Source organism: Rhodococcus sp. P4_F5 (assembly GCF_056401315.1).
Genome location: NZ_JBFUJP010000031.1, coordinates 1 through 55,169 on the forward strand (window position 1 = coordinate 1; position 55,169 = coordinate 55,169).

At 70.2% G+C, this 55,169-nt stretch carries 57 protein-coding genes and 1 pseudogene; 31 read left to right on the forward strand and 27 right to left on the reverse strand.

Features of this window, described 5'->3' with window-relative positions; all coding sequences use genetic code 11:
- The first annotated feature begins 314 nt into the window (after positions 1 to 314).
- The 6 genes from AC1DU4_RS14055 (at position 315) to AC1DU4_RS14080 (ending at position 6,623) form a co-directional block, all read left to right on the forward strand.
- A complete protein-coding gene (locus AC1DU4_RS14055; protein ID WP_477840768.1) occupies positions 315 to 731 on the forward strand; it encodes an HAD-IA family hydrolase in 417 nt (138 codons plus the stop codon).
- A 1-nt stretch (position 732) separates the two neighbouring features.
- Positions 733 to 2,169 carry a WS/DGAT/MGAT family O-acyltransferase gene (locus AC1DU4_RS14060; protein ID WP_072843599.1) on the forward strand — a complete coding sequence of 479 codons (1,437 nt, stop codon included), beginning with the start codon at positions 733 to 735 and terminating at the stop codon, positions 2,167 to 2,169.
- Positions 2,170 to 2,181: 12 nt separating this feature from the next.
- On the forward strand, positions 2,182 to 2,718 hold the full coding sequence (locus AC1DU4_RS14065) for a DUF6912 family protein (protein ID WP_477840770.1): 537 nt from the start codon (positions 2,182 to 2,184) through the stop codon (positions 2,716 to 2,718).
- Between the two features lie 74 nt (positions 2,719 to 2,792).
- Positions 2,793 to 3,908 carry a ferredoxin reductase gene (locus tag AC1DU4_RS14070; RefSeq protein ID WP_477840772.1) on the forward strand — a complete coding sequence of 372 codons (1,116 nt, stop codon included), beginning with the start codon at positions 2,793 to 2,795 and terminating at the stop codon, positions 3,906 to 3,908.
- A gap of 101 nt (positions 3,909 to 4,009) precedes the next feature.
- A complete protein-coding gene (locus AC1DU4_RS14075) occupies positions 4,010 to 5,236 on the forward strand; it encodes a fatty acid desaturase family protein (protein WP_477840773.1) in 1,227 nt (408 codons plus the stop codon).
- Between the two features lie 133 nt (positions 5,237 to 5,369).
- Positions 5,370 to 6,623, forward strand: coding sequence for a fatty acid desaturase family protein (locus AC1DU4_RS14080; RefSeq protein WP_477840775.1), 1,254 nt, complete (start codon positions 5,370 to 5,372; stop codon positions 6,621 to 6,623).
- Between the two features lie 361 nt (positions 6,624 to 6,984).
- On the opposite strand, the gene rsgA is transcribed toward AC1DU4_RS14080, so the two are convergent.
- On the reverse strand, positions 6,985 to 8,031 hold the full coding sequence (gene rsgA, locus AC1DU4_RS14085) for a ribosome small subunit-dependent GTPase A (RefSeq protein ID WP_477840776.1): 1,047 nt from the start codon (positions 8,029 to 8,031) through the stop codon (positions 6,985 to 6,987).
- The gene (aroA, locus tag AC1DU4_RS14090; RefSeq protein WP_477840777.1) at positions 7,992 to 9,284 is read right to left on the reverse strand and encodes a 3-phosphoshikimate 1-carboxyvinyltransferase; all 1,293 of its coding nucleotides are present in this window, start codon (positions 9,282 to 9,284) and stop codon (positions 7,992 to 7,994) included. Before aroA ends, rsgA begins: the two co-directional genes overlap by 40 nt.
- 99 nt (positions 9,285 to 9,383) lie before the next feature.
- On the opposite strand from aroA, the gene AC1DU4_RS14095 reads away from it, so the two are divergent.
- Positions 9,384 to 10,232: an SOS response-associated peptidase gene (locus AC1DU4_RS14095; protein WP_477840779.1), complete on the forward strand. Its 849-nt coding sequence runs from the start codon at positions 9,384 to 9,386 to the stop codon at positions 10,230 to 10,232.
- A 12-nt stretch (positions 10,233 to 10,244) separates the two neighbouring features.
- Here the strand turns inward: AC1DU4_RS14095 and AC1DU4_RS14100 are convergent, their stop codons facing one another.
- Both AC1DU4_RS14100 and ybaK read right to left on the reverse strand, forming a co-directional pair.
- A complete protein-coding gene (locus tag AC1DU4_RS14100) occupies positions 10,245 to 11,249 on the reverse strand; it encodes an LLM class flavin-dependent oxidoreductase (protein ID WP_477840781.1) in 1,005 nt (334 codons plus the stop codon).
- A 73-nt stretch (positions 11,250 to 11,322) separates the two neighbouring features.
- Positions 11,323 to 11,817, reverse strand: a complete 495-nt coding sequence (gene ybaK / locus AC1DU4_RS14105; RefSeq protein WP_477840783.1) for a Cys-tRNA(Pro) deacylase — start codon at positions 11,815 to 11,817, stop codon at positions 11,323 to 11,325.
- Positions 11,818 to 12,004: 187 nt separating this feature from the next.
- Here ybaK and AC1DU4_RS14110 point away from each other — a divergent pair, with 187 nt between their 5' ends.
- A complete protein-coding gene (locus AC1DU4_RS14110) occupies positions 12,005 to 12,679 on the forward strand; it encodes a sigma-70 family RNA polymerase sigma factor (RefSeq protein WP_477840785.1) in 675 nt (224 codons plus the stop codon).
- Positions 12,676 to 12,957 (forward strand): mycothiol system anti-sigma-R factor, encoded by a 282-nt coding sequence (gene rsrA / locus AC1DU4_RS14115; RefSeq protein WP_378413654.1) that lies wholly within the window; start codon positions 12,676 to 12,678, stop codon positions 12,955 to 12,957. The genes AC1DU4_RS14110 and rsrA overlap by 4 nt, the downstream gene beginning before the upstream one ends.
- 66 nt (positions 12,958 to 13,023) lie before the next feature.
- On the opposite strand, the gene AC1DU4_RS14120 is transcribed toward rsrA, so the two are convergent.
- Entirely contained in the window at positions 13,024 to 13,698 is a 675-nt protein-coding gene (locus AC1DU4_RS14120; RefSeq protein ID WP_477840788.1) for a hypothetical protein, read from the reverse strand.
- A 201-nt stretch (positions 13,699 to 13,899) separates the two neighbouring features.
- On the reverse strand, positions 13,900 to 14,565 hold the full coding sequence (locus AC1DU4_RS14125; protein ID WP_477840790.1) for a hypothetical protein: 666 nt from the start codon (positions 14,563 to 14,565) through the stop codon (positions 13,900 to 13,902).
- Positions 14,566 to 14,751: 186 nt separating this feature from the next.
- Between AC1DU4_RS14125 and AC1DU4_RS14130 the strand changes: the two are divergent.
- A pseudogene (locus AC1DU4_RS14130) lies at positions 14,752 to 14,889 on the forward strand (mycothiol system anti-sigma-R factor); the annotation flags it as partial.
- An 18-nt stretch (positions 14,890 to 14,907) separates the two neighbouring features.
- Here the strand turns inward: AC1DU4_RS14130 and AC1DU4_RS14135 are convergent.
- Positions 14,908 to 15,606 carry a hypothetical protein gene (locus tag AC1DU4_RS14135; RefSeq protein ID WP_477840860.1) on the reverse strand — a complete coding sequence of 233 codons (699 nt, stop codon included), beginning with the start codon at positions 15,604 to 15,606 and terminating at the stop codon, positions 14,908 to 14,910.
- 371 nt (positions 15,607 to 15,977) lie between these two features.
- The gene (locus AC1DU4_RS14140; RefSeq protein ID WP_477840792.1) at positions 15,978 to 16,232 is read right to left on the reverse strand and encodes a hypothetical protein; all 255 of its coding nucleotides are present in this window, start codon (positions 16,230 to 16,232) and stop codon (positions 15,978 to 15,980) included.
- A 180-nt stretch (positions 16,233 to 16,412) separates the two neighbouring features.
- On the opposite strand from AC1DU4_RS14140, the gene AC1DU4_RS14145 reads away from it, so the two are divergent.
- Entirely contained in the window at positions 16,413 to 16,538 is a 126-nt protein-coding gene (locus AC1DU4_RS14145) for a hypothetical protein (RefSeq protein ID WP_477840794.1), read from the forward strand.
- Positions 16,539 to 16,993: 455 nt separating this feature from the next.
- On the opposite strand, the gene AC1DU4_RS14150 is transcribed toward AC1DU4_RS14145, so the two are convergent.
- The 3 genes from AC1DU4_RS14150 to AC1DU4_RS14160 all read right to left on the reverse strand — a co-directional run bounded on the left by AC1DU4_RS14150 (position 16,994) and on the right by AC1DU4_RS14160 (position 19,142).
- Positions 16,994 to 17,641, reverse strand: a complete 648-nt coding sequence (locus AC1DU4_RS14150; protein ID WP_477840796.1) for a hypothetical protein — start codon at positions 17,639 to 17,641, stop codon at positions 16,994 to 16,996.
- Positions 17,642 to 18,045: 404 nt separating this feature from the next.
- Positions 18,046 to 18,813, reverse strand: a complete 768-nt coding sequence (locus AC1DU4_RS14155; protein WP_477840798.1) for a hypothetical protein — start codon at positions 18,811 to 18,813, stop codon at positions 18,046 to 18,048.
- Positions 18,814 to 19,067: 254 nt separating this feature from the next.
- Positions 19,068 to 19,142 (reverse strand): 50S ribosomal protein bL37, encoded by a 75-nt coding sequence (locus tag AC1DU4_RS14160; RefSeq protein WP_095413260.1) that lies wholly within the window; start codon positions 19,140 to 19,142, stop codon positions 19,068 to 19,070.
- Positions 19,143 to 19,234: 92 nt separating this feature from the next.
- Between AC1DU4_RS14160 and AC1DU4_RS14165 the strand changes: the two genes are divergently transcribed.
- Both AC1DU4_RS14165 and AC1DU4_RS14170 read left to right on the forward strand, forming a co-directional pair.
- On the forward strand, positions 19,235 to 19,450 hold the full coding sequence (locus AC1DU4_RS14165; RefSeq protein ID WP_477840800.1) for a biotin/lipoyl-binding carrier protein: 216 nt from the start codon (positions 19,235 to 19,237) through the stop codon (positions 19,448 to 19,450).
- Between the two features lie 18 nt (positions 19,451 to 19,468).
- Positions 19,469 to 20,980 carry a sensor histidine kinase gene (locus AC1DU4_RS14170; protein ID WP_477840802.1) on the forward strand — a complete coding sequence of 504 codons (1,512 nt, stop codon included), beginning with the start codon at positions 19,469 to 19,471 and terminating at the stop codon, positions 20,978 to 20,980.
- A 112-nt stretch (positions 20,981 to 21,092) separates the two neighbouring features.
- Here the strand turns inward: AC1DU4_RS14170 and AC1DU4_RS14175 are convergent, their stop codons facing one another.
- Together AC1DU4_RS14175 and AC1DU4_RS14180 are read right to left on the reverse strand one after the other, a co-directional pair.
- Entirely contained in the window at positions 21,093 to 21,347 is a 255-nt protein-coding gene (locus AC1DU4_RS14175; RefSeq protein WP_072843582.1) for a WhiB family transcriptional regulator, read from the reverse strand.
- Between the two features lie 289 nt (positions 21,348 to 21,636).
- Positions 21,637 to 22,593 carry a diacylglycerol/lipid kinase family protein gene (locus tag AC1DU4_RS14180; RefSeq protein ID WP_477840804.1) on the reverse strand — a complete coding sequence of 319 codons (957 nt, stop codon included), beginning with the start codon at positions 22,591 to 22,593 and terminating at the stop codon, positions 21,637 to 21,639.
- A gap of 33 nt (positions 22,594 to 22,626) precedes the next feature.
- Here AC1DU4_RS14180 and AC1DU4_RS14185 point away from each other — a divergent pair, with 33 nt between their 5' ends.
- Complete coding sequence (locus tag AC1DU4_RS14185; protein ID WP_477840805.1) at positions 22,627 to 23,070, forward strand: hypothetical protein; 444 nt, start codon at positions 22,627 to 22,629, stop codon at positions 23,068 to 23,070.
- Here AC1DU4_RS14185 and AC1DU4_RS14190 read toward each other — a convergent pair.
- Complete coding sequence (locus AC1DU4_RS14190; protein ID WP_477840806.1) at positions 23,067 to 23,537, reverse strand: N-acetyltransferase family protein; 471 nt, start codon at positions 23,535 to 23,537, stop codon at positions 23,067 to 23,069. The two genes, AC1DU4_RS14185 and AC1DU4_RS14190, sit on opposite strands and share 4 nt — an antisense overlap.
- 49 nt (positions 23,538 to 23,586) lie before the next feature.
- Complete coding sequence (locus AC1DU4_RS14195; protein ID WP_477840808.1) at positions 23,587 to 24,168, reverse strand: acid phosphatase; 582 nt, start codon at positions 24,166 to 24,168, stop codon at positions 23,587 to 23,589.
- Positions 24,169 to 24,240: 72 nt separating this feature from the next.
- Between AC1DU4_RS14195 and AC1DU4_RS14200 the strand changes: the two genes are divergently transcribed.
- Entirely contained in the window at positions 24,241 to 25,035 is a 795-nt protein-coding gene (locus AC1DU4_RS14200) for a ParA family protein (protein ID WP_072843577.1), read from the forward strand.
- Between the two features lie 33 nt (positions 25,036 to 25,068).
- On the opposite strand, the gene AC1DU4_RS14205 is transcribed toward AC1DU4_RS14200, so the two are convergent.
- Positions 25,069 to 26,298, reverse strand: a complete 1,230-nt coding sequence (locus AC1DU4_RS14205) for an Rv3212 family protein (protein ID WP_477840811.1) — start codon at positions 26,296 to 26,298, stop codon at positions 25,069 to 25,071.
- Between the two features lie 10 nt (positions 26,299 to 26,308).
- Positions 26,309 to 27,922 (reverse strand): DEAD/DEAH box helicase, encoded by a 1,614-nt coding sequence (locus tag AC1DU4_RS14210; protein ID WP_477840813.1) that lies wholly within the window; start codon positions 27,920 to 27,922, stop codon positions 26,309 to 26,311.
- 322 nt (positions 27,923 to 28,244) lie between these two features.
- On the opposite strand from AC1DU4_RS14210, the gene AC1DU4_RS14215 reads away from it, so the two are divergent.
- The gene (locus AC1DU4_RS14215; RefSeq protein ID WP_477840815.1) at positions 28,245 to 28,925 is read left to right on the forward strand and encodes a ferritin-like fold-containing protein; all 681 of its coding nucleotides are present in this window, start codon (positions 28,245 to 28,247) and stop codon (positions 28,923 to 28,925) included.
- Between the two features lie 113 nt (positions 28,926 to 29,038).
- Entirely contained in the window at positions 29,039 to 29,272 is a 234-nt protein-coding gene (locus AC1DU4_RS14220; protein ID WP_072843573.1) for a DUF3107 domain-containing protein, read from the forward strand.
- 88 nt (positions 29,273 to 29,360) lie between these two features.
- On the opposite strand, the gene AC1DU4_RS14225 is transcribed toward AC1DU4_RS14220, so the two are convergent.
- The gene (locus AC1DU4_RS14225) at positions 29,361 to 30,017 is read right to left on the reverse strand and encodes an HTH-type transcriptional activator FasR (RefSeq protein ID WP_072843788.1); all 657 of its coding nucleotides are present in this window, start codon (positions 30,015 to 30,017) and stop codon (positions 29,361 to 29,363) included.
- Between the two features lie 135 nt (positions 30,018 to 30,152).
- On the opposite strand from AC1DU4_RS14225, the gene AC1DU4_RS14230 reads away from it, so the two are divergent.
- Both AC1DU4_RS14230 and AC1DU4_RS14235 read left to right on the forward strand, forming a co-directional pair.
- Complete coding sequence (locus tag AC1DU4_RS14230; RefSeq protein ID WP_477840818.1) at positions 30,153 to 31,124, forward strand: alpha/beta fold hydrolase; 972 nt, start codon at positions 30,153 to 30,155, stop codon at positions 31,122 to 31,124.
- A gap of 132 nt (positions 31,125 to 31,256) precedes the next feature.
- Entirely contained in the window at positions 31,257 to 32,219 is a 963-nt protein-coding gene (locus AC1DU4_RS14235; protein WP_477840858.1) for a DUF3152 domain-containing protein, read from the forward strand.
- A 3-nt stretch (positions 32,220 to 32,222) separates the two neighbouring features.
- Here the strand turns inward: AC1DU4_RS14235 and AC1DU4_RS14240 are convergent, their stop codons facing one another.
- Positions 32,223 to 32,666, reverse strand: coding sequence for an acyl-CoA thioesterase (locus AC1DU4_RS14240; RefSeq protein ID WP_477840819.1), 444 nt, complete (start codon positions 32,664 to 32,666; stop codon positions 32,223 to 32,225).
- A gap of 183 nt (positions 32,667 to 32,849) precedes the next feature.
- Between AC1DU4_RS14240 and moeZ the strand changes: the two genes are divergently transcribed.
- Both moeZ and AC1DU4_RS14250 read left to right on the forward strand, forming a co-directional pair.
- Positions 32,850 to 34,061 (forward strand): adenylyltransferase/sulfurtransferase MoeZ, encoded by a 1,212-nt coding sequence (moeZ, locus tag AC1DU4_RS14245; RefSeq protein ID WP_477840821.1) that lies wholly within the window; start codon positions 32,850 to 32,852, stop codon positions 34,059 to 34,061.
- Between the two features lie 73 nt (positions 34,062 to 34,134).
- Entirely contained in the window at positions 34,135 to 34,983 is an 849-nt protein-coding gene (locus AC1DU4_RS14250; protein WP_072843785.1) for a TIGR02569 family protein, read from the forward strand.
- A gap of 49 nt (positions 34,984 to 35,032) precedes the next feature.
- Here the strand turns inward: AC1DU4_RS14250 and AC1DU4_RS14255 are convergent, their stop codons facing one another.
- Positions 35,033 to 35,371 (reverse strand): winged helix-turn-helix transcriptional regulator, encoded by a 339-nt coding sequence (locus AC1DU4_RS14255; RefSeq protein ID WP_072843570.1) that lies wholly within the window; start codon positions 35,369 to 35,371, stop codon positions 35,033 to 35,035.
- Between the two features lie 75 nt (positions 35,372 to 35,446).
- Between AC1DU4_RS14255 and AC1DU4_RS14260 the strand changes: the two genes are divergently transcribed.
- Positions 35,447 to 36,073, forward strand: coding sequence for a malonic semialdehyde reductase (locus AC1DU4_RS14260; RefSeq protein ID WP_477840824.1), 627 nt, complete (start codon positions 35,447 to 35,449; stop codon positions 36,071 to 36,073).
- Positions 36,074 to 36,115: 42 nt separating this feature from the next.
- Here the strand turns inward: AC1DU4_RS14260 and AC1DU4_RS14265 are convergent, their stop codons facing one another.
- Positions 36,116 to 36,814, reverse strand: a complete 699-nt coding sequence (locus tag AC1DU4_RS14265) for a FadR/GntR family transcriptional regulator (protein ID WP_477840826.1) — start codon at positions 36,812 to 36,814, stop codon at positions 36,116 to 36,118.
- 112 nt (positions 36,815 to 36,926) lie between these two features.
- Between AC1DU4_RS14265 and AC1DU4_RS14270 the strand changes: the two genes are divergently transcribed.
- The 6 genes from AC1DU4_RS14270 (at position 36,927) to AC1DU4_RS14295 (ending at position 44,891) form a co-directional block, all read left to right on the forward strand.
- Positions 36,927 to 38,180, forward strand: coding sequence for an MFS transporter (locus tag AC1DU4_RS14270; RefSeq protein ID WP_477840828.1), 1,254 nt, complete (start codon positions 36,927 to 36,929; stop codon positions 38,178 to 38,180).
- A 161-nt stretch (positions 38,181 to 38,341) separates the two neighbouring features.
- Entirely contained in the window at positions 38,342 to 39,766 is a 1,425-nt protein-coding gene (locus AC1DU4_RS14275; protein ID WP_477840830.1) for an MFS transporter, read from the forward strand.
- An 80-nt stretch (positions 39,767 to 39,846) separates the two neighbouring features.
- Positions 39,847 to 42,372, forward strand: coding sequence for a nitrite reductase large subunit NirB (gene nirB / locus AC1DU4_RS14280; protein ID WP_477840832.1), 2,526 nt, complete (start codon positions 39,847 to 39,849; stop codon positions 42,370 to 42,372).
- A gap of 127 nt (positions 42,373 to 42,499) precedes the next feature.
- Positions 42,500 to 42,955, forward strand: a complete 456-nt coding sequence (gene nirD / locus AC1DU4_RS14285; RefSeq protein ID WP_477840834.1) for a nitrite reductase small subunit NirD — start codon at positions 42,500 to 42,502, stop codon at positions 42,953 to 42,955.
- Complete coding sequence (locus tag AC1DU4_RS14290) at positions 42,952 to 44,145, forward strand: uroporphyrinogen-III synthase (protein WP_477840836.1); 1,194 nt, start codon at positions 42,952 to 42,954, stop codon at positions 44,143 to 44,145. Before nirD ends, AC1DU4_RS14290 begins: the two co-directional genes overlap by 4 nt.
- Positions 44,142 to 44,891, forward strand: coding sequence for a sirohydrochlorin chelatase (locus AC1DU4_RS14295; RefSeq protein WP_477840838.1), 750 nt, complete (start codon positions 44,142 to 44,144; stop codon positions 44,889 to 44,891). The genes AC1DU4_RS14290 and AC1DU4_RS14295 overlap by 4 nt, the downstream gene beginning before the upstream one ends.
- On the opposite strand, the gene AC1DU4_RS14300 is transcribed toward AC1DU4_RS14295, so the two are convergent.
- The 3 genes from AC1DU4_RS14300 to AC1DU4_RS14310 all read right to left on the reverse strand — a co-directional run bounded on the left by AC1DU4_RS14300 (position 44,833) and on the right by AC1DU4_RS14310 (position 48,244).
- Complete coding sequence (locus AC1DU4_RS14300; RefSeq protein ID WP_477840840.1) at positions 44,833 to 46,614, reverse strand: NTP transferase domain-containing protein; 1,782 nt, start codon at positions 46,612 to 46,614, stop codon at positions 44,833 to 44,835. The genes AC1DU4_RS14295 and AC1DU4_RS14300 overlap by 59 nt on opposite strands.
- 54 nt (positions 46,615 to 46,668) lie before the next feature.
- Positions 46,669 to 47,490, reverse strand: coding sequence for a carbonic anhydrase (locus AC1DU4_RS14305; protein WP_477840841.1), 822 nt, complete (start codon positions 47,488 to 47,490; stop codon positions 46,669 to 46,671).
- A gap of 64 nt (positions 47,491 to 47,554) precedes the next feature.
- Positions 47,555 to 48,244 (reverse strand): LppP/LprE family lipoprotein, encoded by a 690-nt coding sequence (locus AC1DU4_RS14310; RefSeq protein WP_477840843.1) that lies wholly within the window; start codon positions 48,242 to 48,244, stop codon positions 47,555 to 47,557.
- A gap of 205 nt (positions 48,245 to 48,449) precedes the next feature.
- On the opposite strand from AC1DU4_RS14310, the gene AC1DU4_RS14315 reads away from it, so the two are divergent.
- Positions 48,450 to 49,742, forward strand: a complete 1,293-nt coding sequence (locus tag AC1DU4_RS14315; protein WP_477840845.1) for a hypothetical protein — start codon at positions 48,450 to 48,452, stop codon at positions 49,740 to 49,742.
- Positions 49,743 to 49,944: 202 nt separating this feature from the next.
- Here the strand turns inward: AC1DU4_RS14315 and AC1DU4_RS14320 are convergent, their stop codons facing one another.
- A complete protein-coding gene (locus tag AC1DU4_RS14320; protein WP_477840847.1) occupies positions 49,945 to 51,309 on the reverse strand; it encodes a DUF222 domain-containing protein in 1,365 nt (454 codons plus the stop codon).
- Between the two features lie 359 nt (positions 51,310 to 51,668).
- Here AC1DU4_RS14320 and AC1DU4_RS14325 point away from each other — a divergent pair, with 359 nt between their 5' ends.
- Complete coding sequence (locus AC1DU4_RS14325; RefSeq protein ID WP_477840849.1) at positions 51,669 to 51,965, forward strand: antibiotic biosynthesis monooxygenase family protein; 297 nt, start codon at positions 51,669 to 51,671, stop codon at positions 51,963 to 51,965.
- 115 nt (positions 51,966 to 52,080) lie between these two features.
- Here the strand turns inward: AC1DU4_RS14325 and AC1DU4_RS14330 are convergent, their stop codons facing one another.
- Positions 52,081 to 52,932 carry a patatin-like phospholipase family protein gene (locus AC1DU4_RS14330; protein ID WP_477840851.1) on the reverse strand — a complete coding sequence of 284 codons (852 nt, stop codon included), beginning with the start codon at positions 52,930 to 52,932 and terminating at the stop codon, positions 52,081 to 52,083.
- 74 nt (positions 52,933 to 53,006) lie between these two features.
- Positions 53,007 to 53,486: an ACT domain-containing protein gene (locus AC1DU4_RS14335; RefSeq protein WP_477840853.1), complete on the reverse strand. Its 480-nt coding sequence runs from the start codon at positions 53,484 to 53,486 to the stop codon at positions 53,007 to 53,009.
- Positions 53,487 to 53,646: 160 nt separating this feature from the next.
- Here AC1DU4_RS14335 and AC1DU4_RS14340 point away from each other — a divergent pair.
- The coding region (locus tag AC1DU4_RS14340; RefSeq protein ID WP_477840855.1) for a glycoside hydrolase family 5 protein at positions 53,647 to 55,169 on the forward strand (1,523 nt) is incomplete at its 3' end.

A 55,169-nucleotide genomic window follows, 5' to 3' on the forward strand; every position in this document is an offset into this window, starting at 1 on the left:
GGCCGGCGAACGTCCGGTGTGGGAGGCGGTGTGCGCCGCGGCCGACGGCGCGGCGGGCGCGGGCCGCATCGCCCGGGGGTGCGGCGGCGGCTCGCACTGCGGGGCCCTGGCCAGGAAGCTGCGTGGCGGCTCGTGCCGGGGTGGATGRCTCGTGTCGGGATACGTCATGGGGTCCTCTCCCGGTGGGGTGCGTCGACAGGTTGTTGCGTCGAGTCCGGGGAGAGGCCGGGCTGTGAGCAGGATTACACGGATTTCGATCGTCCGCACGCGAATGGCCGACGGCGCGGACGGCGTCGCGGCCCTAGGGTGATCGCATGGACGGGTTGGTGCTGGACTGCGGGGGCGTGTTGGTCGGTCCCGGGTCCGACGGGGAAGGGTTGGGCGCGATCATCGCCGAGGTACGCGGCCTCGGGGTGCGCACGGCCGTGCTGAGCAACGATCCGGGCGGACCCGGCGCGGACTGGCTGCGCGGTCTCGGTGGCGGGCGTCTGGTCGACGAGGTGCTGCTCTCCGGTGACGTCGGGCTCGAGAAGCCGGACCCCCGGATCTACCGGCTGGCGGCCCGGCGGTTGGGGCTCGCCGAGTCGGACTGTGTGTTCGTCGACGACCTGGCGGTCAACGTCCGCGGCGCGGTGGCCGCGGGCATGGTGGCCGTCCACCACGTGGACCCCGCCCGAACCGCGGAGGAACTGCGGATCCTGTTCGATCTGGCACCAGGGGACGGAAACTGACATGGCCACGAGGCTGACCACACAGGACGCGTCGTTCTACTTTCTCGAGGCGAGCAGCACGCCGATGCACCTCGGGTCGCTGGCGATCCTGCAGGTCCCGGAAGCCGGCGTCGACTACGAGGAGTTGCTCACCCACGTCGAGCGGCGACTGCCGCTGGTGCCGCGGTACCGGCAGCGGGTGCGTGAGGTGGCCCTGGGGCTGGCCCGGCCGGTGTGGGTGGACGACCGCGAGTTCGACATCACCTACCACGTGCGGCGCTCCGCGCTGCCCCGTCCCGGTTCCGACGCTCAACTGCACGACCTGGTGGCCCGGCTGACGTCGCGGCCGTTGGACCGGACCCGGCCGCTGTGGGAGATGTACCTCGTCGAGGGCCTGTCCGACAACCGGGTCGCGATCTTCACCAAGTCCCACTCGGCGCTGGTCGGTGACGAGGGTTCGCTCGAGATCAGCCAGGTGCTGCTGGACCCGAGCAGCACGCCGCGGCCGACCGAGGAAGAGTTGTGGATGCCCACCCGCGAGCCGCGCGAGGCAGAGTTGGTGCTCGATGCGGTCGCGGAGATGATCGCCCGGCCACGCGAGGGGGCGGCGACGCTGAAGATGGCGCTCGGCGACCTGGTGGGCAGCGCGGTCGAGGTCGCCGGGAACGTCGCGGCCGTGGTGCGCACGGCCACCGCCTCGGCGCCGACCAGCCCACTGAACGCGGCCATCTCGCGCAACCGCCGGTTCGCCACGGTCCACACCGAACTTGAGGACTACCGGCGCGTGCGCCGACGCTTCGGGTGCACCGTCAACGACGCGATCCTCGCGGTGCTGACGGGGGCGCTGCGGAACTGGCTGCTCTCGCGCGGTGAGCCGGTGACCGCGTACTCGACGGTGCGGGCGCTGGTGCCGATGGCCGTCTACATCTCCGGCGACGGCTCGGAGGAGGAGGTCGACCTGGAGGCCGACCCGGTCGAGCGTGAACACGTCCCGGAGAACGCCGAGCGCAAGGTCTCCTCGTTCCTGGTGGACCTGCCGGTCGGCGAGCCCAATGCGGTGGTGCGGCTCTCGCACATCGCGCACGCCACCGAGGCGCACACCCGGGCCAGCAGCACGGTGACCGCGCAGACCCTGGTGCGGATGTCGGGCACCGCGCCCGCGACGCTGCACGCGATGGGGCTGCGGGTGGCGAGCAGCCTCTCGCAGCGGATGTTCAACGTGATGATCTCCAACGTGCCCGGTCCGCAGTCGCCGCTGTATCTCAACGGCGCCAGGATGCTCGAGATGTACCCGGTGTCGCCGCTGCTCAAGAATCAGGCGCTCAGCATCGGGTTGACGTCCTACGACGGCCACGTCTACTACGGTTTGAATGCCGACCGTGACGCCATGTCCGACGTCGAGGTGGTGACGGCACTGTTGTACGAGTCGCTCGAGGAGCTGTTGGATGCCTGTGGGTAAGGGGTGCTGTCGATGAGGGTCTACATTCCCGCGACGATCGCGATGTTGCAGAAGTTGGTGGCGGAGCAGGAGCTGGATCCGGTGAGCCGCACCGCTTTTGCCGTGACGCCTGCGCTGCGCGAGGCGTACGCCTCCGGTGACGACGACGAACTGGCGGAGGTGGCGATGACGGAGGCTGCGCGGGCGTCGCTGCGCCTGTTGGCGTCCGAGGCGCCGGAGGGGGAGCCGTCGGAGGGTGCGGCCGGCGACGCGTCGACCGCCGTCCCGCACCGCCGGGCGGTGATCGCGGCGGACGTCGAGGACGCGCAGTTGCGGCCCGACCTGGACGACGCAGTGGTGCGCCTGGCGGGCCCGGTGACGATGGCGATGGTGGCGTCCGTGCACGTCGACCTGTCCGAGGCGGAGGCCGCGATCGAGCGGGCCGTCGCGGTGGTGGACGCCGCGGATCTGGGCGACGCGGACGCCGAGTTCGTGCTCGGTGACGCCGAGGATCACGAGCTCGCCTGGTACGCCACGCAGGAACTGCCTTTCCTTCTGGACCTGCTCTGACGATCCGCGTGACAGTTCGCCTTTTCAGCGGGTAACCTACGGCTGCGTAACCTAGGCGAGTGGACGGAAGTTTGATGGGTCTGAGGAAGTGGCTCGAGGGGCCGGCAGCGGAAGTATCCGCGCCGCGCCGGCCTGCGTTGAACATGTTGCGCGGGGCGGTGACTCGGGTGACGACGCCGTTGCTGCCCGACGATTTCCTGCACCTGGCAAACCCGCTCTGGTCGGCGCGGGAACTGCGCGGCCGGGTGGTGGAGGTCCGCAAGGAGACCTCGGATTCCGCGACCCTGGTGATCAAGCCGGGCTGGGGATTCGACTTCGACTACCAGCCGGGCCAGTACATCGGGATCGGTCTGCTGGTCGACGGCCGGTTCCACTGGCGGTCGTACTCGTTGACCTCCCCGCCGAACTGGGAGAACAAGCGCATCTCCATCGCCGTCAAGGCGATGCCGGAGGGGCAGCTCTCGAGCCACCTGATCAACGGCGTCCCGTCGGGCACCGTCGTCCGGCTGGCGGCCCCGCAGGGCAACTTCGCGCTGCCCGAGCCGCCGCCGGCGAAGATCCTGTTCATCACCGCGGGCAGCGGCATCACCCCGGTGATGGCGATGCTGCGTGCGATGGTCCGTCGGGGCGCGCTGCCGGACGTGGTGCACGTGCACTCCGCGCCGACCGCCGAGGACGTCATGTTCGGCGACGAGATGGCGGAGCTGCACGAGGCGCATCCGAGTTTCGTCTCGCACGTCCAGTGCACCCGCACGGGCGGCCGCTTCCAGCTGTCCGACCTGGACGCGCTGTACCCGGACTGGCGCGAGCGTCAGACGTGGGCGTGCGGCCCGACCCAGATGCTCGACGACGTCGAGCGGGTGTGGACCGAGGCGGGCATCGCGGACCGGCTGCACACCGAGCGGTTCACCATCCCGCGTGCGGACACCGCAGGCCAGGGTGGCACAGTCACCTTCGCCAAGTCGGGGCGTTCGGTGGAGATCGACGGCGCGACCACGGTGCTCGAGGCCGGCGAGCAGGTCGGCGTGCAGATGCCGTTCGGTTGCCGGATGGGCATCTGCCAGACCTGTGTGGTGCCGCTGGTCTCGGGTCACATCCGGGACCTGCGGTCCGGACGTGAGCACAGCGAGGGCGAGCGGGTCCAGACGTGCATCTCCTCGGCCGCCGGCGACTGCACGTTTGATCTCTGAACTGGGCCGGGGCGTCGGTGTCCGATTCGTCTATCGTTGTAACCATGAGCCCGCGGTGACCCCGCCGGTGATCTGATCTAGCTCTACGGAGGGTCCTGGCGATGGCCATCTCGGACATCAAAGAATTTTCACATCTCACCGAGGCGGACGTCGAGGCTCTCGGTCGTGAGCTCGACGCCATCCGCCGTGACGTGGAGGACTCGCGCGGTGAGCGGGACGCCAGGTACATCCGCGGTGTGATCCGGCTGCAGCGGTTCCTCGAGTTCGGCGGTCGGTTGACGCTCCTGGGCGGCCGTCGGCGTCCGGTCTGGGCGGTCGGCACCACGATGCTGACGCTGGCCAAGATCATCGAGAACATGGAGCTCGGCCACAACGTCGTGCACGGCCAGTGGGACTGGATGAACGACCCGGAGATCCACTCCACCACCTGGGAGTGGGACATGACCGCGTCGTCCTCGCAGTGGAAGCGCGCGCACAACTACTCGCACCACACGTACACCAACGTCGTCGGCATGGACAACGACGTGCAGTTCGGGATCATCCGGATGACCCGGGACGTGCCGTGGCGCCCGATCAACCTGCTCCAGCCCGTCGCGAACGTGGTGCTCGCGAGCGCCTTCGAGTGGGGCATCGCCATGCACGACTGGTCGATCGCGCTGGAGGAGGACCGTAAGCGGGGCGGCGCCAACGTCGACGACATCAACCGCGAGTTCTGGGGGAAGGCCGCCAAGCAGGTGGTCAAGGACTACGTGCTGTTCCCCGTGCTGACGGGACCGGCGTGGAAGCACACGCTGGCCGCCAATGCGACCGCGAACTTCGCCCGGAACCTGTGGGCCTACGCGGTGATCTTCTGCGGGCACTTCCCGGACGGTGCCGAGAAGTTCACCGTCGAGCAGTACCGCCACGAGACCAAGGCCGAGTGGTACCTGCGGCAGATGCTGGGCAGCGCCAACTTCAAGTCGGGCCGGGTGATGGCCTTCATGAGCGGGAACCTGAGCTACCAGATCGAGCACCACCTGTTCCCGGACCTGCCCAGCAACCGGCTGCGCGAGGTCTCGCTGCGGGTGCAGGCGCTGTGCGACAAGTACGACCTGCCGTACACGACGGGATCGTTCGCCAAGCAGTACCTGTTGGCGCTGCGGACCATCCACAAGCTGGCGCTGCCGGACCGGTTCCTCAAGGCCACCTCCGACAACGCCCCGGAGACGTCGTCCGAGCGTAAGTTCGACGACGCCAGGGCGGCGCTCGACCGGCTCCGGACCGAGGTCACGGGTCGTCGGGTGGGGCTGCGGACCGCCCTGCGCCAACTGCGCGAGCGCCGGCGGTAGGCGCCCCGAGTGGGGGCCGCGCCCGGAGCGGTGTTAGCCACGTCACACTCTCGGCGACCGTAACCTACGGCGCCGTAACTTACGGTACGGTAAGTGGCGTTAACTACAACGTCTATCGGCCGGGAGAACAGCGATGGCTATTGCGGACATCAAGGAGTACGCGCACCTCACCGAGGCGGACGTGGAAGCCCTTGGCCGGGAGTTGGACGCGATCCGCCGCGACATCGAGGCCTCGCGCGGTGAGCGGGACGCCAAGTACCTCCGCAACACGATCCGGCTGCAGCGTGGTCTCGAGGTCAGCGCCCGTGCGCTGCTGATCGGCAGCCGCAAGCGTCCGTTGTGGTTGGCGGGCGCCGGCATGCTCGGCGTCGCCAAGATCATCGAGAACATGGAACTCGGCCACAACGTCATGCACGGGCAGTGGGACTGGATGAATGACCCCGAGGTGCACTCGAGCACCTGGGAGTGGGACGTCAACGGCCCGTCCGCGCACTGGAAGCAGACCCACAACTACATCCACCACAAGTACACCAACGTCCTCGGCATGGACGACGACGTGGGATACGGCCTGCTGCGGGTGACGCGTGACCAGCGCTGGAAGCCGTTCAACATGGCGAACGTGCCGTTGAACGCGCTGCTCGCGCTGTTCTTCGAGTGGGGCATCGCCGCGCAGCACCTCGAACTCGGCAAGGTCGCCAAGGGCCGGGTGGACATGGTCGAGTTCAAGCAGAAGCGCGACGAGGTGCTCGAGAAGATCGGCAAGCAGGCGCTCAAGGACTACGTGGTGTTCCCGGCGCTGACCGGCAAGGCGTGGAAGAGCACGCTCACCGCGAACTTCACCGCGAACGTCATTCGCAATGTCTGGACCAACGCGGTGATCTTCTGCGGGCACTTCCCGGACGGCGCGGAGAAGTTCACCAAGGCGGACATCGWCAACGAGACGCACGAGCAGTGGTACCTGCGGCAGATGCTGGGCAGCGCGAACATCAGCGGCGGCCGCGTCATGGACTTCATGACCGGCAACCTGAGCTACCAGATCGAGCACCACATCTTCCCCGACCTGCCCTCGAACCGGTACCGCGAGATCGCGGTGAAGGTGCGGGAACTGTGCGACAAGTACGACCTGCCGTACACCACCGGTCCGCTGCTGGTGCAGTACGGGAAGTCGTGGCGGACCATCGCGAAGCTCTCGCTGCCGAACAAGTACCTGGTCGGCACCACGGACGACGCGCCGGAGACGGCGTCGGAGCGTAAGTGGGAGGGCAAGGAGACGGTGCTGACCGTGGATCCGGAGACCGGTCGCAGTCGCGGGTTGCGGACAGCGATCCGCGAGGCCAAGAAGCGTCGCGGCCTGCGGGGCGCACTCCGGCGTAAGCAGTTGGTGTAGCCGCCAGTCGGTGTGACGAACGTCGGTCACGAAAGCGCCCCGTCCCCGGTGGAGACGGGGCGCTTTCGTTGCTTGGGATCGTCAGTGTCAGGAGCCGATGACCGACGATCCGAAGTCGAAGAGTGTGCCGAGGATGCTCTTGATGTCGCCGAGGATGGACGATCCGGCGTCGGAACCGCTCTGAATGATGTCTGAACTCATCTGAACTCCTTGTGTCTTGACGGTGAGATGGTGATCTCGAGATGTCTTGACCTGTGAGCTGATTCGAATCAGATTTTGCGCTCGTACAGTGTAAGCACAGGGTCGCGAACGGATGTCGGCGATTGGCCGGACGTGGCCGGACCGTGATCTTGCGGCCCGGCTACCACGCCTCGTTCGTGCTGAGGGCCACCAACAGCAGGCGCACAGCGCCGACCCGGCGTGCGGCCTCGCCGCCGAGCCGGTCCAGCGCGCACTCGGGGTCGGCCGGCGGGCCGAGGTGCGTGCACCCACGGGGGCAGTCCTCGATGGCCGCGGCCAGGTCCGTGAACGCGCCCATCACGTCGTCCGGCGAGATGTGCGCGAGGCCGAACGACCGGATGCCGGGGGTGTCGACGACCCAGCCGCGGTTGCCCTGCTCCCCGTCGGGAGCCGGCAGCGGCAGCGCCACGGACTGGGTGGAGGTGTGCCGGCCCTTGCCCACCCCGGAGACCACGCCGGTGGCCCGAAACGCGTCTGGGACAAGGCGATTGACCAGTGTGGACTTGCCGACCCCGGAGTGGCCGATCAGCGCGGTGAGCTGGCCGTCCAGCACCTCACGAACGGGCTCGAGCGGGTCGTCCTGGCCCGCGAGCACCACCGGTACGTCCAGGTCCGCGAAGGCCGCGGCGAACTCGGCGTGGTCGGCGAGGTCGCCCTTGGTCAGGCAGAGGATGGGGGACAGTCCGCCGACGTAGGCCGCGACCAGTGCGCGTTCGACGAATCCGGTGCGCGGCGGCGGGTCCGCCAGTGCGACGACGATCAGCAGCTGGGCGGCGTTCGCCACCACGACCCGCTCGTACGGGTCGGTGTCGTCGGCGGTGCGCCGCAGCACGGTGGCCCGCTCCTCGACGCGCACGATCCGCGCGAGGGTGTCGGTGCGGCCCGAAGTGTCGCCGACGATGCCGACCCGGTCCCCGACGACGATCGGGGTCCGGCCGAGTTCGCGTGCCCGCATTGCCACCACCGGACGGGTCGGGTCACCGTCGAGCACGCACCCCCACCTGCCGCGGTCGACCGCGACCACCATCGCGCTCTCCGCCGACTTGTGCTCGGGCCGGGTCTTGGTGCGGGGACGGGTCCCCTTGCCCGGGCGCACCCGGACATCGGACTCGTCGTACCGTCGGGTGCTCAGGACGGTGCCCCGATCGGCGTCAGCATCGTCGCCCACAGGTTCTCGAACCCGGGCAGGGTCTTCGCGGTGGTGCCCACGTCCTCGACGTCGACGCCCGGCACCACCAGTCCCAGGATCGCGCCGGCGGTGGCCATCCGGTGGTCGGCGTAGGAACGCCAGGTGCCGGAGCGCAGCGCCCGCGGCTCGATCCGGAGGCCGTCGGCGGTCTCGGTGACGGTGCCACCGAGTCCGTTGATTTCGGCGGAAAGCGCTGCAAGACGGTCGGTTTCATGGCCGCGGAGGTGTGCGATGCCACGCAGGGTGGAGGGGCCGTCGGCCAGCGCGGCCAGCGCGGCCACCGTCGGCGTCAGCTCGCCGACGTCGTGCAGGTCCACGTCGAGGCCGCGCAGGCGCCGCGGTCCGCGGACGGTGAGAGTGCCCTCGCGGAGGGACACCTCGGCGCCCATCGCGGTGAGGATGTCGCGGATGGCGTCACCCGGCTGGGTGGTGGTGGCGGGCCACAGCGGCACGCTCACCGCGCCGCCCGTGACGGCGGCCGCGGCGAGGAACGGGGTGGCATTGGACAGGTCGGGCTCGACGACCCAGTCCACGGCCGTGACGGGGCCGGGCGCGACCCGCCAGGTGTTCGCCTCGCCGTCGGCGGGGGTCTGCACCCGCACGCCGGCCTGCCGGAGCATCTCCACGGTCATGTCGATGTGCGGCATCGAGGGGACCGACTCGCCGTCGTGGTGCACGGTGACGCCCTGCTCGAACCGCGCCGCGCCGAGCAGCAGGCCGGAGACGAACTGCGAGGAGCCGGACGCGTCGATGGTGACCGCGCCGCCGGCCACCGCGCCGCGGCCGCGGACCGTGAACGGGAGTGCGTCGCCGTCGATCTCGACGCCCAGGCCGCGCAGGCCGTCGAGGATGGTGCTCAACGGTCGGCTGCGCGCCTGCTCGTCGCCGTCGAAGGCCACCACGCCGTCGGCCAGCGCCGCGACCGGGGGCAGGAACCGCATCACCGTGCCCGCGAGCCCGCAGTCGACGGTAGCCGCACCCATCGGTCCGGGCGTCACCCGCAGCGTGGTGGCGGCGCCGGACTCCTCGATGCCCACGCCGAGGGCGCGCAGCGCGTCGATCATCAGGTCGGTGTCACGGCTGCGCAGTGCGCCGGTGACGGTGGACGGGCCGTCGGCGAGCGCGGCCAGGATCAGCGCGCGGTTGGTGATCGACTTCGAGCCCGGCAGCGTCACGGACGCGTGCACGGGCGATTCGGCGACGGGTGCTCTCCACAGGCTCACGCGCTCCATCTTCCCGCATCGCCGCCCGGGACGTGTCGGTGGTGCGGCACCTGTCGGTGGTCGGGCACACAATGGGGTGGGAACAGTCGCGGGCGAGGGAGCGTGGGCATGTGCGGTAGGTATGCAACGACGGTGGACCCGGCCCTGCTGGCGGTCGAGTTGGATGCGATCGACGAGACCGTGAGCGGGGGCCGTGAGCCCACCGAGACCTACAACGCGGCGAACTACAACGTGGCGCCGACGGACCCCGTCCTCGCGGTGGTGAGCAGGCACTCGCACGAGCACCCGCACGACGCCCCGACCCGGCGGATCCGGCGGATGCGCTGGGGGCTGGTGCCGCCGTGGACCAAGGCCGAGGAGCCGGGCACCGGCGGCGCCCCGGGGCGCCGCCCGGCGCGGTCGGCGCCGCTGATCAACGCCCGCGCGGACACCGCGGCGAGCAAGCCTGCGTTCCGGGCCGCGCTGCGGAGCACACGCTGCCTGGTACCGATGGACGGCTGGTACGAGTGGATCACCGAGCCGGCTGGAGCCGGGCCGTCGGGTCCTGGGCGGTCGGGGAAGGTCACGAAGGTCCCGTACTTCATGACCCCGGTCGACGGGTCCCGGCTGTTCGCGGCCGGGCTGTGGTCCGTCTGGCATCCCCCCGGACCCGGCGGCGGGGACGAACCTCCGCTGCTCAGCTGCACGATCCTGACCACCGATTCGGTGGGGGAGTTGCAGCGCGTGCACGACCGGATGCCGCTGGTGCTCGGCGCCGGGCAGTGGGACCGCTGGCTCGACCCGGACTCGGAGCCGGACGCGGAGCTGCTCGCGGGGCCGTCCGCCGCCGAGGTGGCCGGCATCGAGATCCGGCGCGTCTCGCAGCGGGTGAACAGCGTCGCCAACGACGGACCGGACCTGATCGCCCCCGCCGGACCGGTGGGACCGGCGGTGGGCGAGCAGATCAGCCTGCTGTGACCTCGGAGCAGATCAGCCCGCTGTGACCTTGGCGGCGGTGAGCCCGCTGACCTCGGCCAGCAGCTCGAGGGAGCGCAACCAGGCGTCGCGGTCGGGCGCCGAGGACACCACCATCAGTTCGTCGGCGTCGGCCGTCTCGGTGAACCGGTCGAGGTAGTCCCGAACCTGGTCGGGCGTCCCGACTGCGGAGTACCGGGCCATCTGCAGCACCTGCTGACCGGCGGGCGCCTCCAGGATCATGTCGGCCTCCTCCGGGGTGAACCGTCGGCCGCGGCCCAGCAGCAGGCTCACGCGCTTGCGCTTGGCGTCGAGGAACAGCGACTGGGCCTGCTCCTCGTCGTCGGCTGCGATCACGTTGACCCCGGCGATCACGTGTGGCTCGGCCAGTTGCGCCGACGGCTGGAACTCGCGCCGGTAGATCGCCACCGCGTCGCGCAGGGCATTGGGCGCGAAGTGGGAGGCAAACGCGTACGGCAGGCCCAGTGCCGCGGCCAGCTTGGCCCCGAACAGCGACGACCCGAGGATGTACAGCGGCACATTCGTACCCTTGCCCGGCGTCGCCTCGATGCCCGGGATCCGGGACGGTCCGGTGAGGTAGCCCTGCAGTTCGAGCACGTCCTGCGGGAACGACTTGGCGGAGCTGGGGTCGCGGCGCAGCGCCCGCATGGTCTGCTGGTCGCTGCCCGGGGCGCGGCCGAGGCCCAGGTCGATCCGCCCGGGGTGCAGCGACTCGAGGGTGCCGAACTGCTCGGCGATGGTCAGCGGGGCGTGGTTGGGCAGCATGATGCCGCCGGCGCCCAGCCGGATCCGTTCGGTGTTCGCGGCGACGTGCGCGATCAGCACGCTGGTCGCCGAGGAGGCGATGGACCGCATGTTGTGGTGCTCGGCGTACCAGATCCGGTCGTAGCCCCAGCGCTCCGCGTGCTGCGCCATCTGCACGCTGTGGCGGAAGCTCTCGCCTGCGGTCTCGCCCTCGTCGATGTGCGCGAGATCGAGGATGGAGAGGGGGACACTCACGTGGGTACCGACTTTCGTTTGTGGAGAGTTCGTTGCGTGGTGCAACGGTGGCGGGCGCGGCGGGTATTCCGGCTCAGCCCGCGGTGATCGGTGCCAGCACCGCCCCGGTGAGGCGGACCAGGTCGGCCGGGTCCAGGTCGATCTCGAGTCCGCGCCGGCCGGCGCTGCAGAGCACCCGGTCCCAGTCGACGGCCGAGGAGTCGACGACCGTCGCCAGCCGCTTGCGCTGACCGAGCGGCGAGATGCCGCCGAGCACGTAGCCGGTGGACCGCTGTGCGTCCGCCTGGTCGGCCATCACCGCCTTGCCGGCGCCCAGCGCGGCCGCGGCGGCCTTGAGCGAGAGCTTCGCGGGGACCGGCAGCACCGCGACGGCCAGCGCGCCGTCGGAGGTCTTGACCACCAGTGTCTTGAAGATCTGGCCGGGCTGCAGGCCGAGCTGGCCGGCCAGCGCGTCCACCGCCTCGGTGCCGTACGAGGCGCTGGACGGGTCGTGCTGGTAGCTGTGCACCCGGAAGTCGACCTTCGCCTTCGTCAGTGCCTGCGTCGCGGGGGTTGAGGAGCCTGCCATGGGGCCAGCTTAGGTTCGCCGGGAACACGGGATGTGGGGGAGGCGTTGCACCCGACAAGTGGCGTCACCGAGCTGGCGAGGTCACCACGACGGGATTCCACCGAACGAAGGAGTGCACGTGCCGGTGCTGTGCGAGGAGCGGCCCACGGACAGACGGGTCGCCGCGGTAGCCTTGATCTCTACCCCGATGGAAGGGATCAGCGTGCCTGACGACCGGCCAGAACCAGTTCTCGACGCACGCCCGGAGGACGAGTCGAGTGAGCAGCTGACCGCGCGCTTCGAGCGCGACGCGCTGCCGATGCTGGACCAGCTCTACGGTGCGGCGCTCCGGATGACGCGTAACCCGGCCGACGCGGAGGACCTGGTCCAGGAGACCTTCATCAAGGCCTACTCCGCGTTCCGCTCGTTCAAGGCGGGCACGAACCTCAAGGCCTGGCTGTACCGCATCCTCACCAACACCTACATCAACTCCTACCGCAAGAAGCAGCGGCAGCCGGCGCAGTACCCGACGGACGAGATCACCGACTGGCAGCTCGCCGCGACGGCCGAGCACACCTCGACCGGGCTGAGGTCCGCGGAGGTGGAGGCGCTGGACCTGCTGCCCGACGACGACATCAAGGCCGCGCTGCAGGAGTTGCCGGAGGAGTTCCGGATGGCGGTGTACTACGCCGACGTCGAGGGCTTCCCGTACAAGGAGATCGCCGAGATCATGGGCACGCCGATCGGCACCGTGATGTCGCGCCTGCACCGGGGGCGCAAGCAACTGCGCGGACTGCTCGCCGACGTGGCGCGCGAACGTGGATTCAACCGGAGCGGCGCCGCGGCGCCGACCGAAGACCAGGAGCAGGAGGCGACCCGGTGAGCGAGCAGGACGAATTCGAGCAGCTGGACTGCTCCGCGGTGATCGCGGACGTGTGGCTGATGCTCGACAACGAGTGTGACCACGCCACCCGCGCCCGGCTGCAACGGCACATCGAGGACTGCGGTTCCTGCCTGGCCGCCTACGGCATCGAGGAGAAGGTGAAGTCACTGGTCAACCGCAAGTGCGGCGGCGACCACGCCCCGGACGGGCTGCGCGAGCGGCTGCGGATCCAGCTGCGTCAGACCACGATCGTCACCTGGGTCGATCCGGGACAGTAGACAGACGACGCCGTGCGTCGAGGTCCGCCCGGATGTCCCCGGCGGACCTCGACGGGGTGGGTGGGCTCAGCTCCCGAAGAACAGTTCGGCGGAGCCCGCGGGGCTACCGGGGAGCTGGCAGGCGAGTGCGCAGGTCACGGTGACGCCCGTCGGGGACCATTTGAGGGGCTCGAGGCCGTCGGCTTGGACCCACAGCGAGGCCTTGATGTTCGACGGGGATGCGTTACCAGCCCAGTCGCAGCCCACGGCGAATCCTCCTCTTGCGTTCCTGAATTCACGGACGGTGTCGTACGTGACGGTTGTTCCTGCTGCAGGGTCGACGGTCCATGACCCGGCCGCCGGGTACTCGCCGTCGTCATATGGCATTGACTCGGTCACCCGCTCACCCGAATCGTTCGTGTACGTCACGGTTCCGGACTTGGCCGTCGTCCACGTGTTGTAGCAGCCCTTCAGATCCCAGATGGATTCGTCGATCCCGGTAACCTGGCGTGCCGGGCCGTCGGTTGCGGAGACTGTGGTGCGGTAGTGGACCTCATCGCCGATGAATCCGACGTTGCTGCCGATGATTTCGTGGGTGACGGTGAGGTTGTCGTGGGTTGTCGTCGCGCGTGTGGTGTCCGCCGCAGACCCTGCGTCGGCGGACTGGGCGGCGGCGATGCCGGTGACGCCGGCGGCGAGCAGTGCGGTGGCCGCGGCGGTGACGGCGAGGCGGGCGACGGTACGTCGGCGGGTGTGGGGCACTGGTTCTCCTGGGTGAGTGGTTGTCCGTGGACTGTCGGGAGCTGGGTGCCGGCGATCTGGCGAATTGACGGATTCGCCGTGGCCCAGGTGAGGGGATTGAGGCCGTCTCGAGTGTGGCTGCGCCACCCGCGCCCGGCTGCAGCGGCGCATCGAGGACTGCGGTTCCTGCGTGGCCGCCTACGGCATCGAGGTCGGGCGGGTTCAGCTCCCGAAGAACAGTTCGGCGGAGCCTGCGGGGCTGGGGAACTGGCAGTTGAGTGCGCAGGTCACGGTGACGCCCGTCGGGTACCATTCGAGGGGCTCGAGGCCGTCGGCTCGGACCGTCAGCGAGGCCTTGATGTTCGACGCGGGTACATTCCCGCTGCAACCCACGGAGGGTCCTCCGCGGGGGTTGACGAATTCACGGACGGTGTCGTACGTGACGGTTGTTCCCGCCGCAGGGTCGACGGTCCACGACCCGACCGCCCGGTAACCGCCGGTGCTAGGCATTGGCTCGGTCACCCGCTCACCCGAATCGTTTGTGTACGTCACGGTTCCGGACTTTGCCGTCGTCCAGTGTTTGCCGCAGCCCGGCGCATTGTCCCTGAGGTATTCGTCGATCAAGGTGACCTGGCGTGCCGGGCCGTCGGTTGCGGCGACTGTGGTGCGGTAGTGGACCTCGTTGCCGACGTATCCGACGCTGCTGCCGATGATTTCGTGGGTGACGGTGAGGTTGTCGTGGGTTGTCGTCGCGCGCGTGATGTCCGCGACCGCCCCTGTGTCGGCGGACTGGGCGGCGGCGATGCCGGTGATGCCGGCGGCGAGCAGTGCGGTGGCCGCGGCGGTGATGGCGAGGCGGGCGACGGTGCGTCGGCGGGTGTGGGGCACTGGTTCTCCTGGGTTAGTGGTTGTCCGTGGACGCGGGAGCCGGTGCCTGCGACACGGAAACATACCGATTGGTCTCTCGGCTCTGGCGCGGAACGGTAGCCCGTTTGCGATGGCCGGGCTGGCGAATTGACGGATTCGCCGTGGCCCAGGTGAGGGGGTCGAGGCCGTCTCGCGGAGGTGTGGCTGATGCTCGACGACGAGTGTGGCCACGCCACCGGCGTCCGGCTGCAACGGCGCATCGAGGACTGCGGTTCCTGCCTGGCCGCCTACGGCATCGAGGAGAAGGTGAAGTCGCTGGTCTCCTCGAGCAAGTGCGGCGGCGACCTCATCTGGGGGCGGGGGTCAGCTCTGCGAGGTGAGCGCCTCGAAGGGGACCAGGATCGGGGCGAGCGGCCAGAGGCCAGAGCAGTCCAGGATGCAGGCGGCCTGCACCCCCGTCGGGTTCCAGTCGAGGGTGCCAAGGCCGGTGGCGTCGACGGTCACCGAACTGTTCACGGCCTCCAAGTCGACGCACGGGCCGGGGCAGGGCGTCGTGGGACCGAGGCCCACCTGCGGGGTGGTCCACGTGTAGGTGGTCTCGTGGACGACGGTGGCGCCGGTGGCGGCGTCGACCGGCCACGAACCGGTGACGGTGCCGATGCCGGACGGAACCAGGTCGTCGGTGACCCGCGCACCCGTCGCGTCGGTGTAGGTGAGCTTTCCCGAGACCTCGGTGAGCAGCGTGCCGGTGTGCGGCTTCTCGACTAGCTCCTTGATGCGGGTGACGGTGCGCGCGGGGCCGTCGACGGCGGAGACCGTGGTGCGGAAGGTGAGGGTCTCGCCGGCGTGCCCGGTGTTCTTGCCGACGATCTCGCGGGTGACGGAGAGGTTGCCGTGGGCCTTGGTCGCGGTGGTGGTGAGGTCGGGGTTGTTCACCGTGGAGCCGAGGCCGTTGAGCAGGTCCGCCGATCCGGCGGCGCCGGCGACCCCGGTACCGGTGAGGAGCAGGACGGCGGCCGTCGCCGCGGCGGCGGCGAGGCGGGGGAGGGTGGCGAGGGGCATGCGGCGTTCTCCGATTCGGGTTGAGTGCCGTGGTCGAGCGCGGGCGGCCAGCAGTTCCGTGCGGAGCGCGATGAGGACAGGCGAATCGTTCCAGCTGGACCGCGACTGTGCGCGGATCAGCGTATGGGAGCGGCGACCGATCGGTGACGAAACGTGGAAATTGTTCTGTTAAACGGTGATTCGCCGTGCGTAGTGCCGCGGCGCCAAGTGGTCGGTGTGATGCGGCTACGCCCGGACGGACTGCGCGGGCGCTTGCGGATCCAGCTGTGCACCACCACGAGCATCACCAGGATCGACCCCGGCCAGTAGGGGGACGCATGACGAGGGCCGCCCGGGAAGTTGTCTCGGGCGGCCCTCGGTTCGTCATTCGGCTATGAGCCCACACTTTCGAGTAGGTCGAGGATGTACATCAAGGCCGGCGCCAGTGGGGTCACAACGGCTTTGAGGGCTTCCGTTTCGGCTGCCGTGGATCCGGACGGCGGGCACAGATCACCACCGCACACGTCCGTGACGGGCAGGCCGGCTGCGGCGGTGCCGGTTCCTGCGACGATGCCGCCGGTGAGCAGTGCGGTGGCCGCGAGGACCGACGCGAGACGTCGGACCGCGGGGCGGGTCGGTGAGGACATGGGTCTCCGTTCTCAGGCGAATTCGGGATGCGGGCGGGGCGGGGAGGGTGATCGCCCGGCCATGCTGTGGCCATCGTATGGATGGCCGGCGTGCCCTGTCGGTAAATGTGAAAACTGTTGTGTCTAATGATATTTTGCCGATCAGGAGCCGGATGCAGGGCGGGGTGTCGACTGAGAACCATGACCATCATCGTCATGGTCGCGACCGATCCGGGCGCCTTGCTCCGCATCGACGACGAGGGCCGCCCGGGAAGCTGTCTCGGGCGGCCCGCGTTCGTCATTCGGCTAGTGAGCCTGTGTTATTGAAAACGGATTTGTAGACAGACAGCAACGGCACCAGCACCGGGTTGAGAACGGCTGAAATTGCCAGTTCCGCGGATCCGGGTGGCCGTTCGGGGCCGCAGCCGGGACCGCCGCACACGTCCGTGACGGGCAGGCTGGCTGCGGCGGTGCCGGTTCCTGCGACGATGCCGCCGGTGAGCAGTGCGGTGGCCGCGAGGGCAGACGCGAGACGTCGGACCGCGGGGCGGGTCGGTGAGGACATGGGTCTCCGTTCCTAGGGCGAATTCGGGATGCAAGCCGGGGCGGGAGATTGATCCTCCGGCCATGCTGTGGCCATCGTATGGATGACCGTCCTGCCTGGACGGCAATTGTGAAAACTGTTGTGTCTAATGGTATTTAGACGACAGAAGCCGGAGCTGGCTGGGTCAGCTCTCGAACGGGCCCCTGTGGAGGCTGCCGAAGGAGGTGGTCATCAGGGGTCAGTCCAGGGCGCCCAGCCCGGTGAGGTCGATACCGACGCCGGTGTAGGTCACCCCGTCCTCCATGGAGGGCCTGCCGCGGAAATCGTTCCACTGGTAGGTGATCTCGAAGACCACGGTGGCGCCGGTTTCGGCGGAGACAGGCCAGCCGGCGCTCGACACCTGCATTCCCCCGGGGTCGGTTCGCCCGGCGCCGTCGTATGTCGCGGGCACACGGATCGGGGTGACCGCCTCGGTGGTCCGAGTGCCGTCCGCGCCGGTGTAGGTGAGCTTCGCCGTGTCCGGGACGTAGAACATGAGCTGCTCGCGTTCGATGATTCTGGCGACCTGCCGGGCCGGCCCTGCCGTAGCGGAGATCGTCGTCCTGAAGGTGATCTTGTCGCCCGCGTAGCCCGAGTTGGGGCCGATGACCTCCCGGGTTACCGATACGTTCTCCGCGGTGCGTGTCGCGGTGCGTGTCGCGGTGGGGATCAGGCCGGGATGATTCGGGACGCCGAGGCCGAAGTCCGAGGAGCCGAAGTCCGAGGAGCCGATGGCGCCCGCGGTGCCGGCGCCGGCGCGCAGGCCGGAGGCGAGCAGACCAGTGGCGGCCGAGGCTGTGACGAGGCGGCGGGCCGTCGGGCGGGTGAGCAGGGGCGGGCGGGGCATCGGCTCTCCTGTCGGCAGCGGAAGGACGTGGGGTTCCGGTCGGGCTGAGGAGTGGAAGGCGTGGGCACAAACAGACCGCCTGGTCCACACCGGCCGTGTGCGCATCATCCTGTGGACGGATTTCCGACGTGGTGGACGAATGGAGGAATCGCGCGGCCGCACGACCGGCCGGTTGTCGGGGTGTGCTCTCGACCGTCGGTCAGGAAACCGCCCGTTCGGCAGACACAACGAGGGCCGGGGCATGCAGCGGTGCCCCGGCCCTCGTGCATCGCATCCTCGGGACACTTCGTCCGGCCGCGGCGAGGCGGTGGAGCAGTTGCGAGAGGCGGTCCGCCCTGAATGAATGAGGCAGCGCCCTACCGTTCAATCTTGTTGTGGATCATGGCATTTCAATGCCCAGTGGTTCAGCTGCCGGACCGTTGGCCGATGAACTCGAATGCGTCGAACAGCCGCGACACGCAGTACTGCTCGCAACCGGCGAGGGCGCCCATCGTGGTCCAGCCGACGGTGCCGAGTCCGGTGACGTCGAGGGCGACGCCGGTGTCGAGTCGCGTGGTGGGGAACATCGTGAGGTTGACGACGTTGTTGTCGGTCCATCGGTAGGTGATCTCGTAGACCAGTGTGGCGCCGGACTCGGAGGAGATCGGCCAACCGGGACCCGAGGCCGCCAGGGAGTCGAGACCGTTTGCCGAGGTGGTCCTGATCGGGGTGACGGTCTCGGTCGTCCGGGTGCCGTCRGCGGCGGTGTAGGTGACCTTCGCGCTGTCGGGGACGTAGACCTGGAAGCGGCTGGGCAGATCGGCTATCCGGGTGACCAGACGGTCCGGTGCCGCCGTCGCGGCGACGGTGGTGCGGTAGGTCACGGTGTCGCCGGGCAGGCCCGTGTTGTCGCCGATCACTTCCCGGGTGGCGGAGACGTTCTCGACCGTGCGGGTGGCTGTGCGGGGAAGGTCGGGATTGTTGCTCGAGGACCCGGTGGCAGCCACCAGGTCGGTGGATCCGGCCGTCAGGTCGGAGGATCCGGCGGTGAGGTCGGAGGATCCGGTGGCCTCGCCGAGAAGGATCGCAGACCCGGTGGCCCCCGAGGTGCCGGCGCCGGCGGCGAGTCCACCGGCGAGCAGCGCGGCGGTGGCCACCGCCGCGGTGAGGCGGCGCAGGCCGGGGCGGACCATAGCTGTTGACGAGAGGGGCACGGGTCTCCAATCGAGGGCAGGTGACGCGGGATCCGCGCCGAGGTTCCTCGGAATCGCATGCCCCCGAACATGTTCGGGACATCCTATGGACGATGGTCAAGCCTTGGTGGCAGAACGAACGAACGGGATCTCGAAGGGCGGACTATGTGCGGGCCCCTCAGCGCTCGGATACGCCAGAAGGCCGGGGCACCTTGCGGTGCCCCGGCCTTCTGGGTGTTGCTACCTACGACGCGTCAGGCGTTGGGACGCTTGCCGTGGTTGGCCTTGTTGCCCTTACGGCTGCGCTTCTTGCGACCACGCTTACCCATGGTTGTCTCCTTCCCTCAGATCTCGCTCCGGGACATTCTCCCACGTGTGGTTGGCTGTACTTCACTGACGGTCGATACAAGCGAGGTGCTCGATGGCGGAAGATGTGCGTGCGGAGATGGTTTCCACCGTCTACCAGGTCGTTGTCGCCGAAGGCGACGAGGTGAAGGAGGGTGACACTCTCGTGATCCTGGAGTCGATGAAGATGGAGATTCCGGTGCTCGCGGAGGTGCCGGGCACGGTCACCTCGCTCGGCGTGACGGTGGGCGACGTGATCCAGCAGGGCGACCTGATCGCCGTCATCTCCTGACCCGACGCGCACTCGACGATGTCTACTCTCAGTGACCTGCTGGCCGAGCACACCGACCTGCCCGGCGAGGCGGTGGACCACCTGCAGCGGGTGGTAGGGGAGTGGCAACTGCTGGCCGACCTTTCCTTCGCAGACGTATTGCTCTGGGTCGCCACCGACCGGGACGACCCGGACGCGCCCGGCGTGGGTGAGGTGGTGTGCGTCGCGCAGTGCCGGCCGACCACCGCGCCGACCGCCTTCGCGGAGGACGCCGTCGGTTCGGTGGTCTCGGACGACGAGCACCCACACGTGCGCAAGGCCTTCGAGGAGTGGCGGATCGTCCGCGTCGACGACGACCCCGCCGCGGAGGGGACCCCGGTTCGCCGCGAGGCCGTGCCGGTCCGCTGCGCCGGCGAGGTCATCGCCGTCCTGAGCCGCGACACCAACCCCACTCAGAAGCGGCAGTCCAGCCCGCTCGAGGTCGCCTACCTCGACTGCGCGGGGGAACTGTGCCAGATGATCAGCGAGGGCACGTTCCCGACGCCCGAGGAGCACAGCGAGATCCTGTCGAGTCCGCGGGCGGGTGACGGGTTCATCCGGCTCGACACCGACGGGACGGTCATCTACGCCAGCCCGAACGCGCTGTCCGCGTACCACCGGATGGGGCTGACCACGACGAGCCTCAAGAGCCGCGACCTGCCGGCGGTGATGCGGACGCTGATCACCGACCCGTTCGACGCCCAGTACATCGCCGACGACATCCGCGGCGCGCTCGAGGGCAAGGCCGGCAAGCGGATGGAGGTGGAGGCGCGGGGCGCCACCGTGTTGCTGCGCACCCTGGTGCTGCGCCCGGGCGGGCAGCCGTCGGGTGCGGTGGTGCTGATCCGCGACGTCACGGAGGTCAAGCGCCGGGACCGGGCGTTGCTGAGCAAGGACGCCACCATCCGCGAGATCCACCACCGGGTGAAGAACAACCTGCAGACGGTGGCGGCGCTGCTGCGGCTGCAGGCCAGGCGCACCAACAACGAGGAGGCCCGTCAGGCACTGAGCGAGTCGGTCCGCAGGGTCAGTTCGATCGCGCTGGTGCACGACACGCTGTCGATGTCGGTCGACGAGGAGGTCAACCTCGACGAGGTCGTCGACCGGCTCACCCCGATCATGGCCGACGTCGCGGTGGTGGGGAGCCCCGTGCAGATCCGACGGGAGGGCAGCTTCGGCGTCTTCCCGGCCGAGCGGGCCACCCCGCTGGTGATGGTGCTGACGGAACTGGTCCAGAACGCCATCGAGCACGCCTTCGACCCGGGGGTGCCCGGGACGGTGACGATGATCGTGCGGCGTTCGGCCCGCTGGCTGGACGTGGTCATCCACGACGACGGGAAGGGCCTGCCGCCGGGGTTCAGCCTGGAAGGCTCCGACCGGCTGGGGCTGCAGATCGTCCGCACCCTGGTGTCGGCGGAACTGGGTGGATCGGTGGGCCTGGAACCGGCCGAGGGCAGCGGCACGGACGCGTCGCTGCGGGTGCCGTTGGGTCGACGCGCCGGCCGGTCCTGAGCGAGCGGCCCCGGCCGAGGAACGGCGACGGCTGAGCCACCCGGACGGCAGGTCCCCGGAGACGACTTAGGCCCGGCACCACCAGGTGCCGGGCCCATTCGTATACTGCTGGTCAGACCGCGCTGCGTGCCCGGGTGCGCGCGTTGCGACGCTTGAGGGCGCGACGCTCGTCCTCGCCCATGCCGCCCCAGACGCCCGCGTCCTGGCCGGACTCGAGGGCCCAGGACAGGCAGTCGGCGGTCACGGGGCAGCGGTTGCACACCAGCTTGGCGTCCGCGATCTGCGCGATGGCCGGGCCACTGTTTCCCACGGGGAAGAACAGTTCCGGGTCCTCGTCGCGACAGATTGCATTGTGGCGCCAGTCCATGGCTCTGCTCCTTTACACGGGTGCGTTCGGCACCGCTTCGTTTCGTATCGCATCGTTCATGCGCTCGGTGGACATTGTTTCCACGCTGTTGCTTGTGAATGCTTTCACGAACACGCTGGAAGTCAATAGAATTTGACCACTCCGTGGGGTAACTCACTCTACGTTTGCCGCAGCTGTGGTGTGCGTTACTTTCTACCCCGCGCGAGGCGGTAATGCACTAGTAGCGTAGAATTTCCTTTGAACTTTGTCCGGCCGGACGGTCCGTCAGGCCCGGCTGGGCGCAATCTCGTCACGCTCGGCTGGGGGCAATGACCGTCAGGGCGTCCGGCACCGAGACGAACTCCACTTCGCTGCGCATCCCGATGAAGTCGCCGTCCATCTGCAGGCCGATCGGCGCGGTCGCGACGATTCGTACCCGGGGCACGTTGTCGGTCCGAAAAAGCTTGCGGGACTTCGGTTGTGAGCCCGGGGTCAGCATCTGCCGGATCAGTCGCAGGGTGGTCGTGACGCTCGTCGTCCGCATCGCGAAGACGCCGAGACCGGTCTCGAACGCGGTCTCCGGGTTGACCCGGACCGGCCGCGCATTCAGGTAAGTCCAGGGACTCGAATTGGACACGAAGGCGTAGTGCACGCCGTCGACCGGTTCGTGCCCCGGGGTGTGCACCGTCAACGTCGGCTCGAGCCGGCGGTTGCGCAGGAAGGCGCGGAGGGCGGTGCGGACATACCGGCCCGGCGTCGCCGTGTGCCCATTGGCGCGGCTCGCGTCGATGGCCTCGCACACCTGCGCGTCGAATCCCATTCCGGCATTGAAGGTGAACCAGCGGCCGTCACAGTGGCCGAGCCCGACGCGTCGACGCTCCCGCAGTTCGAGCAGTTCGATCAGCTGGTTCGTCGCGACCACCGGGTCGGCGTCGATGCCGAGGGAACGGGCGAACACATTCGCGGACCCGCCCGGCACGACGGCGACCAGCGGCGTCGGCCCGAAGGTCACCGCGCTCATGGTGTCGGGTTCCGGTGCGCCGAGAAGGCCGTTGATCACCTCGTTCACGGTCCCGTCGCCGCCGTGCACGATGATCAGCCGGACGCCCTCGAGGGATGCCCGCCGCGCGAGCTCCGCGGCGTGACCGCGATGTGTGGTCGTCACCACCCGGACCTCGACCCGGCTCGACAGCGCATGCGCGAGCAGGTCGCGGGCCGCGGGAGTGGTGGAAGTCGCATTGGGGTTGACGATCAGCAGCGCACGCACGGGTAGCAACCCTAGCCCGGCTAGGCTGGCCGCGTGTCCGAGCAACCGTCGTCCGTCTCACCCGTCCTGCCGAACACCGTCCGTTGGGCGGGTGTGCTGGTGACCCTGGAGGGGGTCGTCGCGCTGGTACTGGCCGCGATCCTGGTCGTGCGCGGCCTGCAGGGACACGACCAGAGCATCGCCAGCAGCTACGGCACCGCCGCCTGGGCGGGCATCCTCGGCGGTGGCGTGACCGCCGGCGGCATCGCGCTGCTGCGGGGGCACCGCTGGGGTCGCTCCCTCGCCGTGCTCGCCCAGCTGCTGCTGCTGCCGGTGGTGTGGTCGCTGATGACCGGCTCCGGCCAGCCGGTCTACGGCACCCTGCTGGGCCTCGTGGTGGTGCCCGCACTGCTGCTGTTGTTCAGCGGCCCGACCAGCCGCTGGATGGCCGCGGCGTACGGGGTCGACGAGGAGTTCGGAGAGAAGGACGCCGACTAGCGTCCGCCGAGCGCCGCGAGCGGGGCGCCGGAGAGCCGGTAGGTGGTCCACTCGTCCTGCGGCTGCGCGCCGAGCGAGTCGTAGAACTCGATCGACGGCGTGTTCCACTTCAGCACCGCCCAGCTCATCCGCGAGTAGCCGCGGTCCACGCACTCGCGCGCCAGGGCCGTCAGCAGCGCCTTGCCGTGCCCGGCGCCGCGGAACTCGGGCAGCACGAACAGGTCCTCGAGGTAGATCCCGTGCACGCCGTCCCAGGTGGAGAAGTTCAGGAACCACAGCGCCAGGCCGACCACCCTGCCCGACTCCTCGGCGACGTGGCAGAACGCCGCGGGCGTGTCGCCGAACAGCGCCGTGGCGATCTGCTCCTCGGTGACCGTGCACTCGTGCCGGGCCTTCTCGTACTCGGCGAGGTCGTAGATCAGGCCGGTCACGGCCGTGACGTCGTCGGGGGTGGCCCGCCGGATCATGTGTTGCCTGCTTTCTTCTCGGGTGGCCGGTTTCTGTTCGGTTGCCGGGTCAGGTGAGGTTGTGGGAGACGACCTGCTGGACGCCGTGTTCGAAACCGAGCACGGAGACCGCGCCGGGGAACATGCCGAACCGGTTGCCGGCCGCGACCGGCAGGCCCGCCCAGCGCGCCAGCAGGGCGCGGGAGAAGTGGCCGTGCCCGACCAGGACCACGTCCCGGTCGTCGAGTCGTGAGAGCGCGATGGCCAGCACCATGTCGGCCCGGGCAGCCACGGTGTCGGCGGGCTCGCCGCCCGGGCACGGGTGGGTCCAGACGGTCCACTGCGGGACCTGCTCGCGGATCTGCGGCGTCGTCAGGCCCTCGTACTGCCCGTAGTCCCACTCGGCCAGCGCGTCCCACTCGCGGGCGTCGAGACCGGCGAGTTCCGCCGTCCGTACGGACCGCTGCCGGGGGCTGGAGAGCACCAGCGGGTCACGCAGGCCGAGCGCGGCCACCCGCGCCCCCGCGCGCCGGGCCTGCTCCTGGCCGGCGGTGGTCATCGGGACGTCGGTGCGGCCGGTGTGGCGGCCGGTGCGCGACCACTCCGTCTCGCCGTGYCGGAGCAGGACGATGCGGGGCTCGGCGACGGTCATGGACTCGATGATGCCAGGGCCGTGAGGTGCCAGCGCTCGCCACCCGGCGTGAATTGCGCAAAGATCACAGCCGTGACAACTGTGCTCGCTGTGGCGAATCAAAAGGGTGGGGTCGCCAAGACGACCACGGTGGCGTCTCTGGGGGCGGCTTTGGCCGCGCTCGGACGCAAGGTCTTGGTGGTCGACCTCGACCCGCAGGGCTGCCTGACCTTCTCGTTGGGGCACAACCCCGACCGGTTGGAGTCGTCGGTGCACGACGTGCTGACCGGCGAGGTGTCCCTGCGTGAGGTGATCCTGCCGACCTCCGAAGGGCTGTCGCTGGCGCCCGCGACCATCGACCTGGCCGGCGCGGAGGCGGTGCTGCTGATGCGCCCGGGGCGGGAGTTCGCGCTCAAGCGCGCCATCGCGACGCTGGACGGCGATTTCGACACCGTGCTGATCGACTGCCCGCCGTCCCTCGGCGTGCTCACCCTCAACGGCCTGACCGCGGCGGACGCCGTGCTGGTGCCGTTGCAGTGCGAGACGCTGGCGCACCGCGGCGTCGGACAGCTGCTGCGGACGGTCAGTGAGGTCCAGCAGATCACCAACCCGAACCTGCAGCTGCTCGGTGCCCTGCCGACCCTGTACGACGCGCGCACCACCCACAGCCGGGACGTGCTCTCCGACGTCGCGGACCGCTACGAGCTGCCGGTCCTGGCGCCGCCGATCCCACGGACCGTGAAGTTCGCGGAGGCGACGGCCTCCGGGGCGACGGTACTGGCCGGCCGAAAGTCCAAGGGGGCGCAGGCTTATCGCGAGTTGGCCCGGCAGTTGACGGCACACTGGGACACGGGCGCGGCGCTGGAGACGTTCAACCCGGCGGGCTAGCCGGCAATCCGGCTCAGCTCAGTTCAGCTCTGCTCAGTGCAGCGCGACGACCTCGTCGCCGCGCTGCTCGAGGAGCATCGACCCGAGCGCGGCGGACCCGATCGGTTCGCCCGCGCCGGTGGGTGCGGGCGAGCGGTCCACCGGGATGCGGTGGATCTGGGCGCCGGTGGCGGAGTCGAGCACGGCGACGGCGTCGGCCACCGGCACCAGGATCTGGCCGGCCATCGCGGTGCCGGGGCCGAGGGCTCCGTCGAACGTCCAGGTCGGCGTCAAATCTGTTGTGCGCAAAGCAATCACGCGTGAACCGGTCCACCATGTGAAGGTGGATCCAACCTTGACGGCCACAGCCGTGGGGGAGACCTCGCCGGCGACCGGGAACTGGTCCACGATCGCGCCGGTGCCGTCGTAGACCCCGATCCGTCCGCCGCTGCCGGGAGCCGAGGCCGGCCCCGGGGGCAGGTACAGCGCGGTGCGGTCGCCGGAGACCGCGATCACCCGGACGCCCTCGCCGGCGTCGTCGAGCAGGGTGGTGCCGTACTCCTCGGGCTCGGTGTTGTCCTTGGGGGCCGGGTTCTGCACGCTCAGCCGGGCCGCCGCCTCGTCCGGGCACCGCTCGACCACCGCGAGGCGGCCGCTGCTCGAGCCGGAGGAGAGGAGCTCGCACCCGGTGCGCGGCTGTGCCTTCGGGTTCACCGGCGCGTCCACCCGCCCGTACTCGAGGGTGCGGACCAGGTCGGAACGCCACACCTCCAGCCGGGTGGAGCCGCGGGCCGTCGCGTAGGTGCCGTCCTCGGAGAGCGTCACCACGTCGTCGGCTTCGCTGTTGCGCTGGGCCTCACGGGTTCCGGTCGAGCCGTCGAGTTGGGTGACCTGGCCGCAGCCGGACCGGTCCCGGTACACCGCGACGGCGGTGTTCCAGGCCCCGATCGCGCCGCACAGCGGCATGTCCCGCCGGTAGTGCCAGATCTCGTCGCCGGTCGCGCGGTCGCGCCCGGTGACGGTGCCGTCGTCGGCGGTGACGACGGCACCGCCCGCGACGATCGGGGCGGTGGTGGCGCCGCTGGGGGCGCGCCACGCCTCGGTCAGGGACTCGGGCACGGACAGTGCCGAGTCGGCCGGGGTGGCCGGCGTCCGCGCGGTGACCGAGGTGGTACCCCGGGCATCGCTACGGAGCCAGATCACCCCGGCCGCGAGCAGCACAACGAGCGCGATCGCGCCGGCGGCCAACAGGTCGACGCGGGTGCGCCGCTCGGGTGCGAGCATCGGCAGTCGGTTACTCCGAGGCTGCGACTGCGGTGGCCGCACCCGCCGCCGCGGCGGGCTTGCGGCGACGACGCCGACGCCGCGCGGGGGCGGTGCCGTCGCCGGACGGCGCGGTGGTGTCCGTGGCCGGAGCGTCGGAAACCGCTGCGGCAGCGTTGGTCTCGTCGGTGCTGCGTCCGCCGCGGGTGCGCTTGCGGGGGTGGGCGCGACGCGGCCGCTCCGACTTCTCGGCCGTCTCGGCGGAACGCGTCGCGGTCGAGCTGGTCTCGTCGGTGGACTCGGCCTCGGCGCGCTCGGCCTTCTGCCGGCGGACCGTGCCCTTCGCGCCTGCCGGGATGGCCAGGTCCGCGTACAGGTGCTCGGAGCTGGAGTACGTCTCGACGGGGTCCGGCATGCCCAGGTTGAGGGCCTTGTCGATCAGCTGCCAGCGGGGGATGTCGTCCCAGTCGACCAGGGTGACCGCGATGCCGGTGCGGCCCGCGCGGCCGGTGCGGCCGATCCGGTGCACGTAGGTCTTCTCGTCCTCGGGGCACTGGTAGTTGATGACGTGCGTGACGTCGTCGATGTCGATGCCGCGGGCGGCCACGTCGGTGGCGACCAGGACGTCGACCTTGCCGGTGCGGAAGCCCTTGAGCGCCTTCTCGCGGGCGACCTGGCCGAGGTCGCCGTGCACGGCGCCGACCGAGAAGCCACGCTCCGCGAGGTCGTCGGCGACCTTCTGCGCGGTCCGCTTGGTGCGGGTGAAGATCATGGTGGCGCCGCGGCCCTCGGCCTGCAGCACGCGGGCGACCATCTCGGCCTTGTCCAGCGCGTGCGCGCGGTAGACGTGCTGGGTGGTGCGGTCGTGCACGGCGGAGGACTCGGGCTCCTCGGCGCGGATGTGCGTCGGCTGCGTCAGGAAGGTGCGCGCGAGGGTGATGATCGGGCCTGGCATGGTGGCCGAGAACAGCATCGTCTGACGCTTGGTGGGGACCATGCCGAGGATCCGCTCGATGTCCGGCAGGAAGCCGAGGTCGAGCATCTCGTCGGCCTCGTCGAGCACCAGGACGCCGACCTTGCCCAGGATCAGGTGGCCCTGCTTGGCCAGGTCGAGCAGGCGGCCCGGGGTGCCGACGACGACGTCGACGCCCTTCTGGAGTGCGGCGATCTGGGTCTCGTACGGGCGTCCGCCGTAGATCGAGAGCACCTCGAGCTTGCGGTCACCGGCCGCGAGGTACTTGCTCGCGTTGACCAGGTCCTCGGTGACCTGGACGCACAGCTCGCGGGTCGGCACGATGATCAGCGCGCGGGGGGTGCCGTCGAGCGTCGCGGTCCCGGTGTCGCCGGTCGCGATGCGGTGCAGCAGCGGCACGCCGAAGCCGAAGGTCTTGCCCATGCCGGTGCGGGCCTGGCCGATCAGGTCGTCGCCGGCCAGCGCGAGCGGCAGCGTCAGTTCCTGGATCGCGAAGGTGCGGTCGATGCCGATCTCGGCGAGGGCCCGGACGATCTCGTCCCGGACGCCGAGTTCGGCGAAGGTGGGGGCAATGTGCGTCTCGTCGAGCTGGGCGGACAACGTTGTTTCGGTCGCGTCGTCTTCGTGGTCGATAGTGATCTTGCTCAGGGGTCTGGCCTTCCTCGTTGGCACGCGCGCACGAGCTTGGGGGCCAGGCCGGGTGTCGGCCGATGTCGGTGCCCTCGTCCGTGAGTCGCGCTTCCTGCTGCCAGCGGGGAGATCACGGGGATCTCGGCGCGGCGCGGGAAGGGACCTCGAGATCAGGTGCGCGCACATTATCTGCGGGCCGCCGGTGAGAACTCGTCGGCCCTGTTGTGGCGGGCAACGGGCGGCTGCCCGCGTCCATGGTAACTTGCGCCACTGCCGGATCGGGTGCATGCATGGCGAATGTCACCCGCGCGTCGGGTGGCCGCGCCGCGGAATCGGCGGGCAACCGTACGTCTAGGCTGTCCGCATGGGAGCCAATTCCTCGGATTCGTTGACGCCAGCCATCGCCGCCGATCACCCGGGAGTGGGCGAACTGTTCGCCGTTCTCGCGTACGGCGAGATCTCCGCCTTCTACCGCCTCGCGGAGGACGCGCGGATGTCCCCGACACTGCAGGGCCGGGTCGCGCTCGCCCGGATGGCGGGCGCGGAGATGCGGCACTTCGAGACGCTCGAGACGACGATCACCGCCCGCGGCCACGACGTGTACGAGGCGATGGCGCCGTTCGTCACGCCGCTCGACGACTTCCACTCCGCCACCCACCCGTCGACCTGGCTCGAAGCCCTGGTCAAGGCGCATGTCGGCGACGGGATCGCCGCCGACTTCTACCGCGAGATCGCGGACTCGCTGGACCCGTCGGTGGCCGACGTGGTGCGGGAGGTGCTGGCCGAGACCGGGCACTCGGAGTTCGTGGTGCACGAGGTGAGCGCGGCCGTCGCGTCGAGCACCCAGGTCAAGGACCGGCTGATGCTCTGGGGGCGGCGCCTGCTCGGCGAGGCGATCACCCAGGCGCAGTACGTGATGGCGCAGCGCGAGGCGTTGACGGAACTGGTGATCACCGCCAGCGGCGACCTCAACGGCATCGCGGCGCTGTTCGACCGCATGCAGGAACGGCACGCCGAACGGATGGCGGTCCTCGGACTGGTCTGACCCGCACGGCCGCGCGCTGTTCGCTCTCGGCACAGCGTGGACGCCGCGTCGGGCCCGGTCGCTGCACTAGCCTGGGCAGCGGTAGTGATGGCACGAGATTTCGGAGGTTGGCCGTGGAGGTCAAGATCGGCGTTTCTGACAGCCCGCGTGAGCTCAACGTGAACAGCAGCCAGACCTCGGAAGAGGTCGAGGCGCTGGTGGCCGCCGCGTTCAGTGGCGACTCGGCCGGGATGCTCGCGCTCACCGACGACAAGGGACGCAAGTTCCTGGTCCAGGCCAGCAAGGTGGCATACGTGGAGATCGGCCCGTCCGACATCCGCAAGGTCGGGTTCGCCTCGACCAGCTAGTCGCACCGGAACGAGAAGGATCCGGACACGAAGACGGGGCGCGGACAATTCCGCGCCCCGTCTTCGTGTCCTTCGGTGTCTCGAGTGCCTAGGAGTGCAGGGGCACGTGGGACAGGCCGCCCCAGGCGAGCACGACGGTGGTGTCCACCGCCTCCTCCTTGGGGATGGGCCGGTTGGCCTGCAGCCAGTACCGGGCGGTGAACTGGCTGGTGCCGACGAGGCCGACGGCCAGGATCCGGGCCCGGTAGGGGTCCAGTCCCGAGTCGTGGCTGACCAGGTCGAAGACGGCGTCCACGCAGGCCTCGGTGGCCTGGTCGACGCGGGCGAGCACCTGCGGGTCGCCCATCAGGTCGGACTCGAACACCAGTCGGTAGCCCTGGCTGTCGTTGTCGACGAAGTCGAAGAAGGCCTGCACCGCCGCGCGCACGCGCTGCCGGTTGTCGGTGGTCGAGCGCAGGGCCTGTCGCACGCCGGAGATCAGGCTGTCGACGTAGCTCTGCAGCACCGCGAGGTAGAGCTCGAGCTTGCCGGGGAAGTGCTGGTACAGGACCGGCTTGCTGACGCCCGCACACTCGGCGATCTCGTCCATGCCTGCCGAGTGGTAGCCGCGGGCCACGAACACCTCGCTGGCCGCCTGCAGCAGCTGCAGGCGGCGGGCGTCACGCGGCAGCCGGGTGCTGCGCTTGGCAGGGGCGGCAGGCGCGGTGGAGCGATCGGACGTGGCCCGATCGGCGAGTTCAGTCATTGTGGTTCCCATCTTGCTTTGTCACCGTCGCAGCTGGTGCCGTGGTGAACTTGCTCCCTGCACCGGGTGCACAAAGTTATCGAAGACTACCCGGACGGTCTCCGGGACAACGGCGCAATGGCGCATGCTGTACGCATGAGTATTCCAGGTCCCGGACTCGGTGACCTCGACCAGTGCTCGCCGCCCTGGCCGGCCACCGAGATCGAGCTCGGCGGGAACCGGGTGAACGTGCGCCGCACTCCCGGCGGCGCGGGCGCCGAGCCGGGCCTGTACCTGCACGGTCTCGGCGGATCCTCGCTCGCCTGGACCGACCTCGCGGCGTTGTTGAGTCCGCTCCTCCACGGGCACGCGCTCGACTTTCCGGGGCACGGCTACTCCGGGCCGGCCGCCGACGGCGACTACTCGGTGGACCGGCTGGTGCTGCTGACGATCGAGTACCTCGAACGGATCGGCCCGGCGCACCTGGTGGGGAACTCGTTGGGCGGTGCGGTCGCGGTCCGGGTCGCCGGTCGTCGGCCGGATCTCGTACGCACGCTGACACTGATCTCGCCCGCCTTCCCGGACCTGCGGCCGCAGCCGCGACGGCTGGCCTACCTGCCGCTGTCGCTGCCCGCCGTTCCGGTCCTCGGCGGCTGGGCGGCGGGGCTGATGGCGCGGGTGCCGGCGGAGCAGCAGGTGCGGGCCGAGATCGCCGCGGTGTGGGGCGGCGACCCGTCCGGCATCGACCCGGTGCGGCTCGGTCAGGACGTGACGTTGGCCGAGGACCGGGCCGCCATGTCGTGGTCGGCGGTGGCGGTCGCCCGCACCTTCACCTCGTTGCTGCACAGCTGGACGGCAGGTCGTGGCCGCCACTGGGGCGCGGCCCGGGCGGTGCTCGCACCGGCCCTGGTGATCTGGGGCGAGGCCGATCGACTGGTCGGGGTGGGGCTCGCGCGCCGGGTCGCCGAGGCGATCCCCGGCGGCCGATTGCGGGTGCTGGAGGGGGTCGGGCACATGGCTCAACGGGAGGCGCCGGTCGAGTCCGCGGCTGCCATTGCGGACCTGCTCCGCGGTGCCGCGGAGCGGGCCGGATCCGGCGCGCCGGATGGCGTCGGCGGCGGTCTGTGAGATTCTGGCTGGGTGACTGATCGAGGTGGACCGCGGCTGCGGGGCAGCATCCCGCTTGGTCCAGGCGACGGTGGCGACCCGGACGAGGACCGCGACGAGGGCTGGAATCCGGACGACTCCGACGCCAGGCGGGTGGGCTCGCACCAGCCGTTGCGGGCCCAGTGGGACCCCACCAGCCGCGACGTCGGACGGCCCCGGACCCCCCGCCCGGAACGCCAGGCACGCAAGCAGAGCAAGCTCGGGAAGTTCGTCGCCGTGTACGGGTGGCGTGCCTACGCGATCCCGATCCTGCTGGTGGTCACGGTGCTGGTGCTTGTCGACGCGGTCCGCGGCGGCGTCGTCACCGACCAGACCGCGACCGTCGACCCCGGCTTCGGCGCGCGCAGCACCAGCACCGAGGGCACCGACGTGATCGGGGTGCCGCCGAAGGCCGACGGCAACTTCGCGGAGTCGATCCCGTCCGGTTCGCTGCCCGAGGGCGGCCCGTTCACGGTGACCGGCGCGGGCACCTGGCACGTGGTGCCGGGCACCCGAGACCAGGTCGGCCACGGCGCGGAAGAGGTCTTCACCTACACGGTCGAGGTCGAGGACGGCGTCGACACCGCCGGTTTCGGTGGTGACGAGTCCTTCGGACGGATGGTCGACGAGACCCTGTCCAACCCGAAGAGCTGGACCCACGACCAGCGGTTCGCCTTCCGTCGCATCGACAGCGGGGAACCCACCTTCCGGATCTCGCTGACCTCGCAGATGTCGATCCGGGAGGCCTGCGGGTACGACATCCAGCTCGAGGTGTCCTGCTACAACCCGGGCATCAACCGGGTGGTGCTCAACGAGCCGCGCTGGGTCCGTGGCGCCGTGGGCTTCCAGGGCGACATCGGCTCGTACCGCCAGTACCAGATCAACCACGAGGTCGGGCACGCCGTCGGCTACCAGCAGCACCAGCCGTGCGAGGCGGACGGCGGTCTCGCGCCGGTGATGATGCAGCAGACCTTCGGCACCTCCAACAACGACATCGCGAAGCTGGACCCGGAGGGCGTCGTCCCGATGGACGGCAAGACCTGCCGCTTCAACCCCTGGCCGTATCCGAGGGGCTAGTGGTCAGCTGCCGGCGTCGTGCACCCACGGCGCCAGCTGCTCGCGCTCCTCGGCGGTGAGCCGGCGCAGGCTCTGGGTGTACGGGTCGCCCAGCGCGAGCTGGGTGGTGGCCCGGACCGCGGGCCGCGAGTCGGCGGCCGCGCCGGCCGCACGCACCTCGTACCGGATGGTCAGGTCCACGGTGCGCACCCGTTCGAGCCACATCGTCACCGACAGCGGGCTGTCGTGGTGGGTCAGCGGGGTGCGGTAGCGCACGTCGAGGTGCGCGACCACGGAGTTCTGCAGCATCGCCGCGACCTCCGGGTCCACGCCGCGCAGCCAGTCGATTCGCGACTCCTCGAGCAAGGTCACCATGCGGGCGTGGTTGACGTGCTGGAAGACGTCCATGTCGGACCACCGCACCGGGACCTCGGCGGTGTAGCTGGTCGGGGTGTGGCCGGCGGTCATCGTGCTCCTCATGGTTTGTACTGGGGCGGACTTCGGGTGCGGCTAGACGGTAGCCGCGGACGCCGCGTTCCGTGGAAGAGTGGGATCGTGCGAGGCGTTGCACCTGCAGGGGTGCGCGCCGACCTCAGTCAGTGCCGCCGCCGAATGCGCTCCGCCGGAGAGCGCAGTACCGAGGAGCTGAAAGTGCCGTCCACCCCGTCCCCCAAGTCGCAGCCCACGCGTCGGCCGCTGCCGCCGCTGGTCGAGCCGGCCGCCGAGCTGAGCCGGGAGGAGGTCGCCCGCTACAGCCGTCACCTGATCATCCCCGACGTCGGGATGGTCGGGCAGAAACGGCTCAAGAACGCGCGCGTGCTGGTGATCGGCGCGGGCGGGCTCGGTTCGCCGGCGCTGCTGTACCTGGCGGCGGCCGGCGTGGGCACGATCGGCATCGTCGAGTTCGACGAGGTGGACGAGTCGAATCTGCAGCGCCAGGTCATCCACGGGCAGTCCGACGTCGGTCGGCCCAAGGCCGAGAGCGCCCGCGAGTCGATACTGGGGATCAACTCGAACGTCGAGGTGCGGCTGCACCAGTTCCGGCTCGAACCCGACAACGCCGTCGCGCTGTTCTCCCAGTACGACCTGATCCTCGACGGCACCGACAACTTCGCGACCCGGTACCTGGTCAACGACGCGGCCGTGCTCGCGGGCCGGCCGTACGTGTGGGGCTCGATCTACCGGTTCGAGGGACAGGCGTCGGTGTTCTGGGATGCCGCCCCGGACGGGCGCGGGCTGAACTATCGCGACCTCTACCCGGAGGCGCCGCCGCCGGGGATGGTGCCGTCGTGCGCCGAGGGCGGCGTACTCGGCGTGCTGTGCGCGTCCGTCGGTTCCATCATGGCGACCGAGGCGATCAAGCTGATCACCGGCATCGGTGAGTCGCTGCTCGGCCGGCTGATGATCTACGACGCGCTCGAGATGAGCTACCGAACCGTGCGGCTGCGCCGCGACCCGGCGCGTGAGCCGATCACCGAACTGATCGACTACGACGCCTTCTGCGGGGTCGTCTCCGAGGACGCCGCCGCCGCCGCGACCGGGTCGACGGTCACCGCGCCGGAACTGGCGGCGATGCTGGCGGCCGGCCGCGAGATCGAGCTGATCGACGTGCGCGAGCCGGTCGAGTGGGACATCGTGCACCTGCCGGGTGCGACGTTGATCCCCAAGGACCGGATCCTGTCGGGGGAGGCGCTCGCCGAGCTGCCGCAGGACCGTCCCATCGTGCTGCACTGCAAGACCGGAATTCGGTCGGCCGAGGCATTGGCCGCGCTGAAGAAGGCCGGTTTCGCCGACGCGACCCACCTGCAGGGCGGCGTGATGGCCTGGGTGAGTCAGGTGGACAGTTCGCTGCCGGTGTACTGACCCGGCCCGGGGAACGGTCCCGGCAGGGCGCGTCTACTCGGTGGCGCGGGCTGGCAACGGTAGCGTGGTCCCCGTGAGCTCTGTCGAACCCCCCGCGCACGTCCGGTCCACGTTCGGGCTTCGGGAAGTGGACCCGATTCCGCTGGGCAGTGACTGGGACGGCGGCTGGCTCTGCGACGACGTGGTGCTCTCGGCGGTGGCCGATCACGCCCGCGCCGCCTGGTCGGCGAAGGTGCGGGAGACGCTCGAGGCGGACGGGGTCCGGCTGGCGCGGCCGGTACGGGCCACCGACGGCAGGTACGTCGTGTCGGGTTGGCGCGCAGACACATTCATTCCAGGGTCGCCGGAGCCGCGGCACGACGAGGTGGTCTCGCTGTCGGTGCGCCTGCATGCGGCGACCGCGGCGCTGGAGCGGCCGCGGTTCCTGGTGCAGCCCCCGGTGGCGCCGTGGGAGGACGTCGACGTCTTCGTTGCGGCCGACCGGGCGGCCTGGGAGCAGGTGCCGCTGCGCGGGGTCAAGGGCCAGTTCGAGCCGTCGTCGGCGGACGGACGCACCAGCATCGAGCTGATCAGCCAGCTTGCGACGCTGCGCAAGCCGGTGCGCAGCCCGGACCAGTTGGTGCACGGCGACCTGTTCGGCACTGTTCTGTTCTCGGGTGCGGATGCGCCGGGCATCACCGACATCACCCCGTACTGGCGGCCCGCGGCCTGGGCCGCGGGCGTGGTCGTGGTCGATGCGCTGTCCTGGGGCGGGGCCGACGAGGAACTGATCGGCCGCTGGGAAGACCTCCCGGAGTGGCCGCAGATGCTGTTGCGTGCCTTGATCTTCCGGCTGGCGGTGCATGCACTGCACCCGAGGTCGACGTCGGAGGCGTTCCCCGGACTGCTGCGCACCGGCGACCTGATCCGGCTGATGCTCTAGTCCGTCCGTCGATCCGCCCGACCGGGTTCCTGGCCGACGCGGCGGCGTCCTACTCGGGCAGGTTCTCCGCGGCCCAGGTGGTGAGCGCGCTGAGTGCGGGTAGCAGCGCGTGCCCGGCGGGCGTGAGCCGGTAGTCCACCGCGACCGGGGGACCCGGCTCCACCGTGCGCTGGACCAGGCCGGCGCCGGTGAGTTCGGTGAGGCGCTCGGAGAGCATCGAGTCGCTGATGCCCGTGACCGCCCGCTTGAGTTCGGAGAACCCGGCCGGGCCGTTGATCAGGGTGCCCAGCAGCACGCCGTTCCAGCGCTTGCCGAGGAAGGTGAACGCCCGCGCCAGGGCCGCGTCACAGACCCGGGGCTCGTGTGTTGTCGCTGCCTCGCTCGCCATGCCGCCATCCTAGTCGAGTGCTACCGTCTGTGTAGCAACTAGTTTTTTCATAGCGACCACGGAGAAAGAAGCATCATGTCCGAGCTGATCGACGACCTCACCCCGCACGCCACCGCGCCGCTCGACGAGGCCGGCCGGGAACTGCTCTTCACGCAGGCGCGCACCGCCAACACCTTCTCCGCCGAACCGGTCACGGACGCGGAACTCGTCGGCATCTGGGAACTGGCCAAGTGGGCCCCCACGGCCGCCAACACTCAGCCGTTGCGGGTGGTGTTCGTGCGCACGGAGGAGGGCAAGGCCCGGCTGGTCCCGAACCTGGCCGAGGGCAACCGCGCCAAGGCGCAGTCGGCGCCGGTCGTCGCGGTGCTGGCGATGGACACCGAGTTCCACGAGCACATCCCGGCGCTGCTGCCGTTCCGGCCGGAACTCAAGGACGTCTACGCCGCCAACGACGGCGCCCGGACCTCCGCCGCCGAGTTCAACGCGGCCCTGCAGTCCGCGTACTTCACCCTCGCCGTTCGTGCGCAGGGCCTGGCGGCGGGCCCGATGGGCGGGTTTGACAGGGCCGGCGTCGACGCGGAGTTCTTCCCGGACGGCCGTTTCAAGTCCGTGCTGGTGGTGAACATCGGCCACCCCGGTGTCGACCCCTGGTTCGACCGGCTTCCGCGGCTGGCCAACGACGACGTCCTGGCCTGGGCGTAGCCGCGATCGTCGGTGTTACGGCGCCGTGGTGTTGCGGCGTCGTCAGGGGGCGGCGGGGGGAGTGGCCTTGGCGATCAACTCGGTGAGGAACCGCCGGGCCGCGGTCGCGGCCCCCTCGACGTCCCCGCCGACCACGGCCCGCACCAGCTCGTCGTGTTCGGCCTCGTAGGAGTGTGACGCCGCCACCGGACCGAGGTTGATGGTGTGCTCGATGGCGGGCAGCAGCGAGTCGTAGAACTCGAGGTAGACCTCGTTGTGGCTGGCGGCCACGATCGCCCGGTGCAGGGCCAGGTCGGCCGCGACCGCGTCGCGGCCGGCGTCGCCGGTGGCCGCCTCGGGATTGCGCCACAACTCGTTTCGGGTCGCCAGCAGCTCGCGCAGGTTCGCGACGTCGGCGTCGTCGCGGCGCCGGGCGGCCAGCGCGGCCGCCGTCACGTCGAGGGCCTGGCGCAGCTCGAGTACGTCCCGTTCGTGCGCCGACGCGAAGTACTTCGCCAGCGTGCCGCCGAGGTCGCTGGTGCCGATGACGTAGGTTCCCGAGCCCTGCCGGCGCTCGAGCATCCCCGCGTGCACCAGTGCCTGGACGGCCTCGCGGACCGTGTTGCGCCCGGTCCCGGTCAGCTCGGCCAGTTCCGGTTCGGTCGGGATCCGGGACCCGACCGGCCAGGCGCCGGCGGTGATCTCGTCGCGCAACTGGTCGGTGACCTGGGCGATGAGGCTGGTTCGGCGAACGGGTTGCACGATTCCCTCTCCGTCGGGTGGTGGTGGCCGCATCTTAACCCGGTTGCACGGCATCATCGGGTCATCCTATGATTTTGGACGACGTACCGAGACAGAGAAGAGTGGGTGTGTGATGACGGTGGCGACCGAGCAGCGGCGGACGATTCCGAAGCGGGCGCTGGTCGCCGGACGGCTGACCGTCCTCGTCGCAATCGTGCTCTCCGCGCTCACCCTGCGCACCGCGGTCACCTCGCTCACCCCGCTGCTCGACCAGATCAGCGCCGAGATCGGATTCGGCTCCACCGTCGTCGGTGTCTTCGGCATGCTGCCCACCGCGCTGTTCGCGGTCGCGGGCCTGTGCACGCCCCGGCTGGCGCTGCGATTCGGACTCGAGCGGGTGGCCCTGGCATCGGTGGTGATGACCGGAGTGGGCATCGCCACCAGGTCCGCGATGTCCGACACCTGGTCGCTGCTGGCTCTCTCGGCGTTGGCGCTCGGCGGCATGGGCATCGGCAACGTGGTGATCCCGCCGCTGGTCAAGCGGTACTTCTCCGACCGGGTCGCGATGATGAGCACCATCTACATCACCTGCGTGCAGGTCGGGACCGTGCTGCCCGCACTGGTGGCGGTGCCGGTCGCCGAAGCGCAGGGCTGGCGGTTCTCGCTCGGCATGTGGTCGCTGATCGCCTTCGCGGCCGTCGTCCCGTGGATCTCGATCGTCGTCTCACGCCGCGGCCACGACCGCCTCGACACCAGTGCCGAGTACGTCGCGAACCCGGCCGAGCCGCACGGGCAGGCCTGGCGTTCGCCGGTGGCCTGGGGGATGGCCGGCATGTTCGGCATGACCTCGCTGATCACGTACTCCCTGTTCACCTGGGTGCCGAAGATCCTCACCGAGGCCGGGGCGAGCGCCGGTTTCGGCGGCACCATGGTCGGACTGTTCGCCGCGGTCGGGTTCATCTCCGCAATCGGTGCGCCCGCGCTGTGCGCGCGGATCGCGAACCCGTACCCCGTCGTGGTGGGCTGCGCGGTGTTCTACCTGATCGGCTTCGCCGGGCTGCTCTTCGCCCCGATGGGGGCGCCGGTGCTGTGGATCCTCTTGGTCGGCCTGGGGCCGAGCACCTTCCCGATGTCGCTGACCCTGATCAACCTGCGCACCCGTACCGGCGCCGGCTCCGCCGCGCTGTCCGGTTTCACCCAGGGCCTCGGTTATGCCGTCGCCTGCCTGGGGCCGCTGCTGTTCGGAGTGCTGCACGACGTCACCGGTGGCTGGGCGTGGCCGTTCGGCCTGTTGCTCGGTGCCGTCGCGGTGATCCTGGTGTCGGGGTACGTGGCGTGCAAGCCGCGTTACCTGGAGGATTCCTGGGGTCCGGCCACGGCCCGGTAACACCGGTTCACATCCGGTAACACCCCGTTTACCTGCGGGTTTGTTCTCACCGCAGGCGCCGGAGCCGGGTGAGCGCAAGTTCACTGCCGAGTCACGGTCGGCAGCACCGGGGCAACATCTCGCTCGTAGTGTCGGGTCTCCCACGCCATCGAGGAGGCCCTGTGACCGCCGAGAACCTGCTCTCCCGCAACCACTACATCCCGCACTGGGACGCCGAGGACACCGAAGCCTGGGAGTCCGGCGGGAAGGAGATCGCCCGCCGCAACCTGATCTGGTCGGTGATCGCCGAGCACGTCGGTTTCTCGGTCTGGTCCATCTGGTCGGTGATGGTGCTCTTCATGCCCGCCGACGTGTACGGCATCGACCCCGCCGGGAAGTTCTTCCTGGTGGCCGTCCCGACCCTGGTCGGTTCGCTGATGCGGATCCCGTACACCGTCGCGACGGCTCGGTTCGGTGGTCGCAACTGGACGGTCTTCAGCGCGCTGGTGCTCCTCGTCCCGCTGCTCGCCACCCTCTACCTGATGCTCAACCCGGGCTACTCCTACACGGTGTTCCTGCTGGTCGCGGCGCTGGCGGGGGTCGGCGGCGGTAACTTCGCCTCCTCGATGACCAACATCAACGCCTTCTACCCGCAGCGGCTCAAGGGCTGGGCACTCGGGCTCAACGCGGGCGGCGGCAACATCGGGGTGCCGGTGATCCAGCTGGTCGGTCTGCTCGTCATCGCGACCGTCGGCAACACCGCCCCGTGGATCGTGTGCGCCGTCTACCTGGTGTTCTGCGGTGTCGCGGCCGTCGGTGCCGCGCTGTACATGGACAACCTCGGCGGTCAGACCGCGGACCTGCGGGCCATGGGACGGGCCCTGAAGTTCCGGGACTCGTGGATCATCTCGTTCCTGTACATCGGCACGTTCGGGTCGTTCATCGGGTTCTCCTTCGCCTTCGGCCAGGTGCTGCAGATCAACTTCCTCGCCGGCGGGGACACCCCGGCGCAGGCCGCCCTGCACGCCGCGCAGATCGCGTTCATCGGCCCGCTGCTCGGTTCGATCGCCCGGCCCCTCGGCGGCGCCCTCGCCGACCGCATCGGCGGCGGCAAGATCACCCTCTACACCTTCGGTGCGATGGCACTGGCGGCCTCGGTGCTGGTCGCGGCGGGCACCGTCGACGACGCGACCGCCGGTGCCGCCAGCGGGCCGGTGATGGTGACGCTGGTGCTCGGTTTCATCGCCCTGTTCCTGCTGTCCGGGCTGGGCAACGGCTCGGTGTACAAGATGATCCCCTCGATCTTCGAGGCCAAGGCGCAGTCGCGCGGCGACCTCGACAAGGCGGGCCGGGCGGCCTGGTCGCGCACCATGTCCGGCGCGCTGATCGGCTTCGCCGGCGCGATCGGCGGACTCGGCGGCGTCGGCATCAACCTGGTGCTGCGGGCGTCCTACAACAGCCCCGCGAAGTCCGCGACCATGGCGTTCTGGGTGTTCCTCGGCTTCTACGTGGTGTGTCTGGCCGTCACGTGGGCGGTGTTCCTGCGCCGCCCGAGTCGGGCCGCGGACGCCGCCGACGACGACGACCGCGCCGCGGTCCTGGTCTGAGCAGGAGCGCCCGTGACCATCGCAGACCCGGCGGGCACCGGGCACACAGCACAGCATTCGATCGACCGGGAGGACGCGGCATGAACAGCAAGTCGGTAGTGGTGGTCGGGCACGGAATGGTGGGGCACCGGTTCGTCGAGGCGCTCCGTGCGCGGGACGACGCGGGGCAGTGGCGGGTGACCGTGCTGTGCGAGGAGCGCCTGCCCGCCTACGACCGGGTGGGGCTCTCGTCCTACGTCGGGTCCTGGGACGCAAAGGAACTCGCGCTCGCCGGCAACGACTACCCGGGCGACGTCCTGGTCGACCTGCGGGTCGGCGAGTCCGCGGCGTCGATCGACAGGGCCGCGCGCACGGTCACCACCACGACGGGCGAGGTGCTGGCCTACGACTCGCTGGTGATGGCCACCGGCTCCTACCCCTTCGTGCCGCCGGTCCCCGGACACGACCTGGACGGCTGCTTCGTCTACCGCACCCTGGACGACCTGGACGGCATCCGGGAGCGGGCCGAGCAGGGCGGCCCGGGCGCGGTGGGAGTCGTGGTCGGCGGTGGCCTGCTGGGGCTGGAGGCCGCCAATGCGCTCAAGCTGATGGGGATGACCCCGCACGTGGTCGAGTACAACCCGCGACTGATGCCGGCCCAGGTGGACGAGGGCGGCGGCGCGCTGCTCGAACGGCTGGTCACCGCCCTCGGCCTGGTCGTGCACACCGGCGTGTCGACCTCGTCGATCACCGAAGGGCCCGAAGGGATCTCGGTCGAACTGTCCGACGGCTCGGTACTCGAGGCGGCCGTGCTGGTGTTCTCGGCGGGGGTCCGCCCCCGCGACCAGCTGGCCCGCGAGGCCGGCCTGGACGTCGCCGAACGCGGCGGCATCCTCACCGACCTCGGCTGCCGCACCTCCGACCCGGACGTGTACGCGATAGGTGAGTGCGCCGCCGTCGAGGGACGCTGCTACGGGCTGGTGGCGCCGGGCTACACCACCGCCGAGATCGTCGCCGACCGCCTGCTCGGCGGCGCGGCCGAGTTCCCGGGGGCGGACCTGTCCACCAAGCTCAAGCTCATGGGCGTCGACGTCGCCAGCTTCGGTGATGCGCACGGGCAGACGCCCGGCGCGCTCGCGGTGGTGCTCAGCGACGCGGCCAAGGGGACCTACGCCAAGCTGGTGGTCTCCGACGACGCCAAGACGCTGCTCGGCGGCATCCTGGTCGGCGACGCGTCCGCGTACTCGTCGCTGCGGCCACTGGTCGGCCGGGAACTGACCGGCGATCCGGCCGCCCTGATCTCGCCGGCCGGCGAGAAGCCCGGTGCCGGAGCGCTTCCCGACGACGCCGAGGTGTGCTCGTGCAACGGCGTCACGAAGGGCACGATCTGCGGTGCGATCGCCGACGGCGCCTGCGACATCGCGGCGGTGAAGGCCTGCACCAACGCCGGCACCACCTGCGGCGGCTGCCTGCCGACGGTGAAGGCACTGCTGGCGTCGTCCGGGGTGGTGATGTCGAAGGCACTCTGCGAGCACTTCGAGCAGTCCCGGGCCGAGCTGTTCCAGATCGTCCAGGCCACCGGAACCCGCACCTTCTCCGCGTTGATCGCCAAGTACGGCAAGGGCTCCGGCTGCGACATCTGCAAGCCGGTGGTGGCGTCGATCCTGGCCTCCACCGACTCCGACCACATCCTGCACCGCAGTCAGGCGTCGTTGCAGGACACCAACGACCACTTCCTGGCCAACATCCAGCGCAACGGCACCTACTCGGTGGTGCCGCGGATGCCGGGCGGCGAGTGCACGCCGGAGCAGCTCATCGTGATCGGCGAGGTGGCCCGTGACTTCGGGCTGTACACCAAGGTCACCGGTGGCCAGCGGATCGACCTGTTCGGCGCCCGCGTCGAGCAGCTGCCGGCGATCTGGAAGCGCCTGGTGGACGCCGGCATGGAGTCCGGTCAGGCGTACGGCAAGTCGCTGCGCACCGTGAAGAGCTGCGTCGGGTCCACCTGGTGCCGGTACGGCGTGCAGGACTCGGTCGGGATGGCTGTGAACCTGGAGAACCGCTACCGCGGTCTGCGGTCGCCGCACAAGCTGAAGTTCGGGGTGTCGGGCTGTGCCCGCGAGTGCGCGGAGGCGCGGGGCAAGGACGTCGGCGTCATCGCCACCGAGAACGGCTGGAACCTCTACGTCGGCGGCAACGGAGGCCAGTCCCCGAAGCACGCCCAGTTGCTGGCCGGCGGGCTCGACGACGAGACCCTGGTCCGCTACATCGACCGGTACCTGATGTTCTACATCCGCACCGCCGACCGGCTCCAGCGCACCGCGCCGTGGGTCGAGGCCCTCGACGGCGGCCTCGACCACCTCAAGGCCGTGGTGTGCGAGGACAGCCTCGGGATCGCCGCGGAGCTCGAGGCGGCCATGGCCAAGCACGTCGACGGCTACCGGGACGAGTGGGCGGGGGTGCTCGACGACCCGGAGAAGCTCTCCCGGTTCGTGTCCTTCGTCAACGCGCCGGACGAGGCGGACCCCACGGTCGCGTTCGACGACTCCGGCGCCCGGAAGGTCCCGGTGCTGATCGGGATGCCCGCGGTCCCGGCGGCTGCGCCGGCCGTGCCCGTCGAGCTGTAGGCCCCTCAGCTGTGTCCGGCACCCCAACGAAGTGGTGCCGGGCACTCCTTACGGAGCGGGAATGCCGACTTAACGCCGAGGAAACACCCCCCAACTAGAAATAGGGCCGGGACAAGGGAGGACCGTCATGACCGAGATCGACATCAACACCCACCGCATGACCGGCGCCGGACGCGAGAGCGTGCACGACGGCCGGCTCGAGTGGACCTCGGCCTGTCCGTTGAGTCGGCTGATCCCCGGACTCGGGGTCGCCGTGCTGCTGCGCGGCCGCGAGCAGGTGGCGCTGTTCCTGCTCGAGGACGGCAGCCTGCACGCGGTGGGGAACATCGATCCGTACGGCCGGGCCGCGGTGATGTCGCGAGGCCTGGTCGGGGACCGGGCCGGCGAACCGATCGTGGTCTCGCCGCTGCTCAAGCAGGCGTTCTCGCTGGTCGACGGCCGCTGCATGGACGAGCCGTCGGTGCGGTTGCCGGTCTACGACGTGCGGGTCTGGGCAGGGGTGGTGCAGGTGCACAGCTCGCTGCAGGCAGATGGCTCCCTGCATGCACCCGGCGTCCTGGTGTCCGGGGCGGGCGCGGCGTGAGCGTTGCGAACACCGGTGATCCGCTGCGCGGGTTCACGATCGGGGTGACCGCAGCGCGGCGTTCCGAGGAGTTCACCACCCTGTTGACCCGACGCGGGGCGAACGTGGTGCTCGCCCCCGCGATCCGGATCATCCCGCTCGTCGACGACGCGGAACTCGAGCGCGTCACGCAGGACCTGATCGACAACCCGCCGGAGATCGCGATCGCCACCACCGGGATCGGGTTCCGCGGATGGATGGAGGCCGCGGAGGGCTGGGGCAGCGCGGAGGACCTGCGCGGCGCGCTGTCCTCGTCGCGGCTGCTGGCCAGGGGGCCGAAGGCGACGGGCGCGATCCGGGCCGCCGGCCTGCGGGAGGAGTGGTCGCCGGCCTCCGAGTCCTCGGCCGAGGTCATCGACCACCTGCTGGCGGAGGGAATCGAGGGCCGGCGGATCGCGGTACAGATGCACGGCGCCGCCACCGAGTGGGAGCCGCTGCCGGACCTGTGCGAGGTGCTCCGGATCGCCGGCGCCCACGTGGTGCCGGTGCCGGTGTACCGGTGGACCCCGCCCGACGACCAGACCGCGATGGACCGGCTGATCGAGCTGACGGCGGCCGGGGGACTCGACGCGGTCAGCTTCACCAGCGCACCCGCGGTGGCGTCGATGCTGATGCGCGCCAAGGAGATCGGCCTGATCAACCCGTTGCTCCAGGCGTTCGGCGGTCCGGTGCTGGCGGTCTGCGTCGGACCGGTCACGGCGGCGCCGCTCGAGGCCCTCGGTGTCTCCACCACGATGCCGGGCCGGGCCCGACTGGGGTCGCTGGCCCGGCACATCGCCGAGGAACTGCCGCGTCGGTCGGTGACGCTCCAGGCGGCAGGTCACTCGCTGGCGGTGCGCGGCGGCTGCGTCCTGGTCGACGGCGAGGTCCGGCCGCTGCCGCCCGCGGCCATGGCCCTGACCCGCACCCTGACCCGGGTCCCCGGTCGGGTGGTCACCCGGGAGGAACTGCTGTCCGTGCTGCCCGGTGGCGGCGAGGACACCCACGCGGTGGAGACGGCGATCGCGCGACTGCGGGCCGGGCTCGGTGCCCCGAAGATGGTGCAGACCATAGTCAAACGCGGCTACCGGCTGGCGCTGGACACCGCCGACTGTGCCCACGCGGACCCCTGCGACGAGGCGGGCGGGAACGACGACGGGCCGCAGGCGTGAGCGCGCCGTCGCTCGTGCTGGTGGCGCACGGCACCCGCAGTACCCGCGGTGTCGACATGGTCGCCGCGCTCGCGGACGAGGTGTCGTCCGCGGTGGGGACCACCCGCGTCGCGTTCGTGGACGTGCTCGGTCCGTCGCCCGCGGAGGTGCTGCGGGACCTCGACGGGCCCGCCGTCGTGGTGCCGGCGTTCCTGGCGTCCGGCTACCACGTGCACACCGACGTGCCGCGCGAGGTCGCGGACTCCGGGCACCCCGACGTCCGGGTCACCGCCGCGCTGGGTCCCGACCGGGTGCTGGCGCGGGTGCTCCGCCAACGGCTCCGCGAGGCGGGCTGGCGGCCGGGCGACGCGGTGGTGCTTGCCGCCGCGGGCTCCTCGGACCCGCGCGCGCTCGCGGACGTGCGCCGCGGCGCCGCGCTGCTGGCCGAGCTGGTCGAGGACCGCGTCCACATCGGCTACGTCGCGACGGCGCAGCCGCGGGTACCGGACGTGGTGCGGCGGCTGCGGGCCGGCGGCCACCGTCGGGTGTTCGTGGCGTCGTACCTGTTGGCGGACGGGCTCTTTCACCGGAGGCTGGGTGAGGCCGGCGCCGACGGGGTGGCGCAGCCGCTCGGGGTGCACCCGGACCTGGTGCGCCTGCTCGTGGACCGCTACCGCGGAGCCGCGCAGTCGACGCACGAAGGCCGCGTCAGCGGGGCAGCGTCAGTAGTTCGGCGTGACCGCCGTCGGGTGTTCCCGGTTCGATGACCGCGAGGGCGTCGGCCCCGATCAGGCCGGCGAGGTGCGCGGTCCGGACGCCGGCGACGGCTCGCCAGCGGCCGTCCGCCAGCCGGGTGACCGGCACCAGGCGGGCGACGTCCGCGCCGACCTCCGCCGCGTTGACCACCGCCCCGGTGACCACGGGCGGACGCGGCACGCCGGTCAGCGCGGCGACCAGGGTCGGCGTCATCGCCAGCAGCGTCACGACGGCCGCGTAGGGGTTGCCGGGCAGGCCCAGCACCACCCGGCCGTCGGGCAGCGTCGCCACCACCTGCGACCCACCGGGACGGCAGCGCACCCGGCCCACCAGCGTGCGGGCGCCCCGTCGGTCCAGGGCCAGACGCAGGTGGTCGGCGGCGCCGCCCCCGGTCGCGCCGACGATCACCACCAGGTGCTCGGCGGTGTCGGGCCCGGTCGACGGGGCCAGCAGTTCGTCGAAGCCGCCGGCGGTGTCACGCAGGTGGGCCTCGGTGGCGGTGTGTACCCCGCACCAGGACAGGAACTGCGGCATCAGCGGGCCGAGCGAGTCCCGGGTCTGCCCTCGACGCAGCGGGCCGTCGCGGCGGATCTCGTCCCCGCTGACCACAATTCGTGCCCGCGCCGGACCGCGGACCGCGAGCTCGCCGACCTCGGCGCTCAGCGCCACCGAGGCCAGCGCGGGGGTGACCGTCGTGCCGGCCGGGGCCAGCTCGTCACCCTTGTGCCAGTCCTCGCCGCGTCGGCGGGTGTCGTCGCGGACCGGGGCGTCGGGCCTGCGGCGCAAGGTGGTGCCTGTGGCGTCGGCGTGCTCGTCGCGCAGCACCGCGTCGGCGCCGGTCGGCAGGTGGGCGCCGGTGGCGATGCGTACCGCGTGTCCGTCCGGTAGCTCGAGCTCGTCCTCGGATCCGGCGTACCGGATCATCGGGTCGAGTTGCCAAGGTCCGGAACCGGATACGGCGTAACCGTCCATGGCGGAGAGGGCGAGGCGGGGGAGCGGAGCGGCCGCGGTCAGGGGTCGGGCGAGCGCGCCGCCCAGCGCCCGTACCGGGGCGAGCGTGCGCACGGTCAGCATGTCGACCCCGCGGTGCACGCGAGCGCGGGCCTCGTCGAGGCTCAGCGCGGTGGCGGAACCGCCCGCCAGGGGGCCGGTGCTGCGAGCCCGCGCCCGGGCCAGGTCCGCGTCGGTGTCGCAGTCGGAGATGCCCGACATGAGCACCGTCGCATGGTTTTTGGGGACCAGTACCTTCATCGGCTGGTTGGCGGGCCCGTCGGCACCGAGGGCACGCAGTCGGGCCGCCAGCACGTCCACGCGCCAGAGCCCCAGCAGGAACTGCACCCGGCCGGACTCGTCCACGGCGAACGCCGCGTCCGCGGTGGGATCCGAGACCAGGGCGGCGGCGAGGGTGGCGATCGCCGCGGGGGTGATGAACGGGAGGTCGGCGGCCAGGACGACGACCAGCTCGGCATCACCGAGTTCGGCCAGGCCCGCGGCAACCGCCGCGACCGGGCCGGACCCCGGCGGCGACTCCTGCGTCTGCCGGACGGCGGGGGCGAGGCCGGCGCGGCGCGGGCCGACCACCACCGCGGCGCTCGCGTCGGCCACGGCGTCCAGGGCGGTGTCGAGCATGGACCGCCCGGCGACCTCGATCGAGGGCTTGTCGACGCCGCCCATCCGGCTGCCGGAGCCGCCCGCTAGGACGATCGCGTCAAATCTCGCCTGGCCGTCGGTCATCAGTCCATGCTCGCACGCGGGGAATGCGGACACCCGGTAGGACGTCGGGGCGGATCACACAGTCAGGGACCGGGCCGCGTTCTCCACGATCGCCGTGAGCTCGCTGTCGTCCTGCGGTGCCATCGCGAGCGTGGGCGCCCAGCCCTCGGCGCGGCGGACCCCGACGTTGCGGGCGGCGAGCTTGTAGACGCCGAAGGCGGTCGGTCGGCTCAGGTCTCGTCGCAGGACGGCCGCGGTGAGGGCGGTGTTGGCGAGGGTGGCCAGGGTGATCATCCGGGTGCGGTAGTGCTGGGAGTCCCGGACCTGGGCGCCGTGCACGTGGGTGAGCGCACGATCGGCGAAATGCACGCCGGCGAGCAGGGAGTCGATGATCCCGCGCAGGGGCGCGTCCGAGGCGATCTGCAGGTACCGGTGCGGCTCGAGCATCGCGTCGACCGCCGCCGTCACGGCCCCGCACTGCGAGTGCCCGATGACCGTGAACAGCTGCACGCTCGGCAGGTGTTCGGCCGCGTAGTGCAGGCTGCCCCGGCAGTCGGACCCGGGGACGTTGCCCGCGACCCGCACCACGAACAGGTCGTTGGCCGCGCGACCGAGGGTCAGCTCGATCGGCACGCGGGCGTCCGAGCAGCTCAGCACGGCAGCGAACGGACGCTGGGTCAGGATGCCGTCCGTGTCGTCGTGCGCGATGCCGAAAGCCTCTCGGTCGACGTGAAATTCGATCGATTCCGCGCCCACCCGGGAAAAGGCCGCGCTGCCCCGTTCGAGCAGCGCGACGGCCTCCTCGGCCGTGGTCGGTGGCGCGGACCGTGAGGCACTCGGGCCCTGGACCCACCGGATCTGGATGGCTGCATCGGTATGGGGCGACGGCGTCGGCATGGGACGAGTGTAGGAAGCCGGGTGCGCCGGAGGTCTGCTCGACTGCGGAAGAACCTTGGGAGTCTCAGTGGTGGTAGGAGTCGAGCATCGCCTGCGGCAGCGGCTGCTCCATCACCACCTGGGACCCGTCCCAGGTGTAGTCGACCGCGGCGGGCCCACCGGCGGGACAGCAGTTCGGTTCGTCCTCGGCGAGCCACCGGTACTCGACCGTGACGGTGTCGCCGGTCGTGCCCGCGACGTGGGTGAAGGAGTACGGCTCGGCGGTCGCGGTGCCGAGGTAGCGGCCGTCGTGGAAGAACAGGACGTGGCGCGGTGAGCTGGCGGTGCCGGCCTCCACGTCCGCCACCGCCCACAACAGGTCGGGGCAGGAGCCCAGCGGGTCCTCGGACGCGGCGCCGACGATCCAGCCATAAGGCGCCTGGTCCAGGCCGGCGACGGCGTCGCGCACTCCCGTCGAGTCCGGGTCCAGGCATCGGCCCTGTCCACTGATGGTGTCGGCGGTGGGCTGGTTCGTCGTGGCGGCGTCGGTGTCCTCGGTTTCGGTGTCCTCGGTTGTGGGGGTGGATTGTGTTGTCGAGGGCTCCGACTCGATCGCCTGTGTCTCGGACGACACTGTCTCGGACGACAGTGTCTCGGACGGTTGTGCTGAGGCCTGCGCCGCCGAGGTCTGGGCGGTCGGCGTGGGTGGCTCGGTGTCGCCTCCGCAGGCGGTGGCTGCCGCGGCGATCAGCGCCGCGCAGACAACGGCAGTCACAGTCGGTGTTCTCATGCACGCCCCCTCGGGAGGTAGTAGCGATGGCGGGTTCGCGGGCGAACGGGCCTGTCGCGAACCGCGAGCGGCCCTCGTGGGGTGTGTCGGCGCCGGGTCGGGACGTGTTACCCGTAACGCCGCTCGAGAATCCGGCGAAAGGGACTCTGACGCCCGGGCTCGCGGGCCGGGCGCGAGGAGCGGGGGACTGATGGGTGAGCTGGACGGGCAAGCCAGGCGGGTCGGCTGGGTGGACGCGCTGGTGGTGGTCGCGGTGGTGGCAGTCGGCGTGATCGTCGCCGGTCTGCTGCACGATCCGGGTGCGTCGTCCTCGGCGGAGGACGAGGCGTCGCCGGTGTCGAGGGTGACCCCGACCGTCGTCTATCCCGTCGAGATTCCGGGCTGCGAGCGGGTGGAGCCGCCGTCGGGTGGCAAGGGATTCATGGTCGGGTACGCGGGCGAGCAGAGCTACGACAACCCGAGCTACCCGTGGTTCAACGGGCCCAAGGCCACCGCCATGTCCGACGCCCTGCGGTCCGCGCTGCCGGACACCGTCCGTCTCGAGTTTGCGGGCCCGAGCGAGTCGTTGTGGTTCCAGCCGATCCCAGTGTTCACCTCCGAACTGCCCGAGGGAGTGAGAGCGGAAGACATCGGCGGCTCGACGTCGGCGCAGGGACTGCTCACCCGTGGCGCCGCCGCCGGGATGCTCGATGTCCGGGTGCGCCAGTCGACTCCTGAGATACCGGAATGCGTTGCCGGCCAACTCGACCGCCGGACCACGTTTCCGGACGGCACCGTGGTGGACTCACGGGACACCTGGAACGAGTACGGAGGCAACCGGAACCTGGTCCGCCGGGTGACCGCGCACCTGCCCGACGGCACATTTGTCGACGCGTCGGCCGGCGACGAGAACTGGGCGGAGCCGGTGCAGGCGAGGCGGAACAGCGGAACTGTGCCGCTGACCGTCGACGAGCTCACCGCCCTCGCCACTACGCCTGGACTGCGGGTCACCGCGCCCGTCCCGGCCGGCACGGCGCAGCCGCCGGCGGAGTGCCGCGCTGGTGTCGACGCCGGCACGCCACTGAGCCGAGAGACCGTGCAGCGACTGAACGCCGCGCTCGACGAGGTGTGGCGTGAGCACGCGCCGACAGGGGTGAGCCTCGACCGTCGGCTCGGGTCGCTGCAGCTGTCCACCTACAACCGGTCCAGCGTCTGCGAGGAATTGGGTGTGAGCGGCCCGGATGGATCCGGCCGGCTCCTGGTCTCGATCAGTGGTCGCCACCAGCTTCCCGTCGAGCCGCAGGAGCCGAGTGACCGGCGCCGCACCACCTTCACTGCCCTGCCGGACGGCTCGGTGCTCACCCGAACCGAGCCCGGCATCGTCACCGTCACCCGGCCGTCCGGGACTCGGGTCCAGGTCAGCCTCGACGACGCGGCGCCGGGGACGGTATTGACACTGGACCAGTTGCAGGAAATTGCCACCGCGCCGGGGCTGGAACTCTGATTTCGGGTAAACCAAGGTTCGCGGCCAGGAGTGCTGACAGGCCCCACCCTTGATGCAGTGCAGACCGGTTGTGGGTGAGTGTTCAGGCCTGTGCCTGGTCAGGTTCGGTGGATCTCGCGCCGGTTGTGGGCCGGCCGCGGTCTTCGCAACGGGTCCACCCAGGCGGGTGGGGTGAACCAAGGAAATCCGTCTGATTCGACCTTCACCGCCCAGTGGTTCCTGTGAATGATCGTGTGGTGCTTCTTGCAGAGCAGCACCAGGTTCGCCAGCGCGGTCGGACCGCCATCGGACCAGTGGACGATGGGGGCACCTCCCTGCACGAAGTGCTTGGGGGAGGATGGGCTTCGGTCCAGGCCGCGGGGCGTCCGCAGCCGGGGAAGGCACAGCCGCAGTCCCTTGCGACCAGGGCCTTGCGGAGTCGCGGCGAGATGATCCGGGTGGTGTGGCCGACGTCGAGTGGGTTGCCGTTCCGGTCGACGAAGATCGGGGTGACCTGGGCGTCGCAGGAGATGCGGGCGGCGATGGCGGCGGAGACGGGRCCTGCCCAGGGCATGCTGGCGTGGCGGCGTCGGCGGTAGTGCCGAGGGGGCCTGACGTCGGCGCAGCCGCCGTAGCTCTTTCTGCCTGTGGGTCCGGTTGCGTTGTCGGAGTGGTACTCCCAGCCGTTGCGGTCCCAGGCCCCGGTCGCGGGTGTCGGCACGGTCGCGGAGACCGCGTCCTTGAGTGCGTCGACGTCGATGGTGACGGTGACGTGGGGTCGTTCGCCGCCTTCGATCGGTCCGCGTTCGTTGTCGAGGTGTCCTCGGATGATCTGGGTGAAGGCGTCGGCGTTGCGCTTGGAGGCGGTGCGGGGGTCGCGGATGGGGTTGCCGTCGTCGTCGGTGCTCGGGTGTGGCTTGGACAGTCCGGAGAGGGCGGTCTGGAGGGCCTCGCCGGACTCGGCGTCGAAGGTGCCCTTGACGAGCACCCGACCGCCCAGGGTGGCGCTGGCGTGAAACTCGTTGAGTTCGGGGTTTTCTGCGTCGGACGGCAGGTCGCTGTCGCGCTCGAACAGTATTTCCATTTCGCGTGCCCGGGCGCGCAGCTGTGTGGGGTCTTCGACCTGGGCGGCGATGAGTAGGTAGGCCTCGCAGTCGTCTGGGCGTCCGGTCTCGGGGTCGGGATGGTCCCAGTCGGTTTCGGTGGGTTCGATGTCGAGGTCGCGGGTGAGTTTCGCGAGGCGGTCCAGGAAGTTGACGATCACCTGGACGTGGCCGAGTTCGATCCGTCCGTCGTCCAGTACCTCGGCCGCATGCGGGTGCAACGGCAGTTCGCGGGAGAGGCGGACGATCTGGGCGGCGTGGGCGCGGTGCATCCGGGTGGCGCCGGCGAGCCAGGCGGTGGTGTCCGCGGCACCGGCGTGTTCGGGCAGGCATTTTTGATCCGCCTCGTGCACGAGTCGAACGAGGAGCGCGTCGCGTCTGCGCATGTCCTGAACCAGCTCGGGTACCGCGGCGAGGATCTCGGTCTCGTCGAGTCGCCATGCCTCGATCCCGGCGGGGTCGGTGAGCATGGCGTCGAGTTTCATACGTCGAATTCTACTCGCACGTGCATTCGATTTCTAGTGTATTCATGCTGGTCAAAAGGTGTGCGAATCGGAAGTGTTCCTGCACGTCCCCGTGAATGATCTTCCGACTTGCATGGCGGCGCGGATTCTCGCCCACACCGGGCGCCTGTCAGATTCGCGAGCGAGGCTGCCTACGCCGCCAGCACCGCCCCGTCGAGGCTGCCGGCGCCGGCAAACATCGCCACCGGCTCGCCGTAGGGGTGACCCGTTCGTCGAGAATTGCCGTCCCCATCGTTGCCGTTACCGAAGCCCGAACGCCCAGCGGTCCCGGCTACGCCTACCGCCACTGGAGCAGGTTTCAACTATGCGATCCTTGGCGCATGGTCTTGGAGCATGCTCTGCTATCCGTCAGGCCTGGTGAGGAAGCCGCCTTCGAGGCTGCCTTTGCGGATGCCAAGGCGATCATTGCGGGCATGTCCGGGTTTGAGCACCTGACCCTGTCGCGATGCCTGGAGCGACGGAGCACGTACCTGCCGCTCGTGCACTGGAAAAGCCTCGAGGACCACACCGAGGGCTTTCGCGGGTCAGTCGAATACCAGCAATGGCGCCGGCTCCTGCACCACTTCTACTCACCATTCCCCAGGGTCGAGCATTTTGAGCAGGTTAAGAGCGCCTGACACTCCCGATCCCTGTCCGGCAAGCGCCACACCACCAGGCGCCATGCGAACAACTGTCGTGCTCGACAGGCACGCCGACATCTCAGTTCATCGAGCGTCAACTGTCGTCAACTGTTCAGCACGCCGCGGCCTCCCAGGCCTGCTTGAGCCGTTCGGCCTCAGCTCTCGCCTGCAGCGTTCCTGCTTCAAAGGCCGGTATCCAATTCGCACGGCTGGCCAGATCGCCGCCGAACGCCCCGATCGACAGCTCGTCGGGGCAAATCAGAAGCGATCTTCCAGGCTGTGCCACCCGGAGTTCGGACTCGAGTTCCGTCGCTGGAAAGAGGTGAGCGAGCGGGTGTACGGCAACCAGAAGCTGCGCTCCGGCTGCCAAGTCGGCATTGGTCGACGAGTGCATCCCGCCATCCATGAAGCGGCGACCACCGATGGTCATCGGTGGATAGAAGCCTGGCGTGGCACGGCTTGCGACGACGGCGTCGGCCAGGGAAGCCTCTCCGAGTCTGTCGAAGACTTCACGCTTGCCCGAGAGAGCATCGACGGCCACAACCAGCAGCGATGTGTCTGGCCATTGCGATGATCCGATCATCCTGTGCATCCGCTCGACATGCACCGGCTCATGCTCTGCGCTCATCTCGAGCGCGATCTGTCCCACACGTCGTCGCGCGACGTCCGGTTCAAGCTCCTTGTCCCCGAATACCGCGAATACTCTGCCCGTCAAACGGGGGTCGACAGGTGGCAGTTGCACGTCGGCAGGAGCCGGTCGTGGGGGTTGGGCCAGCTCGGCTGGGTCTCGCCCGGTGGCGAGCACAGCGGCCACGATCGCGCCTGCCGACGTTCCGACGATCAGATCGGAGTCCGCCAGGTCCACTCCAAGACGTCGCAATCCGCCAGCCATGCCGGCCATCCAGGCAGTGCCGACGACACCGCCCGCGCCAAGTACGACAGAACGAGTTGGAAATTGTTGCATGCCAGCAACATTACTGTTCTCACCCTATGTGATGTCGGCGCATCGCCGCTTGCCGCCGTGGTCTCCGGGACGAGTCACCGGGCCAGTCGAGGCGCCGGTGGGTCCTCGGTGGCGGCGGCATCGTCGGTCGCGTCCGGGACGTCGTCGTGGCGGCCCCGGTGCTCGACCGCGAGCGCCCTCAGCGCGTCGAGCGCCCGCGGCACGTCACCGACGGGTATCAGCAGATGGTCGTGGTGACGGCCGGCGATCACGTTGCAGCTGATCCCGATCCCGGCGAGCCGCCCGCTCACCGCGGCGGTCAACCCCACCGCACCGAGTGCGGAGTGCACCCGCAGGGTGATCCAGCCGGCCTCGAAGTCGTAGGTCCAGCCGCGGATGTCGGCGTCGCGCTTGGTGACGACCAGTGAGAGTCCGTTCTCCTCGGCGACCGTGGCGGCGGCCGTCACGCCGTCGGCCCCACTCGGGTCTGTGAGGAAGACGAACACGAAGGTACCCGCGCGGCGGACCGGATCCATGGTGGCGAGCAGGACGTCGAGGTTGCGTTCGCCGGTCATGGCTCGAGCCTGCCATCTGTACTGTGCGCCGGGCGATTTGGGCGAAATGTGAACGCGAACTGAACAAGTGACCAATAATGTCCCGGCAGGCGTGGTGTGTCTGGCCGCGCGATGCCTCGAGAAGAAGGTGAGTGCCCGACGTATGTGGTCCAAATTCCGATTGACGACGGCTGTGACGGCGCTGCTGTGTGCGGCGACGATGGCAGCGGGCGGGGCGACGGCGGTCGCGGCGCCGGCCGAACCGGGCGACGGCCGGTTGTCGACCAGCACCTCCGGGGCACCGCGCATCGTCGACGACCTCGGTCGGACGGTCCTCCTACGCGGGATCAACGTCAACGGACTCGGCGAGTACTACCAGGAGTTCCCCGACCTCGACCCGACGATGCCGCTCACCGAGGCGGACTTCGCGGGCATCGCGACCCAGGGCTTCAACGTCGTCCGGCTGATCATGAGCTGGTCGCTGATCGAGCCGCAGCGGGGCGTCTTCGACCACTCGTACCTCGACAAGATCGCGCAGGCGACGGAATGGGCGAAGGCGCACGACATCGGCGTCATCCTGGACATGCACCAGGACGCCTGGGGTCCCGCGGTCGCCACGCCGGACGGCGTGAGCTGCCCTGCGCCGCTGGCGACCTCGGTCGGCTGGGACGGTGCCCCGGCCTGGGCTACCGCGACGATGGGCGGTCTGGCGACCTGCCGACTCCCTGACTCGCGCGAGGTGTCGGTGGTGGTGCAGCAGTCGTTCGAGAACTTCTACAACGACGTCAACGGCATCCAGGGCGAGTTCATCAAGTCGTGGGAGTTCGTGGTCAGGCGCTTCGCCGCGGACCCGACCGTGGTCGGATACGACCTGCTCAACGAGCCCAGTCCCGGCCTGTCGGTGGGCATCAACGACTACCTGCGACTCGGCGCGATGTACGACCGACTGATTCCTGCCATTCGGGCCGCCGAGGCATCGGTGCCGGGCGGATTCAGCCACACCGCGTACTTCGAGCCGTCGGTGGCCTCCAGCCTGCTCCCGACACCGGGTCCGGCGACGGGCTCGGTAGGTTCGGCCGGTTCGTCGGGCGAACCCAGGTTCACCTCGGATCCCAACCTGGTCTACGCGCCGCACATCTACAACGAGTCGCTGCCGCTCGCGGTCGGCAGTATCGAGTCGGGCTTTGCCGCTGCGGCGAAGGCGGCGGAAGGCTACGGCGGAACACCGTTCTTCTCGGGTGAGTGGGGCTTCTTCGGTGACGACGCGAGCAACCCGGAGAAGGTCGCCCGGTACGCCGCGCAGGAGGACGCGTACCTGGTCGGCGGCACCTGGTGGCAGTGGAAGCAGGCGTGCGGTGACCCGCACAACGTCCAGCATCGCGATAACCGTCCGGACTGGTGCCAGGCAGGAGAGTTCGGCGAGTACGAGAGCTTCCCGGCGGACAGCCCCATCCGCGCCATCCTGAGCCGGGCCTACCCGCGGGCGGTCCCCGGCGAGCTGACCGCGATCCGCGCCGACGTGCCCAGTGGCGCACTCGAGGTCGAGGGCGTCGCGGACCGGGCCGGGGTGTCGGCGGACCTCTGGGTTCCCGCTCGCTGCGCCGTACCCGAGGTCTCGGGTACCAACATCGGTGCGGGAACGGTCCGCTCGGTCGCCGGCGGTTCGCGGGTCTCGGTGCCCGTGTCCGGCGCAGGGGAGTACAC

Coding starts and splice junctions, on each gene's coding strand:
- AC1DU4_RS14205 (WP_477840811.1), bottom strand. CDS start 26,298: ATGCTCGCACCCGAGCGGCGCACCCGCGTCGACCTGTTGGCCGCCGGC.
- AC1DU4_RS14055 (WP_477840768.1), top strand. CDS start 315: ATGGACGGGTTGGTGCTGGACTGCGGGGGCGTGTTGGTCGGTCCCGGG.
- AC1DU4_RS14270 (WP_477840828.1), top strand. CDS start 36,927: ATGACGGTGGCGACCGAGCAGCGGCGGACGATTCCGAAGCGGGCGCTG.
- AC1DU4_RS14135 (WP_477840860.1), bottom strand. CDS start 15,606: ATGCCCCTCGCCACCCTCCCCCGCCTCGCCGCCGCCGCGGCGACGGCC.
- AC1DU4_RS14240 (WP_477840819.1), bottom strand. CDS start 32,666: ATGACCGCCGGCCACACCCCGACCAGCTACACCGCCGAGGTCCCGGTG.
- AC1DU4_RS14165 (WP_477840800.1), top strand. CDS start 19,235: ATGGCGGAAGATGTGCGTGCGGAGATGGTTTCCACCGTCTACCAGGTC.
- AC1DU4_RS14140 (WP_477840792.1), bottom strand. CDS start 16,232: ATGTCCTCACCGACCCGCCCCGCGGTCCGACGTCTCGCGTCGGTCCTC.
- AC1DU4_RS14060 (WP_072843599.1), top strand. CDS start 733: ATGGCCACGAGGCTGACCACACAGGACGCGTCGTTCTACTTTCTCGAG.
- AC1DU4_RS14335 (WP_477840853.1), bottom strand. CDS start 53,486: ATGACCGGCGAACGCAACCTCGACGTCCTGCTCGCCACCATGGATCCG.
- AC1DU4_RS14170 (WP_477840802.1), top strand. CDS start 19,469: ATGTCTACTCTCAGTGACCTGCTGGCCGAGCACACCGACCTGCCCGGC.
- AC1DU4_RS14065 (WP_477840770.1), top strand. CDS start 2,182: ATGAGGGTCTACATTCCCGCGACGATCGCGATGTTGCAGAAGTTGGTG.
- AC1DU4_RS14260 (WP_477840824.1), top strand. CDS start 35,447: ATGTCCGAGCTGATCGACGACCTCACCCCGCACGCCACCGCGCCGCTC.
- ybaK (WP_477840783.1), bottom strand. CDS start 11,817: ATGGCAGGCTCCTCAACCCCCGCGACGCAGGCACTGACGAAGGCGAAG.
- AC1DU4_RS14325 (WP_477840849.1), top strand. CDS start 51,669: ATGGTCTTGGAGCATGCTCTGCTATCCGTCAGGCCTGGTGAGGAAGCC.
- AC1DU4_RS14230 (WP_477840818.1), top strand. CDS start 30,153: ATGAGTATTCCAGGTCCCGGACTCGGTGACCTCGACCAGTGCTCGCCG.
- nirB (WP_477840832.1), top strand. CDS start 39,847: ATGAACAGCAAGTCGGTAGTGGTGGTCGGGCACGGAATGGTGGGGCAC.
- AC1DU4_RS14110 (WP_477840785.1), top strand. CDS start 12,005: ATGGAAGGGATCAGCGTGCCTGACGACCGGCCAGAACCAGTTCTCGAC.
- aroA (WP_477840777.1), bottom strand. CDS start 9,284: ATGGAGCGCGTGAGCCTGTGGAGAGCACCCGTCGCCGAATCGCCCGTG.
- AC1DU4_RS14225 (WP_072843788.1), bottom strand. CDS start 30,017: ATGACTGAACTCGCCGATCGGGCCACGTCCGATCGCTCCACCGCGCCT.
- AC1DU4_RS14300 (WP_477840840.1), bottom strand. CDS start 46,614: ATGACCGACGGCCAGGCGAGATTTGACGCGATCGTCCTAGCGGGCGGC.
- AC1DU4_RS14190 (WP_477840806.1), bottom strand. CDS start 23,537: ATGATCCGGCGGGCCACCCCCGACGACGTCACGGCCGTGACCGGCCTG.
- AC1DU4_RS14145 (WP_477840794.1), top strand. CDS start 16,413: ATGACCATCATCGTCATGGTCGCGACCGATCCGGGCGCCTTGCTCCGC.
- AC1DU4_RS14070 (WP_477840772.1), top strand. CDS start 2,793: ATGGGTCTGAGGAAGTGGCTCGAGGGGCCGGCAGCGGAAGTATCCGCG.
- AC1DU4_RS14175 (WP_072843582.1), bottom strand. CDS start 21,347: ATGGACTGGCGCCACAATGCAATCTGTCGCGACGAGGACCCGGAACTG.
- AC1DU4_RS14075 (WP_477840773.1), top strand. CDS start 4,010: ATGGCCATCTCGGACATCAAAGAATTTTCACATCTCACCGAGGCGGAC.
- AC1DU4_RS14215 (WP_477840815.1), top strand. CDS start 28,245: ATGGGAGCCAATTCCTCGGATTCGTTGACGCCAGCCATCGCCGCCGAT.
- AC1DU4_RS14305 (WP_477840841.1), bottom strand. CDS start 47,490: ATGCCGACGCCGTCGCCCCATACCGATGCAGCCATCCAGATCCGGTGG.
- AC1DU4_RS14095 (WP_477840779.1), top strand. CDS start 9,384: ATGTGCGGTAGGTATGCAACGACGGTGGACCCGGCCCTGCTGGCGGTC.
- AC1DU4_RS14330 (WP_477840851.1), bottom strand. CDS start 52,932: ATGCAACAATTTCCAACTCGTTCTGTCGTACTTGGCGCGGGCGGTGTC.
- AC1DU4_RS14255 (WP_072843570.1), bottom strand. CDS start 35,371: ATGGCGAGCGAGGCAGCGACAACACACGAGCCCCGGGTCTGTGACGCG.
- AC1DU4_RS14150 (WP_477840796.1), bottom strand. CDS start 17,641: ATGCCCCGCCCGCCCCTGCTCACCCGCCCGACGGCCCGCCGCCTCGTC.
- AC1DU4_RS14315 (WP_477840845.1), top strand. CDS start 48,450: ATGGGTGAGCTGGACGGGCAAGCCAGGCGGGTCGGCTGGGTGGACGCG.
- nirD (WP_477840834.1), top strand. CDS start 42,500: ATGACCGAGATCGACATCAACACCCACCGCATGACCGGCGCCGGACGC.